The sequence below is a fragment of the Streptomyces sp. NPDC048370 genome (assembly GCF_043200825.1).
In the GTDB taxonomy this organism is placed as follows: domain Bacteria; phylum Actinomycetota; class Actinomycetes; order Streptomycetales; family Streptomycetaceae; genus Streptomyces.
Genome location: NZ_JBICYI010000011.1, coordinates 1 through 50,985 on the forward strand (window position 1 = coordinate 1; position 50,985 = coordinate 50,985).

Sequence of the window (50,985 nt, forward strand, 5' to 3'; positions counted from 1 at the left end):
ACGACAACGCGGCTGGGGGTGCCCCCTGCTCGAAGAGCTTGGGGGAGCGGTGCCAGGGCCCGCGAGCCCGGCATGATCCAAACGAAAGGCCCTAGAGCAGCGGCTTGTAGCTGTTGACGTGCGTCGTCCGGTAGCCGAGCGAGGTGTAGAGCCGGATCGCCGGGGTGTTGCCCGCGAAGACATGCAGTCCGAGCAGGCGATCCCCGCCGCCGAGCGCGACCCGCTCGGCGACCAGCATCAGGGCCCGGCCGTAGCCGCGGCCCCGGTGGCCCTCGGCGACCGCGATGCCGTAGACGTAGCTCCCCTGGACGCCCGGCTCCAGCTCGCGGGCGGCCGTCCAGACGTGACCGACGGTCTCCCCGTCCCGTACCGCCACGTTGATCGCCGTACCCGGCGAGTCCAGGCCGTCGGGCAGCAGCAGCCGGTGGGCGGCATCGGACCTGGTGCGGGCCCGGTCCTCGGGGACGCCCCGCGCGGCCCAGCTCCGCGCGTAGCTCGCCCGGGCGTTCACCTCCCAGGGCCCGAACTCGGCGTCCGTCATCGGGCGGACCTCGATGTCGGACGGCAGCGCGGGCGGCTCGGCCGGGAGTTCCTTGATCATGTTCCTGCCGCGCTCGGTGTAGCCGAGCACCTCCGCCATGCGCAGCGCCGCCTCCGCCGCCACCGGTACGGAGATCTGGACCTCACCGCAGCCCCAGCCGCGCAGCACCTCCTCGGCGGCGAGCGCGGCGACCGTGCCCCGGCCCCGGCGTCGGTCCTTCTCGTCGATACCCAGGGCCGCGATCACCCCGGATCCGGTGCCGGGGGCGGCCGCCAGGCGCACGGAACCGACACGACGGCTGTTCACGCACACGTCGTAGGTGCGTGAACGTCCGCCGTCCGGGGTCTGCTGAAGCGGCACGGTCGGCCGCAGGGTGGTGGTCATCACGGGTGTTCTACCCACGCCACGGCACTACGTCATCCGGTTTTGCTGTCATCCGGTTCCGCGGTCGTCCGGTCTTGCGGTCGACCGCTTCCGCGGTCATGCGGATTCAGGCGAGGCGCGGGTCCCGGTCCGCCGCCGCGCGCTCGTCGAAGATCCGCATCGCCTTGGCCGTCACCGGTCCCGGCGCGGGGAGGGACTCCCGGCCGTCGACCCGGTGCACGGCCTGGACGTCACGGAGGGTCGAGGTCAGGAAGATCTCGTCGGCGCTCTCCAGTACGTCCAGCGGCAGATCGGTCTCCACCGCCCCCGTCCACTCGACCGCGAGGGCGCGGGTGATGCCCGCCAGGCAGCCGGAGGAGACGGGCGGGGTGTGGATCCGGCCGTCGAGCACGACGAAGACGTTGGAGCCCGTGCCCTCGCAGAGCTGCCCGACCGTGTTGGCGAACAGCGCCTCGGAGGCGCCCTGTTCGCGCGCCCTGGCGAGGGCGACGACGTTCTCGGCGTACGAGGTGGTCTTCAGGCCGGTGAGCGCCCCGCGCTCGTTGCGGGTCCAAGGGACCGTGATCACGGCGGTGGAGTCGGGGCGCCGCCCCGTCTCGCCGAGCCCCACGACGAGGCTGGCTCCCTCGTCGCCGCGCTCGGAGCCGAGCGGGGAGAGCCCACCGGTGTACGTGATGCGGAGCCGGCCGAGCTCCATCGGGTTGGCCTCGAGGACCGCGGCGCAGGCACGGCGGACCTCGTCGAGGTCGGGGTCGGGCAGACCCAGGCCGCGTGCGGAGCGGGTGAGCCGCTCCAGGTGGAGGGTGAGGGCGAAGGTCCCGCCGCGCTCGGCCTTGACCGTCTCGAAGACGCCGTCGCCGACGGTCAGCCCGTGGTCCAGGACGGACACCCGGGCTTCCTCAGCGTCGCGCAGTCCGCCGTTGACCCACAGTTTCATCGCGATATGGCCTTTCCGCTCGCCTCGTACGCGCCCGACGCTACCGCCAGGAGCCGGGACGCCTTCAACTCGGTCTCCGCCCACTCACGCTCGGGGTCCGAGCCCCAGGTGATGCCGGCCCCTGTGCCGAAGCGCAGGACGCCCTCGGGGCGGTCGATCCAGAAGGTCCTTATGCCGACGGCCAGCTCGGCGGTACGACGGTCGGCGTCGACCCAGCCGATGCCTCCGCAGTAGGGGCCGCGCGGGGTGGTCTCCAGGGCCTCGATGATCCGCAGCGCGCTCGACTTCGGGGCGCCCGTGACGGATCCGGGCGGGAAGGTCGCGGCGAGCAGCTCCGGCCAGCCCGCCTTCTCGCCGAGCTCGCCGCGCACGGTGGAGACGAGGTGGACCAGGCCCGGGTGGGGCTCGACGGCGCAGAGCTCGGGGACGGTGACCGAGCCGGTCGCGCAGACCCGGCCGAGGTCGTTCCGTACGAGGTCCACGATCATCACGTTCTCGGCGTGGTCCTTCTCCAGCAGGTCCTCGGCGGTGCGACCGGTGCCCTTGATCGGCCCCGACTCGACGGTGCGGCCCGTACGGCGCAGATAGAGCTCGGGGGACGCGGTGGCGATCTCCACCCCGTGCCCGGGCAGCCGAATCGTTCCGGCGTACGGGGCGGGGTTGCCGCGGGCCAGCAGCGCGGTGAGGGCGTCGACGTCGGCGGCGCGGGGGTCGGGCAGCGGCGCGGACATCACACGGCAGAGATTGGCCTGATAGACCTCGCCGCGCGCGATGTGCTCCCGGATGCGACGGACGCCCGCGGTGTACGCGGCGCGGTCGAGCGAGGACGTCCAGTCACCGGCACCGGGACCGCGCCAGGCGCCCGGGACGGGTGCGGGTACGGGGTCACTCCGTACGTCACCGAAGCGGGCGCAGGTCAGACGGCCCTCGAAGTCCGCGGAGACGGCCCAGAAGCCGGCGGAGTCCAGGGCCGCGGGATCGCTGGTGACATCCCGTAGGTCGGTCGCGACGAGGCCGCCGAAGCGGGCCAGGGGAGCAAGGTCGTGCACGGATCGAGTCTAGGGCGGGCTCGGAGGCCGGCGCGGAACACCGACCGGGGGACGGCCGGCTGCCACCTCGGGGACACGGGGAGTGAACGTCACGGGAACCCTCTCCGGCGGCCCGGCTCCGTGTGCGGCTCAGCACGCTGCGGAAACGCGTTTTTGTGCTGGCCCAGGAATCCGCTAGAGTTCAACACGTCGCCGGGACGCGCAAGCGAAACGGAAACGACAAGCGGACGTGGCTCAGTTGGTAGAGCATCACCTTGCCAAGGTGAGGGTCGCGAGTTCGAATCTCGTCGTCCGCTCGATGTGGGGGATCTTCCCGAACCCCTGTTTCACTCCTGGTGGAGTGGCCGAGAGGCGAGGCAACGGCCTGCAAAGCCGTCTACACGGGTTCAAATCCCGTCTCCACCTCCAAGCGCGATTAGCTCAGCGGGAGAGCGCTTCCCTGACACGGAAGAGGTCACTGGTTCAATCCCAGTATCGCGCACGCAGAACAACCGAAGATCCGGTCCGCATGGACCGTCCCGCGCGATTAGCTCAGCGGGAGAGCGCTTCCCTGACACGGAAGAGGTCACTGGTTCAATCCCAGTATCGCGCACGCAGCAACACCCTGGTCCTGTATGGTTTGGGACCGTCCCGCGCGATTAGCTCAGCGGGAGAGCGCTTCCCTGACACGGAAGAGGTCACTGGTTCAATCCCAGTATCGCGCACCATCCGACGGAGCCCCCGGTCGCCTCTCGCGACCGGGGGCTTCTTCGTACCCGCTCCTCGTCAGGAGGAGAAGAGCATCCGGCCGAAGCCGCGCTGGCGGTGGTGACCGCCGTGACCCCCGTGGTGGCCACCGTGGTGCTGCGGGGCGCCCCAGGCGGGCGCGGCGGGGGCGCCCTGCGCCGGGTAGGCCGGCGGGGCGGGCGGGGGCGGGGCCTGCTGCACCCACTGGGACTCGAGCCGGGTCAGGGACTCCAGCTCGCCGTAGTCGAGGAATATCCCGCGGCAGCCGCTGCACTGCTCGATCTGGACGCCGTTGCGGTTGTACGTGTGCATCGCTGCGTGGCACTTGGGACACTGCATGCTCGGCTCAACTCCCTGCCGTTCGAATGGTGCTTTCAGCTTATGGGGACGCGGGCCGGGCCAACTCGGTTCGGAGTGAGCCGATTCGGGCGCAGGTGTCGATCATCACTTCCTCGACCTCGTCCAGGAGGCGGCGCTCGGCGGTGGACTTGGCGAGGGCGAGCGCGGCGGTCTGGACGGTCAGGGCGCGGGCGGGGACGTCGAGTTGGGCCCAGGGGTCGGGGGCGTGCGCGTCGACGGCCGGTCCGCCGGCCTCGCGGTACGCGTCGAGGAAGCGGGACCAGACGTCCGGAGGCAGGATGCCGGCCGCGAACCAGGCGGCGGGGCGGGCCAGGTCCCAGGCGGGGTCGCCGAGGCCGAGGTCGTCCACGTCGATGAGCACCCAGGGGGCGCCGGGCACCCGGGGGTCGCGTACGAGCTGGCCCAGGTGGAAGTCGCCGTGGCAGAGGAGCGGACGGTCCGCCGGCTCCTCGGGGAGGGTGCGCCAGGCACGGAGCACGGTCTCGACGGCGGGACGGGGCGCGCCGGACCGACGCATCCGCTCGACGGCGAGCGCGGCCTTCACGGGGGCGCGCATGGGCGGGACCGGGAGGTGGCCTGGCGCCGGGGTCCGGTGGAGCCGGGCGAGGAGCCGCGCGGCGTCCTCCCAGGGGGCGGCGTCGGGATCGGCGGGGTCCACGGGGGTGCCGTAGGGCCAGACGGTGAGGGGGCGGGGGGTGTGGGGGTCGTCCGGGTCGTGGGGGTGGGGTGGGAGGAGGACCCCGTCCAGGTCGCGGAGTCCGGCGACGGCGATCCGGGTCCGGTGCGCGGGGATGTCGGTGCCGGGGGCGTGGGCCTTGACGACGACGGCGCCGTGCCGGACGACGGTGCCGTCGTCACGATCGGCGAGCACGGTGGTGGCGTCCGGGGCGCACGGGCACGCCGGGTCGGCCAGGTGCGCGGCGCTGCGCGCGAGGGCGCTGAGCTGTTCGAGTTCGGCGGGCTCCACCCGGGGAGCGTACGCGCTGCGGCCGTGGGCTCGGGGGGCCTCTCCCCCACCCCGCCCCTTCCCGAAACCCTGCCGGGGGCTGGTGGGGGTGGGGTTACCGGGGCTTCGCCCCCGGGCACGGCCAGCGGCAGCTTCGCGCCGCCAGGTGGGCGTCGTTGGACGGTGCGGGTGTCGTGTCGAGTGGACCTCGGGCGTGGGGCCCTGCCTGGAAAAGCGCGAGGGCCGGTCAGCTCCCCAGCTGACCGGCCGCACGCTGCCGTCCGCCGCACCCCCGTCCCCACGGGGTTGTTGGCCGGATGTCCCCGACCCGGGCCGCTCTCCCGGGTCCGGGGCGCCGCTCAGCGCCCCAGCATCACGCCCACGGACGACGCCTGTGTGACCACTGCGTCCCAGCCGCCGAAGACGACGACCAGCAGGGTCGCGAGAGGGAGGACCATGGCGGTCGCCACCAGGGGGTGGCGGCGGCCCGAAGGACGGGTGGTGATCCGCGATGCCGGGTACGCCATGGTTCCTCTCCTGTCGTGTTGGCAGCGGCGGGTGTCTGACCTCGGGGGACGAGTGCTGCACCCGCCGCTTGACTTCAACACTAGGGACCCGGCACCGCCCGGACGTCATGCCCGCGTACCGATTACCGGGCCTACGGGAGGATGACGCGTACCCCCATGGCGTACTCCCCAGGGTGGAGAGGCCGGTCCGGGAATGAGGGTCTTCCCGGAGGGGGTTCGGCCTGCCGTGACGTGGGGCGTCCCGAGGACCACGCCCTCGCGCGTGACTTCGCTCACTTTCGCCCCTTCTCGCCGTACCGCCGCCGCCCCCCTGCGGACCAGCCCGTCGGCCACCACTGCGTGCCTCCGCGCCGTGTCCCCCGCGCCCGCGACCCTCTCCACGCGGTCACCCTTCAGGCTCCGAATACCCCTTCTGCGATTGGATGTTGGAGAATCCTGTGCTCCGGACGGGTCGATCCGTCCGTGTTCTGACCAACCCTCAAGTGTCCTCCCCAGCACTGACAATCGATCCCCTGGCGAGGGCGCGGCCTATGAGCACACCGGGGCGTCAATACGTAAGCTGTGCCACGTCGAACGGACGAGGGGACGGACATGGCGATGATGCGGCTCCGGCGCGAGGATCCGCGGATCGTCGGGTCGTTCCGGCTCCACCGCCGGCTCGGGGCCGGCGGGATGGGGGTCGTGTACCTCGGATCCGACCGGCGGGGGCAGCGGGTGGCGCTGAAGGTGATCCGGCCGGATCTGGCCGAGGACCAGGAGTTCCGTTCGCGGTTCGCCCGTGAGGTCTCCGCCGCCCGGCGGATCCGGGGCGGCTGTACGGCCCGGCTCGTCGCCGCCGACCTGGAGGCCGACCGCCCCTGGTTCGCCACCCAGTACGTGCCCGGCCCCTCCCTGCACGACCGGGTCGCCGAAGAGGGTCCGCTGCGCGCCGCCGACGTCGCCTCGATCGGGGCCGCGCTCTCGGAGGGCCTGGTCGCCGTCCACGAGGCGGGCGTCGTGCACCGGGACCTCAAGCCGTCGAACATCCTGCTGTCCCCCAAGGGCCCCCGGATCATCGACTTCGGCATCGCCTGGGCCACCGGCGCGAGCACCCTCACCCACGTGGGCACCGCCGTCGGCTCCCCCGGCTTCCTCGCGCCCGAGCAGGTGCGGGGCGCGGCCGTCACCCCGGCGACGGACGTCTTCTCGCTCGGCGCCACCCTGGCGTACGCGGCGATGGCGGACTCGCCCTTCGGGCACGGCAGTTCCGAGGTCATGCTCTACCGGGTGGTGCACGAGGAGCCGCAGCTGAACGGCGTACCGGACGCCCTTGCCCCCCTCGTACGGGCCTGTCTGGCCAAGGATCCCGAGGACCGTCCCAGCACCCTGCAGCTGTCCATGCGGCTCAAGGAGATCGCCGCACGCGAGGCCCAGGGGCTGCCCGCCGCCCGTCCCCCGGTGCAACGGGAGCGTACGGAGCAGTCGACCGGCAGCCGTCCGACGGAGCGGTACACCGAGCGCACCACCGACTCCCGGCCGCCGTCCCCGTCACGTACCGGCGGCCGGTCCGCGCCGCAGTCCCGACCCAACGGGCGTCCCACGCCCTCCCGGCCCGGCGGTGCGCGCACCACCTCGACCGGGCGGCGGCCCGCCAATCCTCGGCTGCTGCGTCAGCGGCTCTTCGTTTTCGTTGTGGTGACGCTCGTTGTCGCGCTGGGGATTGCCGCCGCGCAGGCCCTTCAGGGGTAGGCGGTAGGCCGTAGGCCGTAACGTCCAGCTGGGCTGGGGGTCAGTCCTGCGGGCGGCCGCTCGCCACCGCGTAGAAGGCCACCGCCGCCGCCGCGCCCACGTTGAGCGAGTCGACCCCGTGCGCCATCGGGATGCGGACCCACTCGTCCGCGGCTCGCAGCGCCTGGGTCGACAGGCCGTCGCCCTCCGCGCCGAGCATCAGCGCCGCCCGCTCCAGCTTGTGCGGGGCCGCCACGTCGATCGGGGAGGCCTTCTCGTCGGGGGTGAGGGCCAGCAGCTTGAAGCCCGCCTCCCGTACCGCCTCCAGGCCACGCGGCCAGGTCTCCAGACGGGCGTACGGGACCGAGAAGACCGCGCCCATGGAGACCTTCACCGACCGGCGGTACAGCGGGTCCGCGCAGTCCGGGGAGAGGATCACCGCGTCCATGCCGAGCGCGGCCGCGCTACGGAAGATGGCGCCGATGTTGGTGTGGTCGTTGACCGACTCCATCACGGCGACCCGACGGGCCTGGCGGAGCAGGTCCTCCGCGCTCGGCAGCGGCTTGCGCTGCATGGAGGCGAGGGCGCCGCGGTGCACGTGGTAGCCGGTGACGCGCTCGGCGAGCTCCGGCTGCACCGCGTACACGGGAGCCGGGACCTCGTCGATGACGTCGCGCATGACATCGACCCACTTGGCGGAGAGCAGCATCGACCGCATCTCGTACCCGGCCTGCCGGGCCCGGCGGATGACCTTCTCGCCCTCGGCGATGAACAGGCCCTCGGCGGGCTCGCGCCTGCGGCGCAGCTCCACGTCGGTCAGGCCGGTGTAGTCGCGCAGGCGCGGGTCGTCGGGGTCGTCGATCGTGATGAGTTCGGCCACGTGGTGATACTGCCTTGTCCGGGGTGCGGTGCCAATGTGTGCGACGCGGGGGGAGGGTGCGGGGGGTGGGGAGGGTGCGGGGGGGCTAGCGCGTCAGCTTGTCGGGGCTCTCCTTGACCACGTCGCCGATCACGATGACGGCCGGCGGGCGGACCTCCTGGGCCACCACCGTCTCCGCCACCGTGGCCAGCGTGGCGTCGACACGGCGCTGCGTGGCCGTGGTGCCCTCCTGGACCAGGGCGAGCGGGGTCTCGGGGGACTTGCCGTGCGCGATCAGCGCCTCGGCGATCTTCCCGATCTTGTCGACGCCCATCAGGATCACCAGCGTGCCGGTGAGCTTGGCGAGCGACGCCCAGTCGACGAGGGAACGCGGGTCGTCGGGCGCCACATGGCCGCTGACGACGGTGAACTCGTGTGCCACTCCGCGGTGCGTGACCGGGATGCCGGCCGCGCCCGGGACGGAGATCGAGCTGGAGATGCCGGGAACGACCGTGCACGCGATGCCCTCCGCCGCCAGCGCCTGGGCCTCCTCCATGCCCCGGCCGAAGACGAACGGGTCGCCGCCCTTGAGCCGTACGACCGACTTGCCGGCCTTGGCGTGCTCGATCAGCGCGTTGTTGATGGCCTCCTGCGCCATGAAGCGGCCGTACGGGATCTTCGCCGCGTCGATCACCTCGACGTGCGGCGGGAGCTCGGCGAGGAGGTCGCGGGGGCCCAGGCGGTCGGCGATGACCACGTCGGCCTCCGCGAGCAGTCGGCGGCCGCGGACCGTGATCAGGTCGGGGTCGCCGGGGCCGCCGCCGACCAGGGCGACGAAGTTGGTGCGGGTGCGGCGCGCGGGGGCGGCGATCGAGCCGTCCCGGAGGCCCTCGACGATCGCGTCGCGCACGGCGGCGGAGCGGCGGGGGTCGTGGCCGGTCAGTACGGCGACGGTGACGCCCTCGCTGCGGCCGGTGGCCGGGGTCCAGGCGGTGGCCGCGTCGGCGTCGTCGGAGCGCACGCACCAGGTCTTCGTACGCTCGGCCTCGGCGGAGGCGGCCGCGTTGGCGACGGGGTCGCTGGTGGCGACGAGTGCGTACCAGGCGTCGGCGATGTCCCCGTCCTCGTAGCGTCGCTTGACCCACGTGATCTCGCCGGTCTCGGCCATCGCTTCGACGGAGGGGGTCGCGGAGGGCGAGATGAGGGTGATCGCCGCGCCGGCCGCGATCAGGGCCGGGAGTCGGCGCTGGGCGACCTGGCCGCCGCCGAGGACGATGACGCGGCGGCCGGAGAGGCGGAGCCCTACGGGGTAGGCGGGGTGCGCTGCGTGCGCGGCGTGCGGCACGGTCTCGGCCATGGGTGTGCGGCTCCTCGGAGGGGCGGGGTTGCTGGCCGCTGCGGCGGTGAAGCGGCTGGTGGGGCGGCTGGTGGGGCCGGTCGCTGGGGCCGGGGGGCCGGTCGCGGGGCCCGGTGCGGTGCGCTGATGTCCACGATATCGGTCACCGGGGGTGGGCGACCTGTGACGCATGTCCCTCGCGCCGTTGTCGGTGCCGTGGGGGCCGCTCCGGGTCCGCGTTCGGGACTGCATGATTTACGGCGCGCAGAGGACCCTGTAGGCGGCGCTCTCGCGCGCCACAAATCACGCTTTACGTCCCGAACACGGACCCTGCGCGACCCCCACTCCCGTGGGAGTGGGGGCGGGGCACGCGGGGGCTGCTGCTTCTACTTCTCCGTCACGCCTGCCGAATCGAAGGTCGCCACCTCGTGCATCGCACGGGCCGCGCTCTGGACCACGGGGAGGGCGAGGAGGGCACCGGTGCCCTCGCCGAGGCGGAGGTCGAGGTCGACCAGGGGGCGCAGGCCCAGCTTGTTGAGGGCCGCGACGTGGCCCGGCTCCGCGCTGCGGTGGCCGGCGATGCAGGCCGCCAGGGACTCGGGCGCGATCGCCCGGGCGACCAGCGCCGCCGCACCCGTGGAGACACCGTCGAGGACGACCGGGACGCGCAGCGAGGCCGCGCCCAGGATCATGCCGACGATGGCCGCGTGCTCAAGGCCGCCGATGGCCGAGAGGACTCCGATGGGGTCCGCCGGGTCCGGCTGGTGGAAGTCCAGGGCGCGGCGGACCACGTCCACCTTCCGCGCGTGCATCTCGTCGTTGATGCCCGTGCCGCGTCCGGTCACCTCGACCGGGTCGACGCCCGTGTAGACGGAGATCAACGCGGCGGACGCGGTGGTGTTCGCGATGCCCATCTCGCCGGTGAGGAGGGCCTTGTTGCCCGCCGCCACGAGGTCGCGGGCCGTCTCGATGCCCACCTCGATCGCCGCCAGGACCTCTTCGCGGGTCATGGCGAGGCCTGTGGTGAAGTCGCCCGTACCGGCTCGGACCTTGCGCGGCAGGAGGCCCGGCGTCGCCGGGAGGTCGGAGGCGACGCCTACGTCGATCACGCAGACCTCGGCGCCCACCTGGTTGGCGAACGCGTTGCAGACCGCTCCCCCGCCGAGGAAGTTCGCGACCATCTGGCCGGTCACCTCCTGGGGCCACGCGGTGACGCCCTGGGCGTGCACGCCGTGGTCACCCGCGAAGATCGCGACGGCGGCCGGTTCGGGGATGGGGGGCGGGCACATCCGGGAGAGGCCGGAGAGCTGCGCGGAGATGATCTCCAGCATGCCCAGGGCCCCGGCCGGCTTGGTCATGCGCTTCTGCCGCTCCCACGCCTCGCCGAGCGCCTTGGCGTCCAGCGGGCGGATGTTGGCGACGGTCTCCTGGAGCAGGTCGTGCGGCTCCTCGCCGGGCAGCGCGCGGCGGCCGTACGTCTCCTCGTGGACGACCCAGGACAGCGGGCGGCGCTTGGACCAGCCCGCCTGCATCAGCTCGGGCTCCTCGGGGAACTCGTCGACGTAACCCACGCACAGGTACGCGACCACTTCGAGGTGCTCGGGCAGGCCGAGGGCGCGCACCATCTCGCGCTCGTCGAAGAAGCTGACCCAGCCGACGCCGAGGCCCTCGGCGCGGGCGGCGAGCCAGAGGTTCTCGACGGCGAGGGCCGAGGAGTACGGGGCCATCTGCGGCTGCGTGTAGCGGCCCAGGGTGTGCCGGCCGCCCCGCGTCGGGTCGGCGGTCACCACGATGTTGACCGGGGTGTCGAGGATGGCCTCGATCTTCAGTTCCTTGAACTGCTTCGCCCGCGCCTTGGGCAGCGACTTGGCGTAGGCCTCGCGTTGGCGCTGGGCGAGTTCGTGCATGGTCCGGCGGGTCTCGGCGGACCGGATGACGACGAAGTCCCAGGGCTGGGAGTGGCCCACGCTGGGGGCCGTGTGGGCCGCCTCCAGGACGCGGAGCAGCACCTCGTGCGGGATCGGGTCGGAGCGGAAGCCGTTGCGGATGTCGCGACGCTCGCGCATGACCCGCAGCACGGCCTCGCGCTCGGCGTCGTCGTAGGCGGGTGCCGGCGCGCCGACCGAATCGGCGGATTCGGCGGATTCAGCGGATTCGACGGATTCGACGGATTCGACGGATTCGACGGATTCGACGGATTCGATGGAGATGACCGAATCTACGGAATCCACCGGATCCACGGAATCCACGGAATCCACGGAATCTACGGCGAGGGGTTCCGCGGTCACGGGTTCCGCGGTGGCGGGTTCCGCGGTCACGGGTGCCTCTGCGGCCGGTTCCTCCGCGATGAGTTCGTCGACCGTGGGTTCCGCCACGGCGAGATCCTCGGCTACGAGGTCCTCGGTGACGGGTTCCGCTTCGACGGACTCTTCCAGGGCCGGAGCCGTCGTCTCCGGCTCCGTGACGGTCGGCTCGGCGACGGGTGCTGCCGGAACGGCGAGTTCCTCGGCCGCGGGCTCCTGGGCCACGGGCTCGGCCGCGGGTTCCTCGGCAACCGGGGCCGGTTCGGCGGCGGGCTCTTCGGCCACGGCGACCGGTTCGGGCGCGACGGGCTCTGCCAGGGGCTCCTCCGTGGGAGGCTCCTCAGCCGGTGTCTCCTCGATCAGCTCGGCCTGCTCCACGGCGGGTTCGACGGCCTCGGGCTCCGGCGACGCCTCGGCGGCGGGCTCCTCGACCGGCGGTACGGGGACGGCGGCGGTCGGGCCGCCGTCGCGCGGCGCCGGTACTACGGCGGGGGCGTCCTCCACGGGAGCAACGGGAGCCGCAGGAACAACGGGCTCCTCGGGCGCCTCGGCGACCGGCTCCTCCGGCACAGGCGTGGGTGCCAGGTGCGGGGTCGTCGGGACCGTGCCCTCGACCGGGACGAACTGGCCGACCGTTTCTGCGGGCACCGGCTGCTGCTGCACGGGCTCCTGGGGCTGCGGGTCCCACGGCACGGCGCCCTGCGGCGGGGCCTCGCCGAGCTGGGGCGCGACCGGCGCGGCCGGCTGCTCCTGCGGGATGTCGAGGTACTCGGGGCCGGTGGTCGGCGGGCCCGCGACCCGGGTCGGCATCGGCGCGGGCGCCGTCGCGGCGACCGGGGTGGCGACGGGCATGGGCGCGGGCGCCGGGGCGGCGGCGGGGCCTCGGTCGGCGAGGGAGCGGACGACTCCGCCGTTGTCGGGGACCGGCGGGCCCAGGTGCAGCGGGCGGCGGGCGGGCGGCGGGGTCGCGGCCGCGGCAGGCGGAGGGACGCGTACGCCCCCGAGGTCGACGGAACCGGAGTCGCGGCCGGCGGCCTCGTGGGCGCCGGTGTCCAGGATCCCGGGCTCGTACCCGTGGTCGGTCACGACCTCGGCCCCGACCGGCACGCCGTGCGCGGGGGTCGAGACGGACGGCAGGGGCACGCCGTGGGCCGGGGTGGCGATGGGCTCGTGGGCGACCGGCGCGGGCGGGGTCATCGGGGTCTGGGCGGCGAGGGCGTCCGCGATCGGTCCGGCCAGCGGGTCCGTGAGCGGGTCGCCGACCGGCGGCCGGCCCGGCATCATCCCGGGGGCCGGGACCGCGACGGGCGGCGCACCGAGGGCGCCCGGCTGGTGCTCGCTCCAGGCGCCCTGGGCGCCCGGCATCAGGAGCAGGTCGTCGTCCTCGGCTGCGTTCTCGGAGGGGTCCAGGAAGGTGTACGCGCCCGGAGCGGGGATGCCCGGCTGCTCGACCATGCCTGCGTTCTCCGGCAGCCCCTCGCCGGGGACCTGGCCGGTGTCCGTCATGCGTACCCCTCGCCCATCGCTTGTGTTCCTTCAGACCTTCGCCCGTCAACAAGAACGAGCGTGCGCGCCGTGCGGCACGAATGACGCGCGGGCACCCCAGCATTGTCGCGGCCATCGGCCGTCGTGACAGGCGGATCCGCCACGGTTTGCTGTGGACTGCGCCACGTCGCGCGTCCCCCCGTTGCCCCGTACCACATCAGGGGCCCTACTGGGCCCCTCTGTCCGGACATTGGCGAACAAAACACCGAAGCGCCGGGTGCGGTACAACGATCGGCCAGCCTACCTGGCCCGATGCGGCGGCATGATCAGGGGGCGCGGTCGATCCGGCGCCCGGAGAGCAGGAAGACGACGGTGCGCTCGCGCTCCGACCAGTCGCCCGGGTCGAGGCCGACGCTCTGCAGCAGGGCGCATTCGACGTCGTAGCCGCCGTCGGCGAGGGCCGCTCCGATGGCCTCGGCCTCGTCGCGGGTGGAGGCGTGGGTGACGATCCGTTCGGGCCTGCGGTCGGTGCAGGCGGTGACGACGGGGACGCCGCCGCCCCCGATCCGTACGACGTCGGGTTCGGGCAGCCGTTCCAGGACGTGCGGGGCGCGGCCGCGTACGGCCTGGAGCTGGACGCCGTGTCGGCGGGCGGCCGCCTCCGTGCGGGCGCAGGCCTGCGGGTCGGCGTCCACGGCGATGACGGCGGCGCCGAAGCGGGCGGCCTCGACGGCGAGGGCTCCGCCGCCGCAGCCGATGTCCCAGACGAGGTCGCCGACGCGGGGGCCGAGGCGGGCGAGCTGGCCGGCGCGCAGGGTGTGGTCCTCGCCGCTGCCGCCCCGTGCGGCGGCCGGCTCGTCCGGGGGCAGGGCCCAGCCGCGTACGGACGGGGTCTCCTGGCCCATGAGCCAGCCGCCGGGCGGGGCTCCGGCGGTGCCGCCGATGACGATGACGACGTTGGGGTCGCGCCAGACGTGGTCGGCGGCCTTGTCGGAGGTGAGGACCGTGACCTGTTCGCGGTCGGTGCCGAGCTCCTCGCAGATGACGAAGGTGCGGTGGACGCCTTCGAGGAGGAGGGCGAGTTCGGCGGGTCCCGCGCCGGGCGAGGTGAGGACGGCGACCTTGGGGTGGGCGCGGCAGACGTTGACGGCGCGGCGCAGGGTGCGCTGGTGGGCGACGACGATCCGGGCGTCGTCCCAGGGCATGCCGGCCCGGGCGAAGGCGGCGGCGACGGAGGAGACGGCGGGGACGACCTCGACCTCCAGGCCGTGCTCGGGGGCGCGCAGGGTGCGCACGACGCCGAAGAAGCCGGGGTCGCCGTCGGCGAGGACGACGGCGGTGCCGCGGTGTCCCGCGATGCGGCGGGCGGCGAGGTCGACGCTGCCGAGGCGGATCCTTTCCGCGGTGGGAGGGACCTCGGGCAGTGCGAGGTGGTGCGCGGCGCCCGCCACGAGCGTGGCGGCGGAGAGCGCGGACCGGGCCGCTGCGGTGAGGGGCGAGCCGTCCCAGCCGATCACCGTGACCCGGTCGGCCATCGTCGTCTGTCTCCTGAGGTCTTGTCGCAGGTCGGGGGCGTGTCGAGGGTACCCGGCATCGGTTGCGGGCTCAGCTCCAGTCGGTGAAGGAGGAGTATCCGGCCTCCGCCATCTGGTCGGCGACGCCTTCGAGGTCCTCGGGGAGCAGGCCCCAGACGATGAAGTCGGTGCGCAGGTCGGCCCAGGTGCCGTCCTCGGTGCGGGTGCGGGCTATGCAGGCACCTCTGAGGACGCCCTCGCTGATGCAGCCGATCTTCTGGGCGACCTGCTGGGAGGCGGTGTTGTCGGCGGCGGTGCGCAGCTCGATGCGTTCGAAGCCCTGGTCGCCGAAGAGCCATTGGGCGGTGGCGAGGGCGGCCTCGGTGGCGTACCCCTCGCCGCGGGCCCAGGGGGCGACGATGTAGGAGATCTCGGTGGAGCGGACGTGCCAGTTGGTGTGGGTGAGCTGGATGACGCCCACCAGGCGCTGGGTGAGGAACTCGGTGACGGCGAGGTCGAGGCCTCGGCCGGCGGTGCGCTCCGTGGGGGCGTGCTCGGTGATCCAGCGGCGGGCGGCGTCCTCGGTGTAGGGCTGGGGGACGGCGGTCCAGGCGGCGACCATCTCGTCGTTCATCATCTCGGCGAGGGCGGGGGCGTCCACCTCTTCGAGCGCGCGCAGCACCAACCGGTCCGTGTTGATGGAGATGTCCGGAAAGGTGGTAGTCATGCGCAGCTCCATGCCGTGGACCGTCCGAATCGACCGTGAACGCACAGCATGCAGCATGCTGCTGTCGGTGTGCATGACCGGGTCCGATGTGGCGTCAGATGACGGGGCGTAGGACGGCGAAGGCCCCGCGCACCGGACCGGGTGCGGGGGCCTTCGGCACAGGAACCGTACGGCGGGCCTTACTTGGCGACGGCGCCGAAGGCCGGGATGACCGAGCCGTTGTAGGTGTCCTCGATGTACTTCTTCACCTCGGGCGAGTTGAGGAGCTTGGCGAGCTTCTGCACGCGGGCGTCCTTCTCGTTGCCCTCCTTGACGGCGAGGAAGTTGGCGTACGGGTTGCCTTCGGACTTCTCCAGGGCGATGGCGTCCTTGGCCGGGGAGAGCTTGGCCTCGATGGCGTAGTTGCCGTTGATGACGGCGGCGTCCACGTCGTTCAGGGCGCGGGGCACGGTGGCGGCCTCCAGCTCCTTGAACTCCAGGCCCTTCTTGTCCGTGATGTCGGAGAGCTTGGCGTTGGTGCCGACGCCGTCCTTGAGCGTGATGAGACCGTTCTCGGCGAGCAGCTGGAGCGCGCGGCCGCCGTTGGTGGTGTCGTTGGGGACGGCGATGGTCTGGCCGGCCTTGATGTCCGAGAGCGCCTTGACCTTCTTGGAGTAGAGGCCGAGGGGCTCCAGGTGGACGTTGACCACCGGGACGACGTGGGTGTTGTTCTTCTTGTTGAAGTCGTCGAGGTACGGCTTGTGCTGGAAGAAGTTGGCGTCGACCTGGCCGGACTCGGTGGCGGTGTTCGGCAGGACGTAGTCCGTGAACTCCTTCACCTCCAGCTTCAGGCCCTCCTTCGCGGCGAGGTTGTCCTTGACGTAGTTGAGGATGTCGGCGTGCGGCGTCGGGGACGCGGCGACGACGAGCGGCTTGTCGGCGGAGCCGGCCGAGTCCTTCGCGGAGGACGGGTCGGAGGCCGTGCCGCAGGCGGTGAGGCCGAGGGCGAGCGCGGCGGTGGCGGCGATACCGGCGGTGAGCTTGATGTTCTTACGCACGAAAAGTGCCTCTTTCTGGTGGTGCGGTGGACGCCTGGACAACAAGTCCGGGCTCTTCTTCGAAGAACGAAGTCTGTGGGGTTACGCGGTACGGCCCCGGCGGGCGAGGAGCCGGACGGCGAGGTCGCCGATGAGCTGGACGACGGTGACGATCGCGATCAGGACGACGACGGTGACCAGCATGAACTGGGTGTCGAAGCGCTGGTATCCGTAGGTGATCGCCTTGGAGCCGAGGCCTTCGCCGCCGACCGCGCCGGCCATCGCGGAGTAGCCGATGAGCACGATGACGGTGGTGGTGGTCCCGGAGACCAGCGAGGGCAGCGCCTGCGGCAGCAGCACCTTGCGGATGATCGTCGGCACCGAGCCGCCCATGGACTGGACGGCCTCGACCAGGCCGTGGTCGACCTCGCGGATCGAGGTCTCGACGAGGCGCGCGAAGAACGGGATGGCGCCGATGGCGAGCGGAACGATCATCGCGGTGGGGCCGATGAAGGTGCCGACGACGAAGGTCGTGAAGGGGATCAGGGCGATCAGCAGGATGATGAACGGCAGCGAGCGGCCGATGTTCACGATCACGCCGACGACCTTGTTGACCACGGTGTTCTTCAGCAGTCCGCCCTTGTCCGTGAGGACGAGGAGGATGCCGAGCGGCAGTCCGCCGAGGACGGTGACGACCGTGGCCCACAGGACCATGTAGAGGGTGTCGACGGTGCCCTGCTCGAGGAGGGGCTGCATCTCCGACCAGGTCACTTGGCACCTTCCTTGACGAGTACGGCGCCGGCGGCGGCGTCCTCTTCGACGACGTCGACCTGGAGTCCCTGCTCGCGCAGGAAGCCGACGGGCACGACGTTCTCCTCGTATCGGCCCGGCAGTTCGATCCGCATCCGGCCGATCTGCTTGCCGCCGACGGTGTCCATGGCGGCGCCGAGGATCGAGATGTCGATGTTGTACGTACGGGAGAGCTGGGAGATCACCGGCTGGGTGGCGGCCTCACCGTGGAAGGTGACGTCGACGACCGTACGGTCGGGACCGGTGGCGGCGCCGCTGACCGGGAACAGCTCGGCGGCCAGCTCGGAGCCAGGGGTGGCGAGCAGTTCGCTCACGGTGCCGGACTCGACGATCCTGCCCCTCTGCATCAGCGCGGCCGAGTCGCAGATCGTCTTGACGACGTCCATCTCGTGCGTGATGAGCAGGACGGTGAGGCCGAGCTGCCGATTGAGGTCGCGCAGCAGCTGGAGGATGGAGCGGGTGGTCTCCGGGTCGAGGGCGCTGGTGGCCTCGTCGGAGAGCAGGACCTTGGGGTTGCCGGCCAGGGCGCGGGCTATGCCGACGCGCTGCTTCTGGCCGCCGGAGAGCTGGCCGGGGTAGGACTTCGCCTTGTCGGCGAGGCCGACGAGGTCGAGGAGTTCCAGGGCGCGGCGGGTGCGCTCGGCGCCGGAGACGCCGAGGATCTCCAGGGGGAGCTCGATGTTGTCCTTGACCGTGCGGGAGGACAGCAGGTTGAAGTGCTGGAAGACCATGCCGATGCTGCTGCGGGCGCGGCGCAGGTCCTTGCCGGCGCGGCGGCCGGTGGAGGCGAGCGCGGTGAGGTCGACGCCGTCCACGGTCACGGTGCCGGAGGTGGGGCGCTCCAGGAGGTTGACGCAGCGGATGAGCGAGGACTTGCCGGCGCCGCTCTGGCCGATCACGCCGAACACCTCGCCCTCGCGGACGTGGAGGTCGACACCGTCCAGAGCGGTGACCTGGCGGCCTCGCGACTCGTAGACCTTGGTCAGGCCCGAAGTGGTGATCACAGGGGTTTCCGTCACTGTCGAGTGCGCGGCGCGGGGTCCGCCGGGCACGGGGCATTCGTCGTTCGGACAGTCAGGCGCAGATCGGCCGCATCGGTGGGTGACCGGAGGCAGCACGTGCGCGGGGCAGGCACGGTCCGTCGCTCGGGGCGTACGGATCGGCTCGGCCGTCGGTGTCTCGCTTCGGGGCGCGAGACGCAGGCGGGGGCCCTCAGAAGGCGCACATTCGACACATACAACGAGCACCGGGCGTCGTGATCGCCTCGGTCGCAAGGGTGCGGCTGCTCGTCGTGGTCATGTCTGCAAGTAAAGCACGCAGGGGTACGACGGCTTCGGGGGTGTCCGAATAGCGGACGCGGTTGAGACAGTATGCGGACACCCCCGGCGGGCGTCAGATGCCGAGGACGATCTCCACTCCCCCGTCCGTGGCCTGCGCGGATACCGCGGAGAGGTCGGTCACGACGAAGTCCGCGTCGAGCTCGGCACGGTCGTGGGTTGTGGCCAAGGCCACGGTCCGCATGCCCGCGGCGCGGCCGGCTGCGAGCCCTGCGGGGGCGTCCTCGAAGACCACGCAGGCGGCCAGGTCGACGCCGAGCTCGGCGGCGGCGAGCAGGAAGGGCTCGGGGTCGGGCTTGCCGCGCGTGATGTCGTCGGCGGCGACGAGGGTGGCGAAGTCGATGCCGGCCTCGCGCAGCCGCGCCTCGCCGAGCGGCCTGGTCGCGGAGGTGACGACGGCCCAGCGGTCGGCCGGGAGGGAGGAGAGCAGTTCCTTGGTGCCGGGCAGCAGCTCGACACCGCCGGGTACGTCCTCGACCTCCAGCTGCTCGATGCGGCGCAGGGCCTCGGGCACCCGGGCGGCGGGCAGCAGGTCGGCGATGATCTCGGCGGCGGGGCGGCCGTGCAGCTCGACGCGGGCGAAGTCCTCGGCCGTGATCCCGTACTCCCCCGCCCACCGGGTCCAGCAGCGGTACACGGACGCCATGGAGGAGACGAGTGTTCCGTCGTTGTCGAACAGGAGGGCTTCCGCGCGTATCTTCATGGCCCCCGACCCTACGGGCCGGGTGGGGGGTGAGCGCATCGGGCCTTTCGGCCCGTAATACCCTCGGGCGCATGCTTGACGCCCTGACGGTCGCGGTCTCGGTGGCCGCGCTCGCCCTCGCCGCCTGGTGCGGCTTCGCCTTCACCCGCGACCAGCCGACCAAGGACTGGCACTTCATCGGCATGGCCGTGGTGACCTTCCTCGCCCTGGTGCAGCTGGTCGTCGGCATCGTGCGGCTCTCGAGCGGCGACAAGGCCGAGGAGGGGACGACGATCTTCGTCGCGTACCTGCTGGGCGCGCTGTGCGCGGTGCCCGCGGCCGGCTTCATGTCGTTGACGGAGCGCAGCCGGTGGGGTTCGGCGACGGTGGCGGCGAGCGGGGTCGTGCTCGCGGTCCTCGAGGTGCGTCTCTTCGACATCTGGACGGTGGGCTGATGACCGCGACGGAGGAGACCGGCGCGGGCACCCGCCTGGTCACGGGCCCCGGCCTGTTGCTGGTCTGGCTGTACGGGGTGATGTCGGTCGGCGCGGTCTCGCGCTCGATCTACCAGATCGCGACCGAGTTCGACCGGGCGCCGCTCGCCTACGCGCTGTCGGCGGTGGCGGCCGTGGTGTACGCCTTCATCACGTACACGCTGGTACGCGGCGGGGAGACGGCCCGCAGGGCGGCGCTGGTGTGCTGCGCCGCCGAGCTGGTGGGCGTGCTGACCGTGGGGACCTGGACGCTGGCCGACCCGTCCGCGTTCCCCGACGCCACGGTCTGGTCGGACTACGGCTACGGCTACATCTTCATCCCGATCCTGCTGCCGGTGACCGGGATCTGGTGGCTGCGGCGGTCGCGGACGACCGCCGCCCAGGCTTCCTAGGCCGCCTTCTCCAGGGTCACGAGCGTCAGTCGAGGCCCGATCTCGCGCGCGGCGACCTGCTCGTACCCCTTGCTGCGGTAGAGGCGGAGGTTGCCCTCGCTGCGGTGGCCCGTGAAGAGCTGGAAGCGCTTGGCGGTGGGCGCCGGGTCGCCGGCGAAGTGGCCCTCTATGGCGTCGAGGAGCCGGCCGCCGAGGCCGTGGCGTTGCATGCGCGGGTGGACGATGAGCTTGGAGATCCGTACGGTTCCGGCCTCGTCGACCCGCCCGCGTACGGAGGCGACGATCTCGTCGCCGAGGCGCGCCACGAGCCCGTGTCCCTCGGCAAGTTCGGCGCGCAGCGCGTCCAGCGTCTGGGTGAGCGGCTCGATGGCGTAGTCGCCGTAGAGCTCGGCCTCGCTCTGGTAACAGAGGTACTGCAGCTTCAGTATGTGCTCCGCGTCCTGCGCGTCAGCCGCTGAGATGGTCACGCTCATGCCCATGTGCGCATGCCTCCCGCTCACCTGGTCCACCGGTCGGTCTCCCGCACCCTTCCCTTCCGGGTCGCCGCGGGAACCTCTGCAGCCAGCATTCTGCGCAGGCATCCCAGGCAACGGGAACGCATGGGCCCCAGACTGCCCTGTGAGATACCCAACTCCCCTGCGATTTCTCGGTAGGTGGGGTCGGCCGGGTCGAGCATCGCAGTGAGCAGACGCGGGCAATGACCGGGGGTGCGACGGACGGCGGCGCGGACGGCGCGGCGGCGTTCGGTCGTCAGGGCGGTGCTCTCGGGGGTGGCGTCGTGCGGCTCGCCGGCCTCCTCGCCCCGGTACGGGCGCTCCCGCAGCGCGGCGCGCCGGGCGCGGCGGGCTTCGGCGCGGACGGCTCGGCGGAGCCAGTCGGCGGGGTGGGTGGGCGCGTCGTCCTTCACGAGGCGCTCCAGGAGCTTCAGCCACACGGCCTGTTCGAGGTCCCCGGCGTCGACGCCGGCAGCCGGGGCCTCGGCCTTCGACTCGGCGGCGAGGAGGGGGGCGAGGGTGCGGAGCAGGTGGGGGTCGGTCATGTCCGGCACGACGGCCCGCCGGCGCGGGCGGTTGCGGTCCCGGGCGTAAACCACCCGGCCGGGCGTTCCGGCCGGGTGGTTTGGGGCTCGGATCCCCGTGGCGCGGGACTCGGACCCCGTGGCACGGAACTCGGATCCCCGTGGCGCGGGGCTCAGCCGCTCGTGGCGTCCGCCGCCGCCAGCAGGGCCGTGTCCGGGTTGTCGGAGAAGATGCCGTCGATGCCCGTGGCCAGGTAGGTCTTCAGGGCGCCGAAGACGTCTCCGTAGGCGTTGGGGTCCGTGCCGCGGCGGAAGTCGGCGGGCAGGAAGCTGTTCTCGTTGCGCTGGGTGTACGGGTGGAGGATCAGGCCCTGCGCGTGCGCGTCGCGCACCAGGGTCGTCGGGCTGCCGAGGCGGCCGTTCGCGTCGCGCGGGACGACCAGGTCCAGGGTGGGGCCGATGCCCTGCGCGTACGAGGCGATCCAGCGCAGGCCCTGCGGGGTGACCAGGTCGGCGACGGTGCGCGGGTCGCCCGCCTGGACGAAGTCCCAGGGGCGGCTGCTCGCGGCGGAGAGCAGCACGACGCGCGGCGAGTTCACCAGCTTCGCCAGGCGCTGGATGCTGCTCGGCTCGAAGGACTGCAGGAAGACCGGGGAGTCGGCGCGGTGCCGGCCGTACCGGCGCAGCAGCTTGGCGAGGGGCTCCTCGAGGCCGAGGCCGAGGGAGCGGAAGTAGGTGGGGTGCTTGGTCTCGACGTGCAGCCAGACCTCGCGGCCCCGGCGGCGGCCCTCGCGCTCGGCCCAGCGGAGGACCTCCTCGAAGGTCGGGATCTGCCAGCGGCCGTCGTAGAGGGTGTTCTCCTGGCGGGTGCCCGGGATGCGCTCCTTGGCGCGGAGGGTCTTGAGCTCGGCGAGCGTGAAGTCCTCGGTGAACCAGCCGGTGTACGAGACGCCGTCGACGGACTTGGTGGTCCTGCGGGAGGCGAACTCGGGGTGGTCGGCGACGTCGGTCGTGCCGGTGATGTCGTTCTCGTGGCGGCAGACCAGGTGGCCGTCCTTGGTGGGGACGAGGTCCTGCTCGATCACGTGGGCGCCGAGGTCGAGGGCGAGCTGGTAGGAGCCGAACGTGTGCTCGGGGCGGTAGCCGCTCGCGCCGCGGTGGGCGATGACGGTGGGGGCGGGGAGCGAGCGGTATCCGCGACCGTGGCCGTGTCCCCCGGCCTGGTTCCCGCCCTGCGCCTCCGCGGCCTGCGCCGTGCCGGCGGCGAGGACGGAGGAGGCGCCGAGGACGGCTGCTCCCGCCACTCCGGTCACCGCCGCGCCCGCCGCTCCGAGGACCGTGCGTCGAGCGGGGCTCGCGTGCTCACCCTGTGTCATGGAGGCTCCTTCAATGTGATGTCCCGCACCTGTCAAACGCCGCTCCGACCCTAGGCATTGACCCCTTCCGTGCGGGAGACCTTGGCCGAACACGGTGGAAACACACGTCAACACTGCGTATCCACTCGGTGAACCCGATGTGCGGACGAGGGTGACCCGCGAGTATCGTCCTCACCTGCACAGCCCCCGTACGACGCCGCCCGCCCCCGACACCGGAGGAACCGTTGTCCCGTCTCGCACTCATCAAGGCAGTGCTCGGACCGCTCCTGCGCCTGATGTTCCGTCCCCGTGTCGACGGTGCGGAGAACATCCCCGGGACGGGTCCGGTGATCCTGGCGGGCAACCACCTCACGTTCATCGACTCGATGATCATGCCGATCTGCATCGACCGCCCGGTCTACTTCATCGGCAAGGACGAGTACGTGACGGGCAAGGGGCTGAAGGGCCGGCTGATGGCCTGGTTCTTCACCAGCGTCGGCATGATCCCGGTGGACCGCGACGGCGGCCGTGGCGGTGTCGCCGCGCTGATGACGGGCCGCCGGGTGCTGGAGGAGGGCCGGATGTTCTCCATCTACCCGGAGGGCACCCGCTCCCCCGACGGCCGACTCTACCGGGGCCGTACCGGTATCGCGCGGCTGACGCTGATGACCGGCGCGCCGGTGGTGCCGTTCGCGATGATCGGCACGGACAAGATCCAGCCGGGTGGGGCGGGGCTGCCCCGGCCCGGCCGGGTGACGGTCCGCTTCGGCGAGCCGATGGAATTCTCCCGGTACGAGGGGATGGACCGCGACCGCTATGTGCTGCGGGCGGTGACGGACTCGGTGATGGCCGAGGTGATGCGGCTCTCGGGCCAGGAGTACGTGGACATGTACGCCACGAAGGCGAAGGCCGCGTAGCCGTCAGGACGTGACAGACGGGTGGGCCCCGCACGGCAGTCTTCGCCGTGCGGGGCCCACCCGTCTGTCGTGACGCTCGCGCGTCAGTGTTCGATGCCGTCCTCCAGCTTCTGGCCCTTCAGGAGGAACCAGGCCGCGGCAGCCGTGGCGAGGAGGACCGCGGCGCCGACGCCCGCCGCCAGGTTCAGGCCGTCGACGAAGGCGTCCTGGGCCGCGGCCACCAGGGCGTTCGCCGAGTCGGGGGCGAGGCCCGCGGAGACCTCGACCGCGCCGCCGAGCGATTCGTGCGCCGCGGCTGCGGCGTCCGCGGGGACGCCCGCCGGGGTCACGAAGCCCTGGTAGACGCCGGTGACGATCGAGCCGAGGAGCGCGATGCCGAGTGCCGCGCCCAGTTCGTACGCGGTCTCGGAGACGGCGGAGGCCGAACCCGCCTGCTCCTTGGGCACGCTGGAGAGGATCACGTCCGCCGTGACGGTGAACGAGAAGCCCGCGCCGAGGCCGACGACGAGGAGGGCCGCGCCGAGCAGCGGGTAGCCGGTCTCCTTGTGGATCACGGTCACCACGGCGAGGGCGAGCCCGATCGCCGCGAGACCGCCGGCCACCACTCCCCGTACGGAGAATCGCCGGGCGTACCGGCCCGCGATCAGACCGGTGACCACCGCGCCGATGGCGGCGGGCAGTTCGGCCAGACCGGCCTCCAGCGGCTCACGGCCCTGGACGAGCTGGAGGAACTGGGAGAGGAAGAAGACCAGCCCGGAGAGGCCGAAGACGGTGAGCAGGTCGGCGAGGACCGCGCCGGAGAAGCCGCGGTGCTTGAAGAGCCGCATGTCGAGCAGTGGTGCGGTCAGCCGGTGCTGACGGCGTACGAAGGCCCACAGGGCGGTGGCGCCGATGAGGACGGCGGCCCCGATCTCCCAGGACAGACCGTGGGAGGCGGCTTCCTTGATGGCGTAGACGACACCGATGACACCGACGAGGGAGAGCCCGACGCTGATCAGGTCCCAGGGGCCGGAGACCGGGTTCTTGGACTCGGGCAGCAGCTTGATGCCGACGAGGACCAGGGCGGCCATGACGGGCAGGTTGATGAGGAAGACCGAGCCCCACCAGAAGTGCTGGAGCAGCGCTCCGCCGACGACCGGGCCGACGGCGGCGCCGGCCGAGGCGGTGGCGCCCCAGATGCCGATGGCGAGGCTGCGCTCCTTGGGGTCGTGGAAGATGTTCCGGATCAGCGCGAGCGTCGAGGGCATCAGGGTGGCACCGGCGACGCCGAGGAGCGCGCGGGCGACGATCATCATCTCGGGGCTGGTGGCGTACGCGTTGAGGACCGAGACGGCGCCGAAGGCGGTCGCGCCGATCAGGAGCAGCTTCTTGCGGCCGATGCGGTCACCGAGGGAGCCCATGGAGACGAGGAGTCCGGCGATGACGAAGGAGTAGATGTCGCCGATCCAGAGCAGCTGGGTGCCGGTCGGCTTCAGGTCCTCGCTGAGGGCGGGGGTCGCCAGTCCGAGGACGGTGGCGTCCACGGCCACCAGCAGCACGGCGAGGACGAGAACGGAAAGGGCGAGCCAGCGGCCGGGGCTCTTCACCTCGGTCCCTGTCGTCGGGTTCAGTTGGCGGGTGCCGCTCATTTCTCCACGCTCCGTCGTGCGCCACCGAGCAGCAGCTCGGTGATCATGAATTGGAAGTCCTTGGCCGCGACCCGGCCGTCCATGACGGCCCAGGCGCAGGAGGAAGCGAGGCCGTACAGGGCCTCGGTGAGCCACGCGGGGCTCAGGTCGATCCGGAAGGTGCCCTCTTCCTGGCCGCGCCTGAAGAGGTCGCTGACGCGGGCGTCGAGCCGGGCCCACCCCTCGTTGACCTGGTCGCCCTCGAAGAGCTGGTTCTCGGTGACGAGGAAGGCCATCAGCTGGGCGTTGGGCTCGAACTCCGCGACGAGCCGTCGGATGGCGTCGTCGGCAGGCCCCTCGCCGAGGTTCGCGGCGTCGAGCGCGGCCTCGAACTCCTCGATGCCCATCGCCTCGAGCGCTCTGACCAGGGCGTCCCGCCCGGCGAAGTGCCGGTGCAGGGTCGCACGGCCGATCCCTGCGGCCCGGGCGACCTCGTCCATGGTGGCGGTCGATTTCCGGGAAAGCAGGGCGGCGGCGGCGCGGAGCACCTGGGCGCGGTCGACTGTCATGAGACAACCATACACCGAATGAGACGCCACTGTCTCATTCGATAAATCCGCGCCTCACCGGATGGCGGGAAGGAATCCTGTGATCATGACGAAGCCCCTGCGGGTCTGGTTGAACCCCGCGCACGGGCCTCAGCTGCTCGCGCTCGCCGAGGCGTACGAGCTGGTGTGGGCGACGACCTGGAAGGGCGAGGCCAACGACTGGATAGGGCCGCACCTCGGGCTGCCCGAGCTGCCGTTCGTCGACTGGCCCCAGATGCACGGAAAGGCCCCCCACGGGACCTTCTGGAAGACGCAGTACATCCTGGAGTACGCGGAGGGGCGGCCGTTCGCCTGGGTGGACGACGACATCACGTCGTACGACCACGCGTACGTGGAGCGGAACCACCTCGCCGCCGCCCTGCTGCTGCACGTCGACGAGCGGTTCGGACTGCTCCGGCCGGACTTCGACGCGCTCGCGGACTGGACGGCGGCGCTGTGACGCTCTGAGGGTTACTTCTTCGCGGTGGCCCAGGCGTGCTGGATCACCAGGTCGGCCTTGACCTCGACCAGCTGGGCGGCGACCGCCGACGGGGCCGTGCCGCCGCGGCCGTCGCGGGAGGCCAGCGCGCCCGGGACGTCGAGGACCGTGCGGACCTCCGGGGTCAGGTGCTCGGAGATCTTGACGAACTGCTCGTCCGTGAGCTCGTCGAGCTCCTTGCCCTCCGCCTCCGCGACCTTCACGCACTCGCCGGCGACCTCGTGCGCCACCCGGAACGGCACGCCCTGCTTGACCAGCCACTCGGCGATGTCCGTCGCGAGCGAGAAGCCGGCCGGGGCCAGCTCCTCCATGCGCTCCCGGTTGACGGTGAGCGTGGCCATCATGCCGGTGAACGCGGGCAGCAGGACCTCCAGCTGGTCACAGGAGTCGAAGACCGGCTCCTTGTCCTCCTGGAGATCGCGGTTGTAGGCGAGCGGCAGGGCCTTCAGCGTGGCCATCAGGCCGCTGAGGTTGCCGATGAGGCGGCCGGACTTGCCCCGGGCCAGCTCCGCGATGTCCGGGTTCTTCTTCTGCGGCATGATCGACGAGCCGGTGGAGAAGGCGTCGTGCAGGGTCACGAAGGAGAACTCCTTCGTGTTCCAGATGATGATCTCCTCCGCGATACGGGAGAGGTTGACCCCGATCATCGCGGTGATGAAGGCGAACTCGGCGACGAAGTCCCGCGAGGCGGTGCCGTCGATGGAGTTCCCCGCCGAGCCCCGCTCGAAGCCCAGGTCCTTGGCGACCGCCTCCGGGTCGAGCCCGAGCGAGGAGCCCGCCAGGGCGCCGGAGCCGTACGGCGAGACCGCGGTACGGGTGTCCCACTGCCGCAGCCGCTCCGCGTCCCGGGAGAGGGACTGGACGTGGGCGAGGACGTGGTGGGCGAAGAGCACCGGCTGGGCGTGCTGGAGGTGCGTCCGGCCCGGCATGGCGACGTCCGCGTGGGCCTCGGCGAGGCCGACGAGCGCGTCCTGGAGGTCGGCGATGAGCCCGCCGATGATCCGGGCGTGGTCGCGCAGGTACATCCGGAAGAGCGTGGCGACCTGGTCGTTGCGGGACCGGCCGGCGCGCAGCTTGCCGCCGAGGTCCGGGCCGAGGCGCTCCAGGAGGCCCCGCTCCAGGGCGGTGTGGACGTCCTCGTCGGCGATCGTGCCGACGAAGGAGCCGTCGGCGACATCGGCTTCGAGCCGGTCGAGGCCGGCCAGCATGCGCGTCAGCTCGTCCTCGGTGAGCAGTCCGGCCTTGTGGAGCACGCGCGCGTGGGCGCGGGAACCGGCGATGTCGTACGGCGCGAGGCGCCAGTCGAAGTGGACCGACGCGGACAGCTTCGCCAGGGCCTCGGCCGGGCCGTCGGCGAAACGGCCGCCCCAGAGCCGGACGTCACCGTTGTTGCTGCTCACAGCTACTGCTCCTCAGGAGGGTGGGTACAAGGCCGCCTCCCCGGTCCCAGCGGTGGGGAGGCGGCTGTGGAACGAGTCGTGGTTACGCGAGGTCACGCCGGGCGGCGATCTTCGCCGAGAGGGCGAAGATGTCGATGAAGCCCTGGGCCTTGGACTGGTCGAAGGTGTCGCCCGAGTCGTAGGTCGCGAGGTTGAAGTCGTAGAGCGACTCCTCGGACCTCCGGCCGGTGACGACGGCGCGGCCGCCGTGCAGGGTCATCCTGACATCGCCGGTGACGTGCTGGTTGGCTTCCTCGATGAAGCCGTCCAGGGCGCGCTTGAGCGGGGAGAACCAGAGGCCGTCGTAGACGAGTTCGCCCCAGCGCTGCTCGACCTGCCGCTTGTAGCGGGCGAGTTCGCGCTCGACGGTGACGTTCTCCAGCTCCTGGTGGGCGGTGATCAGGGCGATCGCGCCGGGAGCCTCGTAGACCTCGCGGGACTTGATGCCGACGAGCCGGTCCTCGACCATGTCGATCCGGCCGATGCCCTGGGCTCCGGCGCGCTCGTTGAGCTGCTGGATCGCCTGGAGGACGGTGACGGGCCTGCCGTCGATCGCGACCGGGACGCCCGCCTCGAAGGAGACGACGACCTCGTCGGGCTCGCGCGGGGTGGCCGGGTTCGCGGTGTACTCGTAGATGTCCTCGATCGGCGCGTTCCAGATGTCCTCGAGGAACCCGGTCTCGACGGCGCGCCCGAAGACGTTCTGGTCGATGGAGTACGGGGACTTCTTGGTGGTCGCGATCGGCAGGTCCGCCTTCTCCGCGAAGGCGATGGCCTTGTCGCGGGTCATGGCGTAGTCACGGACCGGGGCGATGCAGGTCAGTTCGGGGCCGAGGGCCTGGATGCCGGCCTCGAAGCGGACCTGGTCGTTGCCCTTGCCGGTGCAGCCGTGGGCGACGATCCCGGCGCCGTGCTTCTTGGCGGCGGCGACGAGGTGCTTGACGATCGCGGGCCGGGAGAGGGCCGAGACGAGGGGGTAGCGGTCCATGTAGAGGGCGTTGGCCTTGATCGCCGGGAGGCAGTACTCCTCGGCGAACTCGTCCTTCGCGTCCGCGACCTCGGCCTCGACGGCCCCGCAGGCGAGGGCGCGCTTGCGGATGACGTCCAGGTCCTCGCCGCCCTGACCGACATCCACGGCGACCGCGATGACCTCGGCGCCCGTCTCCTCGGCGATCCAGCCGATGGCGACGGAGGTGTCCAGACCACCGGAGTAGGCGAGTACGACACGCTCGGTCACGGGTTCCTCCTTACCTTGCAAGCACTGATGGGTATAACTATGCGGTCCTCCGTATGTTTTGTCAATCGAGTCGAAACTCGCTGGTCGGAGGGGGCGGACGGCTCCGGCGGGAGGCCGGCGCGCAGAATGAGCCGCATGGGAAAGACATATGAACGCATCGAGGGTCGGCTTCGGACCTTCATCGAGGCCCAGCCGATCTTCTTCCACGCCACTGCCCCGCTCGACGCCGACGGCACCGTCAACCTCTCGCCCAAGGGACTGACGGGATCCTTCGCCGTCATCGACGAACTGACCGTCGCCTACCTGGACTTCGCCGGGTCCACCGCCGAGACCGTCGCGCATCTGCGCGAGAACGGGCGCATCACGCTCATGTGGTGCGCGTTCCAGGGGCCGCCGAGCATCGTGCGGGTGCACGGGCGGGGCGAGCCCGTGTTCCGGGACGATCCGCGGTGGGAAGGGCTCATGGCGCACTTCCCCTCGATCGACGTGACGCAGCACGGGCTGCGCGCGATCATCGTCGTCACGGCCGAGGTGATTCGGGACTCCTGCGGGTACGCCGTGCCGTTCATGACGTACGACCAGGACCGCGATCTGCACGGGAGGCGGTTCGCGCGCGAGGACGACGCCTCGCTGAGCGCGTACTTCGAGAAGAAGGACCACATAGGCGTCAGCATGGACGGACTGCCTGGACTGCCGCTGCCCCTGCCGCCGCTCCCCCGGCCGGAGCACTAGGGACAGCCCCTGGGCCGGGCCGGGCGGGTCGCCCCGCCGGCCCCGGCCATGATCCGCCGGGCAGCCCCTAGCGGTCGTTCTGCGCGAGCCGCAGCAGGTGGTCGGCGAGGGCCTGGCCGCCCGCCGGGTCGCGGGAGATCAGCAGCAGCGTGTCGTCGCCGGCGATCGTGCCGAGGATCGCCCGGAGTTCGGCCTGGTCGATGGCCGACGCGAGGAACTGGGCCGCCCCCGGCGGGGTCCGCAGGACCACCAGGTTGGCGGAGGCCTCGGCGGAGATCAGCAGTTCGCCGGAGAGGCGCCGCATGCGCTCCTCCTTGGCGGACTCGCCGAGCGGCGCCTGCGGGGTGCGGAAGCCGCCCTCGCTGGGGACCGCGTAGATCAGCTCGCCGCCCGTGTTGCGGATCTTCACCGCGCCGAGCTCGTCGAGGTCGCGGGAGAGCGTCGCCTGGGTGACGCTCAGCCCGTCGTCCGCGAGGAGCTTGGCGAGTTGGCTCTGCGAGCGCACCGGCTGCCGGTTGAGGATGTCGACGATCCTGCGGTGGCGTGCGGTACGGGTCTGCGGAACGGACGGCCCGCCGTGCTCGGTTTCCTGCGCATCGGTCATCGTCGTCTCATTCTCCGGTTGGTCCTTCCCCGTTCACCGCTCCGTCGAGGACACCGGGCAGCGCTGCCAGGAACACGTCCACCTCCGCGTCGGTGATGATCAGTGCCGGCATGAGCCGTACGACATCGGGGGCGGGCGCGTTCACCAGGAGACCGGCGTCCTGAGCCCCCTGCTGCACCTGGGGCGCGAGGGACTCGGTGAGCACGATACCCAGCAGGAGGCCCGCACCACGGACATGGGAGACCAGCGGGTGGTTCAGACCCTCGATTCCGCTCCGCAGCTTCTCGCCCAGTCGCTTGACCTCGTCGAGCGTTCCGTCCGCCGCGAGCGTGTCGATCACGGCGAGTCCGGCGGCGCAGGCGACCGGGTTCCCGCCGAAGGTCGTGCCGTGGTGGCCGGGCTTGAAGAGCTCGGCCGCCGGGCCGAAGGCGACGGTCGCGCCGAGCGGCAGCCCGCCGCCGAGCCCCTTGGCCAGGGTCACGATGTCCGGCTCCACGCCGTCGTGGCCCTGGTACTCGAACCAGTGGCCGGTCCTGCCGATGCCCGTCTGGACCTCGTCGAGGACCAGGAGGGTGCCGGTGGCCCGGGTGATCTCGCGGGCGGCCCGGAGGTAACCGACGGGCGGCACGACCACGCCGTTCTCGCCCTGGATCGGCTCGATGATCACCAGCGCGGTCTCCTCGGTGACCGCGGCGCGCAGCGCCTCGACGTCTCCGTACGGCACGTGCGTGACGTCACCGGGCAGCGGCAGGAACGGGGTCTGCTTGCCGGGCTGACCGGTGAGGGCGAGCGAGCCCATGGTCCGGCCGTGGAAGCCGCCCTGGGTGGCGACCATGTGGGTACGGCCGGTCAGCCGGCCGATCTTGAAGGCGCCCTCGTTGGCCTCGGCGCCCGAGTTGCAGAAGAAGACCCGCCCGGTCCGGCCGAAGAGCTGGAGCAGCCGCTCGGCGAGCGCCACGGGCGGCTCGGCGACGAAGAGGTTGGAGACATGGCCGAGTGAGGCGATCTGCCGTGACACGGCCTCGACGATCGCCGGGTGGCCGTGGCCGAGCGCGTTGACCGCGATGCCGCCGACGAAGTCGAGGTACTCGGTGCCGTCGGCGTCCCAGACCTTGACGCCCTCACCGCGGACGAGGGACAGCTTCGGCGTGCCGTAGTTGTCCATGAGCGAGCCCTGCCACCGCCGGCCCAGTTCCGCGTTGCTCATTTCCCGTCCCCCGTGGTCTGGTCGGGCACGACCATCGTGCCGATGCCCGAGTCGGTGAAGATCTCCAGCAGGATCGAGTGCTGGACGCGGCCGTCGATCACACGGGCCGTGGTGACCCCGTTCCGTACGGCGTGCAGACAGCCCTCCATCTTGGGGACCATCCCGCTGGAGAGCTCGGGCAGCAGCTTCTCCAGCTGGCTCGCGGTGAGCCGGCTGATGACCTCGTCGCTGTTCGGCCAGTCCTCGTAGAGGCCCTCGACGTCGGTCAGGACCATCAGGGTCTCGGCGCCCAGCGCCGCAGCGAGAGCCGCAGCCGCCGTATCAGCATTGACGTTGTAGACATGTCCGTCGTCCTCGGAGCGGGCGATGGAGGAGATGACCGGGATCCGGCCGTCCTCCAGGAGCGCCTCGATGGCGCCGGTGTCGATGGCGGTGATCTCGCCGACCCGGCCGATGTCGACCTGTTCGCCCTCGATGATCGGCTGGTGCTTGGTGGCGGTGATGGTGTGGGCGTCCTCGCCGGTCATGCCGACGGCGAAGGGGCCGTGCTGGTTGAGCAGGCCGACCAGTTCGCGCTGGACCTGGCCCGCGAGCACCATCCGTACGACGTCCATGGCGTCCTCGGTGGTGACGCGCAGCCCCGCCTTGAACTCGCTGACGATGCCGTGCCGGTCGAGCGCGGCGCTGATCTGCGGGCCGCCGCCGTGCACGACGACCGGCTTGAGGCCGGCGTGGCGCAGGAAGACGACGTCCTGGGCGAAGGCCGCCTTGAGCTCGTCGTCGATCATCGCGTTGCCGCCGAACTTGATGACGACCGTCTTGCCGTGGTGACGGGTCAGCCACGGCAGCGCTTCGATGAGGATCTCGGCCTTCGGGAGCGCGGTGTGCTTGCGGGTCGGGTTCGTGGAGTCGCTCATGACGAGTACGCGCTGTTCTCGTGGACGTAGTCGGCGGTGAGGTCGTTGGCCCAGATGACGGCCGTCTCGGAGCCGGCGGCGAGGTCGGCGGTGATGGTGACCTCGCGGTAGCGCATGTCGACGAGGTCGCGGTCCTCGCCGACCGAGCCGTTCCTGCAGACCCAGACGCCGTTGATGGCGACGTTCAGCTGGTCGGGGTCGAAGGCGGCGCCGGTGGTGCCGATGGCGGAGAGCACCCGGCCCCAGTTGGGGTCCTCGCCGTGGATGGCGCACTTGAGGAGGTTGTTCCGGGCGATGGAGCGGCCCACCTCGACGGCGTCGTCCTCGGTCGCCGCGTTGATCACCTCGATACGGATGTCCTTGCTGGCGCCCTCGGCGTCGCCGATGAGCTGGCGGGCGAGGTCCTGGCAGACGGCCGTCACGGCCTCGGCGAACTCGGCCTGCTCCGGGGTGATGCCGGAGGCGCCGGAGGCGAGGAGGAGGACGGTGTCGTTGGTGGACATGCAGCCGTCGGAGTCGACCCGGTCGAAGGTGACCTTGGTGGACTGCCGCAGCGCGGTGTCGAGGTCCTTGCCGGCGACGTCGGCGTCGGTGGTGAGGACGACGAGCATGGTCGCGAGGCCGGGGGCGAGCATGCCCGCGCCCTTGGCCATGCCGCCGACCGTCCAGCCGTCCTTCGTGACGACGGAGGTCTTGTGGACGGTGTCGGTGGTCTTGATGGCGATGGCGGCCTTTTCGCCGCCGTGCTCGGAGAGCTCGCCCGCGGCCTTCTCGACACCGGCCAGGACCTTGTCCATGGGCAGGAGGAGACCGATGAGGCCGGTGGAGGCGACGGCGACCTCACCGGCGCCGATGTCCTCGCCCTGCGCGGCGAGCACCTCGGCGACCTTCTCGGCGGTCGCGTGGGTGTCCTGGAAGCCCTGCGGGCCCGTACAGGCGTTGGCGCCACCGGAGTTGAGGACGACGGCGGCCAGCTCGCCGTCGGCCAGGACCTGCTGCGACCACAGGACGGGCGCGGCCTTGACGCGGTTGGAGGTGAAGACTCCCGCGGCGGCGCGGCGCGGCCCGGTGTTGACCACGAGGGCCAGGTCCGGGTTGCCGTTCTGCTTGATCCCGGCGGCGATGCCCGCTGCCGTGAATCCCTTCGCTGCGGTGACGCTCATGGAGCGACTCCAATCGTGGAAAGTCCGGTGTCCTCGGGGAGCCCGAGGGCGATGTTCATGCTCTGCACCGCGCCGCCGGCGGTGCCCTTGGTCAGGTTGTCGATGGCGCTGATCGCGATGATCCGGCCCGCCGCGACGTCGTGGGCGACCTGGATCTGAACGGCGTTGGAACCGTATACGGACGCAGTGGCGGGCCACTGCCCCTCGGGGAGCAGATGGACGAAGGGCTCGTCCGCGAAGGCCTTCTCGTACGCGGCGCGCACGGTCTGCGTGGAGACCCCGGGCTTCGCCTTGGCGGAGCAGGTGGCGAGGATGCCCCGGGACATGGGCGCGAGGACCGGTGTGAAGGAGACGCCGACGCGCTCGCCGGCCGCGGCGCTGAGGTTCTGGATCATCTCGGGCGTGTGCCGGTGGCCGCCGCCCACGCCGTACGGAGACATGGAGCCCATGACCTCGCTGCCGAGCAGATGCGGCTTGAGGGCCTTGCCCGCGCCGGAGGTGCCGGTGGCGGCGACGACGACCGCTTCCGGCTCGGCGAGGCCGTTCTCGTACGCGGGGAAGAGCGCGAGGGAGACGGCGGTGGGGTAGCAACCGGGCACCGCGATGCGCTTGGACCCCTCCAGCGCGGCGCGGGCACCCGGCAGTTCCGGAAGGCCGTAGGGCCAGGTGCCGGCGTGCGGGGACCCGTAGAAGGTCTCCCAGTCGGCGGAGTCCTCGAGCCGGAAGTCGGCGCCCATGTCGACGACGAGGACGTCCGGGCCGAGCTGCTCGGCGACGGCGGCGGACTGCCCGTGCGGCAGCGCGAGGAAGACGACGTCGTGGCCGGCCAGCGACTCGGCGGTGGTCGGCGCGAGGACGCGGTCGGCGAGCGGGAGCAGGTGCGGCTGAAGGCCGCCGAGCCGCTGACCGGCGTTGGAGTGGCCGGTCAGGGTGCCGATCTCGACGTGGGGGTGGGCGAGGAGAAGGCGCAGGAGCTCTCCACCCGCGTATCCGCTCGCACCCGCCACTGCTGCTCGTGCCGTCATCAGAACCCTCCTCATGGATGGCATGACTATACGTGCACCCGCAGTTTTATGCAACGCGCTGCATGTCGCTCGCTCCACCCCTCCGTGATCGAGGACTTCAGTTTACGGGCGGGCGGATGGCTTGTGGATCTTTGGCCCCACAATGCTGCGTTGCGTCCACATTGCGCTACGGCGTATATCCGGTGGTGACGAAGAAGGCCCCGTACTTGAAGGAAATGGCCGCCAGTACGGCGAACGTGACAGCCAGCGAGATCGGTCTTGCCTTGGCCAGGAAGGTGGCCGCGGGCAGCAGCAGAGTGAATCCCGGCAACAGAAAGCGGGGCTTGATCTGAATGAAGCCGCTCACGCCCACAGCCATGGCCACCAGGATCAAGCTGAAGACGATTACGGCTGTCGGCGGACGCGAACTCACGAGGATCCAAAGGAGTACGAGGCCTCCGATCACGATGAGCACGGATACCTGCTCCACCGTGCTCACGTTGCCGGCGGCCACCCTGCTGGTGGCCTCGATGACGGACTGGCCGAAGTCGACGCGCGTTTTCCAGTCGCGTTGCACATCGAAGTAGCCCATCGGTCGCCCGGTACACAGTCCGACCCACACGAAATAGCCGAGCAATCCCAGCGGCGCGATGAAGATCGCGGCGAGCGTTCGACGCCCGCGCGGAGATGCGAGCACCGCCGTAATGACGACGGCAGCCACCAGTGCCACGCCCAACGGGCGGGTCAGGCCCGCGGCCACGGCAAGGAGGGACGCCGTGATCAGACGCTGCTTCACCAGGGCATACAGCGACCAGGCGCACAGCGCGGTGAACAGCGCCTCCGGGTAGGCCATGGACTGGATGAATGCCTGCGGCAGCAGACCCCACAGGAGGACGAGCAGTACCCCAACACGGTTGCTGTGCAGGACTGTTCCGAAAGCGTGGATCCCCCATGCCGCGACGAAGGAGGACACGCATGTGACCAGCAGCGCGGTACCGACGATGGTCATCGGCAGCAGTTCGCTGACCGCTCGCACGACCCCCGGATACAACGGAAAGAACGCGAGGTCCTGCCATCTGCCGGCCGGGCCACCGCCGTAGCCGGGAATCAGCTCTGCCTGCCCGTAGCCGTGCTGCGCAATTCCCAGGTACCACTGCGCATCCCATACATGGCCCAGCAGTGTCGCAAGAGACTTGTCACTCTCGGCTGATTGCGTCGCAATCCAGGCGACCCCTACGACCTTGCATACCAGGTAGCCGATGAGTGCCAGTTGGGCGCGTCGATACGACAAGATGACACGCCGAAGCAGAATGCTCCACCGTGACTTCCACAGAACTACCTGTCCAGTTGCCGCACCAGTCTCGACGGTCAATTCGTGCCCAATCATCGGCGCCGCAGTTGATAGCGCGGTCGTGAACCAACAATCGGGAGCCTACTCAGAGCACGTCCGAGAATGCGCGCAATGGAAAATTACTCGCCGAGGATCACAGAGAGTGTTCACCGATCGGCGGACAGTCTGAATCCTCGCTCTCGCCCTCGGAGGAGGCGTCAGCCGGTGCGGGGCTGGTTGAAGCGGAGCATGTTGCCCGCCGGGTCGCGGAAGGCGCAGTCGCGGACGCCGTAGGGCTGGTCGGCCGGCTCCTGGAGGACCTCGCCGCCGGCGGCCCGGATGCGCTCGAAGGTGGCGTCGCAGTCGTCCGTCTGGAAGATCACGCCCCGGAGCATGCCCTTCGCGAGCAGCTCCGCCATCGCCTGGCGGTCCGCGGGAGAGGCGTTGGGGTCGGCGAGCGGCGGTTCCAGGACGATCTCCACGTCGGGCTGCTGGGGCGAGCCGACGGTCACCCAGCGCATGCCCTCGAAGCCGACGTCGTTACGGACCTCCATGCCGAGGACGTCGCGGTAGAAGGCGAGCGCCTTGTCATGGTCGTCGACCGCGATGAAGCACTGTGCGAGCTTGATGGTCATGGCTCCGACGATAGGAGGCGGCGCCGGATTCCGCTTCCGTTTCGCGTCGAGGCCGCCCGGCGTCGGCGCTAGGTGACCGGGGAGCCGTTCCTGATCGGTCGCGTGTGGATCTTCGCGAGACAGGCCGGGATCGGGGCGCCCGCCTCGTGGCAGCGGGCCCGATAGGCGCTGGGGCTCTCTCCGACCAGCTCGGTGAAGCGCGTGCTGAACGAGCCCAGAGACGTACAGCCCACGGCGAAGCAGACCTCCGTGACGCTCAGGTCACCGCGGCGCAGCAGCGCCTTCGCCCGCTCGACGCGCCGGGTCATCAGATAGCTGTACGGCGTCTCCCCGAAGGCGGCGCGGAAGCTGCGGGAGAAGTGCCCGGCCGACATGAGGGCGATGCGCGCCAGCGCAGGGACGTCCAGCGGCTGCGCGTAGTCGCGGTCCATCGCGTCGCGTGCGCGGCGCAGGCGCACCAGGTCTTCGAGCGTCACATCAACCAGCATCGCAGACCGGTACGACAGCCGGGGGAAGCTGAGGGGGACGCGTCTGGGGCGGGGCCGCACGCGCGGGACCGGGGGGGCCGGGCCGCACGCGCGGGACCGGGGGGGCCGGGCCGCACGCGCGGGACGGGGGGGCCGGGCCGCGCGTCTGCCGCCCGGAGCGTTCTGTCATTCTTACGCCGTGCCGCAGCCCGAGTCCGTCGTGCCCGACGCCCCCGCGCCCGTACGCGACCCGCTCCTCACGCAGGAGTGGCTCGACCTCACCTTCGTCCACTGGGCCGTCGACCCGGACGTCGTGGCCCCGCTGCTGCCGAGAGGGACCGTGCCGGACACCCACGACGGGCTCACGTACGTGGGGCTCGTGGCCTTCCGGATGCACAAGGTCGGGTGGCTGCGGCTGCCGGGGATCCCGTACTTCGGCTCCTTCCCCGAGACCAACGTGCGCCTGTACTCGGTCGACTCCCACGGGCGGCGCGGTGTCGTCTTCCGGTCGATGGACGCGTCACGGCTTGTCCCGGTGGTGATGGGGCGAGTCGGCTTCCAGCTGCCGTACCTGTGGTCCCGGATGAGCGTCCGTACCGAGGGCGAAACGGTCGACTACGCCAGCTCCCGCCGCTGGCCGGGCCCGCGCGGGGCGTACAGCCGCCTCACCGTGGAGCGGGGCGAGCGCGTCGAGGAACCCACCGAGCTCGAGCACTTCCTCACCGCCCGGTGGGGGCTGCACAACGCCTTCTTCGGTGCGGCGGCGTTTCTGCCCAACGACCATCCGCGCTGGCCGCTGTACCGCGCGGAGCTGCTCGCGTGCGAGGAGAACCTGCTCGCCTCGGCCGGGCTCCCGACGCCCCGCGAGGCCCCGGTCAGCGTCCTGTACTCGCCGGGGGTCCCGGTCCGCCTCGGCCGGCCGTCCCGCTCCGCCCCGACCGTTCCCCACCCCCGCCGGCCGCCGCTCTAGCGGCTGTCACATCGGCCCCGACGGACGCGTCATCGCTTCGAAGGCCGATGTAGAGGAGTAGTGAGGGCCCATGAACGGCGACACGTTTCTGGCCGGGCAGTTCGACCTGCACCACGAGCGGCTGCGGGGCGTCGCCCGGCGGATGCTGGGCTCTCGGCACGAGGCCGAGGAGGCGCTGAGCACGGCGAGGGAGGCGGCCGGGCTCACCGGGATCGACTCCTGGCTGACGACGGTGGTCGCACGGGCCTGCGTGGAGCGGCTGCGGGCCCGGGCGGGCGCGCAGCCCGAGCCGATGGCGAAGGTGACGCAGGTGACGCCGGAGGGGGCGGCGCTCGCGGACGGAACCGGTCTGGCGCTCTTCGTGGTCCTGGACTCCCTCAGCCCGGACGAGCGGCTCGCCCTAGTCCTGCACGACCTTTTCGCCCTTCCGCTGCCCGAGGTCGCCCGCCTCACCGGCCGTACGGCGGCGGAGGCGGCGTGCCTCGCCGAACGCGCCCGGCGGCGCGTCCGGGGCGGCGCTGCGGAAAGTCACGTGCGCCCGGGCCGGGACCCCCGTTAGCCTGGGGCGTATGTCTACGCCCCGAATCTCCTAGCTCGAGGACCCACTCCCACGCCACCCGTGTGTCCTTCTGCTTCTTCGGAGCGTTACCTCATGATCACCGTTCGTGGTGCCGACCTGCGCGTCGGCGCCCGGCTCCTGCTGTCCGACCTCTCCTTCCACGTCGCCCCGGGCGACCGGATCGGCCTCGTCGGCCGCAACGGAGCCGGGAAGACCACCCTGCTCGACACCCTGGCCGGGCTGCGCCCGCCGGCCGCCGGGGCCCTCACCCGTACCGGCGAGATCGGTCATCTCGCGCAGGACTCCCGCGCCGCCGACCCCACCGTGACCGTCACCGACCGGATCCTCTCCGCGCGCGGACTCGACCGGGCCGTACGCGAGCTCCACTCGGCCGCCGCCGCGCTCGGCGAGGCCCCCGACGAGCGGCGCATGACCGCGTACGCCCGTGCGGAGGCGGAGTTCGAGGCCCGGGGCGGGTACGCCGCCGAGGCCGAGGCCGCCCGCGTCGCGGCCGGCCTCGGGCTGCCCGCCGACGTCATGGACCGGGCCGTCGGCACGCTCTCGGGCGGCCAGAAGCGCCGGGTCGAGCTGGCCAGGATCCTGTTCGCCGGGCACGGCCGCGAGGGCACCCTGCTGCTCGACGAGCCCACCAACCACCTCGACGCCGACTCGATCGGCTGGCTGCGCGGCTTCCTCTCCGCCCACCAGGGCGGTCTCGTCCTGATCAGCCACGACGTGGCGCTCCTGGCCGACACGGTCAACCGGGTCTTCCACCTCGACCCGGCGCGCGCCACGATCGACGTGCACAACACCGGCTGGGCGCGGTACCTCGCCCAGCGGGACGCCGACGAGCGCCGCCGGACCCGCGAGCGTTCCAACGCCGAACGCAAGGCTGCCTCGCTGCACGCCCAGGCGGACAGGATGAAGGCCCGGTCGGCGACGGCGACGACGGCCCGGAGCATGGCGCGCCGCGCCGACCGGCTGCTCGACGGGCTCGACCCCGTACGGCAGGCCGAGCGCGTGGCGCGGATCCGGCTGCCCGAGCCCGCGCCGTGCGGCCGGACGCCGCTGGGCGCGTTGTCGCTGACCAAGTCCTACGGGGGTGGGCGCCCGGTCCTCGACGGCGTCGACCTCGCCGTGGACCGGGGCACCCGCCTGGTCGTGCTCGGCCTCAACGGCGCGGGCAAGACGACCCTGTTGCGGCTGCTCGCGGGCGTGGAGGTGCCCGACTCGGGGCGGGTGGTGCGCGGGCACGGTCTGCGGATCGGGTACTTCGCCCAGGAGCACGAGACGCTCGACCTCGGGCACACGGTCCGCGCGAACCTGTCCGCCGCGGCGCCCCATTTCCGGGGCGACGACGCCGACAAGCCGGCCGGGGTGCTGTCGGGCGGCGAGAAGACGCGCCTCGCGCTGGCAGGACTGGTCCACTCGGGCGCCAATGTCCTGCTCCTGGACGAGCCCACGAACAACCTGGACCCCGCCTCGCGCGACGAGGTCCTGGCGGCCGTCGGCACGTACCCGGGCGCGATCGTGATGGTCACGCACGACGAGGGCGCGATCGACGCGCTGCGGCCCGACCGGGTGCTGCTGCTCCCGGACGGCGACGAGGACCTCTGGAGCGAGGAGTACCGGGACCTCGTCGCCCTGGCCTGATCCAGACGAAAGGCCCTAGGGCCGCTCGTCCCGGCGGGCCCGTCCGCCCGACCGCTTGACCGCCCGCAGGACCACGAACTTCGGGTCGCTCGCGACCAGTTCGCAGGAGCCGAAGATCCGGCGCAGGGTGACGTGGTAGCCGAGGTGCCGGTTGCCCACCACCCACAGTTCGCCGCCCGGCCGCAGGACGCGCCGCGCGTCGGTGAACATCCGGCGGGCGGTGCGGTCGGTGGTGGCCTGGTGGCTGTGGAAGGGCGGGTTGTTCAGGACGAGGTCCACCGACTCCGGGGCGAGCTCGGCCGTCCCGTCGCCGACCAGGAACTCGGCGGTGCGGGCGGGCCCGACGTGGGTACGGAAGTTCTCCTCGGCCGAGGCGACGGCCGGGTACGACTCGTCGGCGAAGACCACGTCGGCCTCGGGCTCGGCGAGGGCGACGGCAAGGCCGACGACTCCGTTGCCGCAGCCCAGGTCCACGACCCGGGCGCGACCGAGGCCGGTCGGCAGGTGTTTCAGGAAGAAGCGGGTGCCGATGTCGAGGCGGTCGGCGCAGAAGACGCCGGCCTGGTTGACGACGGTCCTCCCGGCGACGGTCCCGGCGTCGGCGGGGAGGTCGTAGCGGTACGGCCAGGGGTTCGCGGACCGCTCACGCGCGGGGTCCGGGGTGCAGAAGATGAGCCGGGCCTTCTTGGCGGCGAGCGAGGTGCGCGTGGGGCCGAGGATCGACTCGAAGAGCTGGAGCGTGGAGGTGTGGATGTCCTTGACCATGCCCGTACCGACGACCACGGTGCCCTCGTGCAGGGCGGGCGCCAGCCGGTGCAGCTGGTCCTCCAGGAGCCCGAGGCTCTTGGGGACGCGGACGAGCAGCACGTCGATGCGCTCGGGCGGCGCGTCCTGGGTGGTGAGGAGCCGTACCGCGTCCGGGGCGAAGCCGGAGCGGGCCAGGTTCTCGGCGGTCGCCCGGCGGCCGAGGTAGGAGTCGGTGATCTGCGCGAGCGCACCGGGCCGGCGGGCCGCGAGCGCCGTGGCGAGGGCGCCCCAGCGGTCGCCGACGACGGCGACCGAGCCGGACAGATCGGTGTCCGTCTCGGCCAGGTGGCGCAGCAGGTACTCGTCGGAGGCGTCCCAGGCACGGAGCTGGTCGCGGGGGTCCTCGGGGAAGCGGGTGAGCGGGAACTCGCCCCATGACGTGGTCAAACGGTTCATCGTGCCCTCAGGCTAGCCGGTCGCCGCGCCTCGCCCGGCCGACCGTCGCCCGGAACCGCTGCCAGAACGAAAGGCCCTAGCCGACGGCCGCCTGGAGGTGGAGGTGCCAGAGGCCGGGGCGGCCGGTGAGGGTGACCGTGGACAGCGGGCGGACGTCCACGCTCCAGAACGTGGCGGGCGGCGCCTTCAGCGCGTACACGAGCGCGGCTCGTACGACGGAGGGTTCGGCGACGGCGACGATGGCCCCGTCGTCGGCGGGGCGGGTGTCGAGCCAGCCCCCTATCCGCGAGATGAAGGCGAGGAGGGTCTCGCCGCCGTGCGGGGCGATGCGCGGGTCGCTGAGCCAGGCGTCGACGGCGGCGGGTTCGAGCGCCGCGACCTCCGCGAGGGTAAGGCCGCGCCAGCGGCCCATGTCGCAGTCGCGCAGGGCGGGCTGGGCGAGCGGGGCGTAGCCGAGCGCGGTGCCGGTGGCCCTGCTGCGGGGCGTCGGGGAGCAGTAGCGCAGCTCGGCCGCGCCGAGCGGGACCAGTGACTGCGCGGCGAGCTGCACCTCGTACCAGCCGGCCTCGTCGAGCGGCCGGTCGTCGTCGAAGCGCTCGGCGAGCAGGGAGGAGCTGCGCGCCGCTGCGACGAGCGTGACCCGTAGACCCATGGCCGCGATCGTGAGGCCGGACGCCTGGCAGGTCAAGAGGGCATATGCGCGGGCTCCGGTCACAGCCGTGGGCCGGTCGCGGGTCCGCGCTGTCCGGCAGCTCTGCAGTTGTCCCGGTTCCGCCGGGGCCCGAATCCGACCTTCCCGCACAGATCGCGCGCTTCGTCCGTGGCCGGAACGATGCGGCGCGAACCGCACCGCTCCAGGTGGGCTCAGCCGGTCAGCTCGTCGACGGCCGTCCGCAGCCGGCGCACGCCCTCGGTGATCTCGGCGCGCCCGGCCAGGCCCGCGAAGCTGAGCCGGATGTACCCCGCGGGCGGTTCGGCGCTGAAGTACGGGCGTCCCGGGGCGACGGCGACCCCGGCCCGCAGGGCGCCCGCGAGGAGCGCTGCCTCGGGCAGGGAGTCGGGGAGCCGGAGCCAGAGCTGGTAGCCGCCGGAGGGGATGTGGGGCAGGGCCAGCTCGGGGAGGCGCTGGGCGAGGGCGCCGGCCATGGCGGTGCGGCGCTCCTTCAACTCCTGGGAGACGGCGCGCAGATGGCGGCTCCAGGCGGGCGAGCCGACGAGTTCCAGGGCGGTCTCCTGGAGGGGGCGCGAGACGAAGAAGCTGTCGACGACCTGGATGGCGCGGAGCCGTTCCAGGACGGGGCCGCGCGCGGCGAGGGCTCCGACGCGCAGGCTGGGCGAGGTCGGCTTGGTCAGGGACAGGACGTGGACGACGACGCCGTCGGGGTCGTCGGCGGCCAGCGGCGCGGGGAGCGGTCCGGCGTCCTCGTGGACGAGCAGGCGCGCGAAGTCGTCCTCGACGACGAAGGCCCCCGCGGCCCGGGCGATCCGGACCACGGCGCGCCGCCGCTCGGCGTCGAGCACGGCGCCGGTCGGGTTCTGGAAGAGCGGCTGGCAGACGAAGACCCGGGCGCCGGTGGCCTTGAAGGCCGCTTCGAGCAGCTCGGGGCGGACTCCGTCGGCGTCCACCGGTACGGGTACGGGGCGCAGGCCGGCCGCACGGGCGACGGCGAGCATGCCCGGGTAGGTGGGCGACTCGACGAGCACGGGGGCGCCGGGCGGGGCGAGGGCCCGCAGGGCGGTGGCGATCGCGGGCTGGCCGCCGGCGGTGACGAGGACGTCGGCGGCGGTGACGGTGCCGCCGATCTCGCGGGCGAACCACTCGCGGAGCTCGGGCAGACCGTCGGTGGGCGGCCGGCCCCAGGCGCCGGGGCGGCGGCCCGCGCGGGCGAGGGCGCCCGCCATGGCCCGCTCCGGCTGGAGCGAGGGGTGCAGATAGCCGCCGTTGAACTCGATGACGCCCGGCGGCGGCGCCGACAGGGTCACCAGGACACCGGAGGCGTCGACGCTGCGCGGGACCAGTTCCGTCGCGGTGTCGGCGCTCAGCGCGACCTCCTGCCAGGAGGTGTCGCCCGCCACGGCCGTCCGCTCGCGCGGCTCCGCGCGGTACGCCCCGGCTCCCGGCCGGGTGACGACGAGGCCCTCGGCGGCGAGCTGGGCGAGGGCGCGGGTGACGGTCACCGGGGAGACGCGGTACCGCTCGACGAGGGCGCGGCTCGACGGCAGCTTCCCGCCGGGTGAGTAGCGGTTCAGCTCGCCCCTCAGAGATGTGGCCAGTTCAGCGACACTGCTACGCTCATGCATGACAGCACAGGATAGCGCTACTCCCACCACCACGATAGCGGTCGGCACCGCCGGGACGGTCTCTCCGGCGCTCGACGCGGCGCTCGACTCGACGGTCGAATCGGCGGCCGAATCGGCGGCCGACCCCGCGGTCCACCCGGCGCTCCACCCTGCGGCCGACCCTGCGGTCCCCACGGGAATCACCCGGGGCGTCTCCCCGCAGACACGCGGCACGCTCCTCGCCGGCCTGGGCGTCTTCTCGTTCTCGCTCACCTTCCCCTCCACCGCCTGGGGCCTGGAGAGCTTCGGCCCCTGGTCCCTCGTCGCCGTGCGCTCCACGCTCGCCGCGCTCATCGCGGGAGCCTTCCTGCTCGCGATGAGGGTTCCGCTGCCCGAGCGCCGCCACTGGGCGGGCCTCGCCGTCGTCGCCTGCGGAGTCGTGGTGGGCTTCCCGCTCCTGACGACGCTCGCCCTGCAGACCTCGACCACCTCGCACGCCGCCGTGGTCGTGGGCCTGCTGCCGCTCACCACGGCGGCCTTCGCCGCGATCCGCACCGGCCGCCGCCCGTCCCGTACGTTCTGGATCGCGGCCGTAGCCGGCGCGGTGGTCGTCCTCGCGTTCACGCTCCAGCAGAGCGGCGGCGCCCTGTCCACGGGCGACCTGTACCTCTTCGGCGCGCTCCTGGTCTGCGCCGCCGGCTACACCGAGGGCGGGCGGCTGGCCCAGCTCATGCCGGGCTGGCAGGTCACCGGCTGGGCCCTGATGCTCTGCCTGCCGCTGATGCTCGTCGGCTCGGCCGTCGCCCTCTCCTTCGAGCCCGTCCACCTGACCACTCACGGCGTCGTCGGCCTGATCTGGGTCGCGGCGGGCTCCACCTTCTTCGGCCTGTACGTCTGGTACCGGGGCATGGCGGCCATCGGCATCCCCAAGGCCAGCCAGCTCCAGCTCGCCCAGCCGCTGCTGACCCTGGTCTGGTCGGTCACGCTGCTCGGCGAGACGCTCTCGCCCGCCGCGCCGGTGGCGGCAGCCGCCGTGCTCGCCTGCATCGCGGTGACACAGCGCGCGCGGAGCTGACCCGGCGCGCGGAGCTGAGGGGCGCGGCTCGGGACTGGGCGCGCGCCCGGGGGTGATGCGGGTCACAATGGCGGACATAGGCTCGGATCGAGGACAAGCACGGCCGCGAGGAGGCCACACCGATGGAAGCGCGCGTGGGCGACAAACTGCTGGTGCACGGCCGGACCGTCGGTCAGCACGACCGTACGGCCGAGGTCCTTCAGGTGCTCGGCGAGAACGGCAACCCCCCGTACCGCGTCAAGTTCGACGACGACGGCCACGAGGCCCTGATGGCTCCGGGCCCCGACACCGTCGTACGCCACCACGAGAAGTCGTGAGGAGAGCCGCCCGGTCAGGCACGGACAGGGTGCCTAGCCGGGCGGAGGCACGTAGGTCGGGTAGTGGTCGGCCACGACGGTGGTCATCGCCCCGATCGGGTCCTTCCTGACCTCCGTCGCCGCGAAGAAGCAGTGCCCGCCGACCTCCGGATACCGGGCGGCGAGGCTCAGGTGACGGGAGAGTTCCTTGCGGTCCTGCCAGGCGGCGGGCTGGGCGGGGTCGCCCGCCTTGTAGAGCGACTCACCGACGAAGAGCCCGACGCCGGTGCCCCGTGCCACCGCCGCCCACCAGGGCAGGAGCCTGGCGTAGTCGGCGGCCTCGAAGCCGATGTGCCAGTAGAGCTGCGGGATCACGTAGTCGATCCAGCGCTCCCTGACCCACTTCCGGGTGTCCGCGTACAGGTCGTCGTAGCTCTGCACGCCCGTCCGCGTGTCCGAGCCCCCGGGGTCGGTCGTCGCGTGGCGCCAGACGCCGAAGGGGCTGATGCCGAAGGCGACCCCGGGTTTGATCTCCTTGATGCGGGCGGCCATCTCGGAGACGAGCAGGTCGGTGTTGTTCCGCCGCCAGGCCGCCTTGTCCCGGAAGCCGCCGCCGTACCGCGCGTAGGCCTGGTCGTCGGCGAAGGTCTGCCCGGCCACCGGGTACGGGTAGAAGTAGTCGTCCCAGTGGACGGCGTCGATGTCATAGCGGCGGACGGCGTCGAGCATCGCGTCCTGGACGAACCGGCGCACCTCGGGAAGGCCGGGGTTGTAGTGCAGCTTCCCGCCGTACGGAACGATCCACTCCGGGTGACGCCTGGCCGGATGGTCCGCCGAGAGCCGTTTCGGGTCCGTGTGGTTCGCCACACGGTACGGGTTGAACCAGGCGTGCAGCTCCAGACCCCGCGCATGGGCCTCCGCGACGGCCGTGCCCAGCGGGTCCCAACCGGGATCGCGGCCCTGAACCCCGGTCAGGCACTCCGCCCACGGCTCGTGCGGCGAGGGCCACAGGGCGTCGGCGGTCGGCCGCACCTGGAGGACGACGGCGTTCAGCCGGCGGGCGACGGCCCGGTCGAGGTGGGCGAGGAGTTCTGACCGCTGCGCCTGGGCGCTGAGCCCGGCGAGGGAGGGCCAGTCGCGGTTGTAGACCGTCGCGATCCACATGCCCCGGAACTCGCGCGCGGGCGCCTTCTTCGGTTCCGCCCGCGCACCGCCGTTGTCGGTGCCGGTCTCCGCTTCCGCACCCGCCCCCCTGCCCGCTCCCGTACCCACTTCCCTCGCCACTCCCCCTCCCGATCCCGCTCCCGATCCCGCTCTCGCGCTCGCGCTCGCGCCCGTCGTGCCGAGCATCGCGAGGGCCGTGCCCGCCACGAACCCCCTTCTCCCGATCAGACCCATTTGTCGTCCCTTTGTGTCGGATACGTCACACCCACAGTCAGAGCATGCCCGCCCCGGCCGATCGATCATCGGTTAATGAGCGGTAACGTCGTGGGGTCGAGGCGTACGCACCGGAATCAGACGGGGCCCGCCGCCAGAGAAGAGCGAAAGGCACGAGGTGACGGACTCCATGGCCGACATTGAGCGCGTCGGAGTGGTGGGCTGCGGCCAGATGGGCGCGGGCATCGCGGAGGTGTGTGCCCGCAGCGGTCTTGAGGTGATGGTCGCCGAGACCACCGGCGAGGCGCTGGAGATCGGCCGTACGCGGCTCTACAACTCGCTCGCGAAGGCCGCCGAACGCGGCAAGATCAGCGAGGAGGAGCGCGACGCCACGCTCGCGCGGCTCAGCTTCACCACCGACCTGGGCGAGTTCGCCGACCGCGACCTCGTCATCGAGGCCGTGGTGGAGAACGAGCAGGTCAAGACCGAGATCTTCAAGGTCCTCGACCAGGTGATGACCCGGCCCGACGCGATCCTGGCCTCCAACACCTCGTCCATCCCGCTGGTCAAGCTGGCGGTGGCCACCTCCCGCCCTGACCAGGTCATCGGCATCCACTTCTTCAACCCGGCCCCGGTCCAGAAGCTGGTGGAGCTGATCCCGGCGCTCACCACCTCCGAGGGCACGATCAGCCGCGCCCAGGTCTTCGCCGAGAAGGTGCTCGGCAAGCACGCGATCCGCGCCCAGGACCGCTCCGGCTTCGTGGTCAACGCGCTGCTGGTGCCCTACCTGCTCTCCGCGATCCGGATGTTCGAGTCGGGCATCGCCAGCCGCGAGGACATCGACAACGGCATGGAGTTCGGCTGCGCCCACCCGATGGGTCCGCTGAAGCTCGCGGACCTGATCGGCCTGGACACGATCGCCTCCATCGCCGACTCGATGTACACCGAGTACAAGGAGCCGCTGTACGCCGCTCCCCCGCTGCTCCAGCGCATGGTGGACGCGGGCCGGCTCGGCCGCAAGACGGGCTCGGGCTTCTACCCGTACGCCTGAGCCGCCCGACGTCCGAACGGCCCGTACACCGCACAGGTACGGGCCGTTCGGCGTTCCCGAGCCGCTCCGACCACGAGCGCGTCAGCCGAGGCGCAGGTGGTGGAGCATCAGCAGCCCGGCGGCCATGTTGGCGGCCGGGATCTCACCCCGGGAGATCATGTCCGGGATCAGCTTGAGCGGTATCCACTCGCGCCGCGAGGACTCGAAGTCGTCCTCGGGCGGGCCGATGTACGTGGCTTCCTCCGCCCAGTAGAGATGGTGCCGGGCGTCGGTGAGGCCGTTCGACGGCTCGACGGTGAGGAGATGGCGCAGGGGCCCCGGGCGCCAGCCGGTCTCCTCCTCCATCTCGCGGGCGGCGGCCGCTTCGAGGTCCTCGCCGTCCTCGACGACACCGGCGGCCAGCTCCCAGCCCCAGCTGTCGGTGATGAAGCGATGCCGCCAGAGCATGAGGACTTCGTTGGCCTCGTTGACGGCGGTCGCGACGGCGACCGGGCGGAGCCGGATCAGATAGTGGTCGAGGTGGCGGCCGTCCGGGAGCTCGACGTCCGCGAGGTTCACCCGGAACCAGCGGTTCTCATAGACAGGTTGTTCGCTCAGTTTCGTCCACTGCACGTTTCTGCCACCTTCCGATTGGTCGGTGGCAATATGGCAGCAGCCCCAGGCTCACAGGGGAACGCGTAGTGCCCCGTCGATGAGTTCGGCCGCCTGCCGCGCGTCACCGCAGTCGCTCGCGAGCAGATGCTCCCGCACCAGTCGCAGCCGGTCGCGCAGCCGCTGGGACTCCATCCCCCGCGCCCGCTCGGTCATCTCCACCGCCGTCCGCGCGGCCGCGTCGGCCTCGCCCTGCCGCAGCTCGATCTGGCAGAGCATGGCCAGCCGGTGCACCCGGCCCCTGTCGTGCGCCGGCGTCTCGACGGCCGCCCGCGCGTGCTCCCGGGCCGCCGGAAGATCACCCAGGCTGAGCAAGGCCTCGGCGACCTGCACGTTGACGAGACCCGGCTGGACGTAACCCGTCTCGGCCGGTTCGTAACCGGGTCTGATCCGCTCCGCCTCCGCTTCCGCGCGCCGGATGCAGGCCAACGCGGCGGCCCCGTCGTCGAGATGGGCGTACGCCTTCGCCTGCATCGCCGAGAGGTCGGCGGCGAGCGCCGGGGTGATCCGCCCTCCCGCCGACCGCAGCGCCGCCTCGGCGAACGCCACCGCCTGCCGGTACTCCCCCATGAACAGCGACTGATTGACGAGCAGCGCGACCACGTACGCGCCGAGGCCCCGGTCCCCGCTCGCCTTCGCGAGCCGCAGCGCCTGGTGGAAGTAGCGCTGCGCGAGACCGAGGGCGTCGGAGTCGTACGCGCAGATGCCGGCCACGGCCACCAGACCGCCGGTGGCACGGTGCAGCTGCCGGCCCAGGCTGTCGCCGTACGCACCCCGCAGCAGCGGCGCCGTCTCGGAGTTGAGGAAGCCGACGATCCGCTGCCTGGTCGCCACTCCGCCGGTCTTCCGGTACATCTGCTCGTAGTGCGCCCGGGCGGCGCCGAGCATGGCGATGTCGGCCGTCGAGACCCGGGTCCGGCCGTCGCGGGAGACGTCGGAGTCCTCCGGCGGGTTCTCCCACTCCCAGACCGGCATCACGGCCGGGGTGCCGGTGACCGCCTGCACGCCGAGTATGTGCGGCCGCTGCTGCTCGTCGGAGCGCCACAGGGCGGTGGCCCGCTCGACGAACGCGGAGAGCGGCGAGCCGTGGGCGACGGCGCCACCGGTCACGCCCAGACCGATGTCGTCCAGGGTGACCGCCCGGTGCAGCCTCGCCGCGAGGACCTCGCAGATCAGGTCGGGCACCTGGCCGCGCGGTCGCTGGCCCTTCAGCCAGCGGGCCACGGCGGTGTGTTCGTAGCGCAGGGCCAGGCCTCGGGAGCGGCCCGCCCGGTTCACATGGGCGGCCAGGCCGGCGTGCGAGACGCCCGCCTCGTCCAGAAGGGCGTCGAGCAGGGTGTTGGGGTGCATGGGCCCCTCCGATGACTCGGTGCGCACAGCGTAGTGGTGGGCGGTTTCGCACGGGGTGTGAATGAAGTGCCCGTTCTTCCGGTCCGTGCACTCTGCCGCCGTCCCCTCGGGGCCGGTTGACTGAGCGCCTCGCCGCAAGGCGACCCGGGCCGCCGGGCTCCCCCCTCGTACAGTGCGGCGGCCCGCCCCGCGCCGCCCGCCCGCCGACCTGCCCGACACTCCCAGGCGGTCCGGGCGGCGCCGGCCTCAGGCCCTGTCCGCTCAACAGTGAGGGGAGGGTTCAGGTCGGGTACGGCGCAGCCCGGGTTCGGCGGGCTGCGCCGGAACCCGCATCCGGTCGTTGCGGACGACCAACAGGGCCACGTCGTCCGCGAGTCGACCACCGGTGTGCCGCAGCAGGGCGCCGTGCACGCGGCGAACCAGCGCCGCCGGCGAGAGGGGCACGTCACGGGCGGCCTCGGTGAGGACCGCTTCGAGGCCGAAGAACCGACCCGCCCTGTCCCGGGCCTCCTCCGCGCCGTCGGTGTGCAGGAAGAGCGCCTCGCCCGGCAGGAGCCGGGTGCAGTGGTACGGGGTGAGGTCGGCCGGCAGCGGGAACGTGCCGAGCGGCGGAAGCGGGTCGCCTGCGGGGAGGGCCTCGACCCGGCGGCCGATCCGGTACGGGCCGGGGTGCCCGCAGTTGAGCGCGTACACCTCCCCGTCCTTGCTGATCTCCAGGAGCAGGACGGTCACGAACTCCTCGGCCGCCGGATGTTCCGGTTCCCGTCCGGAGCAGGACGCCGGGTGCTCCTCCCGCGCCCGCTCCCGCAGATGCCGGGCGAGCGCCCGGTCGAGGCGTCGCAGCACCCCGCCGAGTTCGGGCTCGTCGTGGGCGGCCTCGCGGAAACTGCCGAGGACGGCGACCACCGCGCCGAGTGCGGCGAGACCGTGGCCCCGGACGTCTCCGATGACGACCCGCACGCCGTAGGGCGTGGCCACCGCCTCGTAGAGATCACCGCCGACGGCGGCGCCCCGGGAGGCGGAGAGCTGTCCTGCCGCGACGGCGAGGCCGTCGAGCCGGGGCGGGGGTGGGCGCAGCAGGACCCGTTGGGTGGCGTCGGCGATGGCCCGCATCCGCTCCAGCTCGCGCGAGAGGCCCCGGCGGAGACCGAGGATCAGCCCCGTGCCGACGCTGAAGAAGACCACGCTGGTCGCGATCCGCATGGCGAGCCCCGGTTGCTGGGCCAGCGGACAGCCGAGTTTCCAGGTCACGGCAACGGCACCCCAGAGGGTGGGAAGGGCGAGAGGTCCCAGCCTGCGCAGCCGGGAGCCATCGGAGAGCAACGTCCTGGTACGGATCATGCACGGCCCTTCCTGAGGCCCTGCAGCGCCCGAAGGCCCTGCGGCACACAGGCCCGCCCCTGTGGCCGCGTCGATTCTCCCGATCGCACCGGGCACGGGGGAACGGCCCCTGGGCATCTCACCCGAAGGAGTGAGCGCCACCGGCGCGCCGCCCCGCGCCACACCTCCGCCACCCGCACACGCGCGGCGGCCTCGCACGGGGACTCGACGGACGGGCCCCGCGCGGGGTCCCGGAACGCCGGAGGGGGGGGGGGGGGGGGGGGGGGGGGGGGGGGGGGCGGGGGGCGGGGCCCCCGCGCCCCCCCCCCGGGCCCGGCGGCCGCCGGCCC

Annotated in this window: 49 protein-coding genes and 5 tRNA genes; 17 read left to right on the forward strand and 37 right to left on the reverse strand. The window is 72.1% G+C overall.

Going from position 1 to position 50,985, the window contains the following annotated elements; translation table 11 throughout:
* Positions 1-91: 91 nt before the first annotated feature.
* The 3 genes from ACGFYP_RS22930 to ACGFYP_RS22940 all read right to left on the reverse strand — a co-directional run bounded on the left by ACGFYP_RS22930 (position 92) and on the right by ACGFYP_RS22940 (position 2,911).
* A complete protein-coding gene (locus ACGFYP_RS22930) occupies positions 92-925 on the reverse strand; it encodes a GNAT family N-acetyltransferase (protein ID WP_393496537.1) in 834 nt (277 codons plus the stop codon).
* A 106-nt stretch (positions 926-1,031) separates the two neighbouring features.
* Positions 1,032-1,862 carry an aminotransferase class IV gene (locus ACGFYP_RS22935; RefSeq protein WP_393496540.1) on the reverse strand — a complete coding sequence of 277 codons (831 nt, stop codon included), beginning with the start codon at positions 1,860-1,862 and terminating at the stop codon, positions 1,032-1,034.
* Positions 1,859-2,911 (reverse strand): chorismate-binding protein, encoded by a 1,053-nt coding sequence (locus ACGFYP_RS22940; RefSeq protein WP_393496543.1) that lies wholly within the window; start codon positions 2,909-2,911, stop codon positions 1,859-1,861. The genes ACGFYP_RS22935 and ACGFYP_RS22940 overlap by 4 nt, the downstream gene beginning before the upstream one ends.
* Positions 2,912-3,134: 223 nt before the next feature.
* Between ACGFYP_RS22940 and ACGFYP_RS22945 the strand changes: the two genes are divergently transcribed.
* The 5 genes from ACGFYP_RS22945 (at position 3,135) to ACGFYP_RS22965 (ending at position 3,618) form a co-directional block, all read left to right on the forward strand.
* Positions 3,135-3,207, forward strand: a tRNA-Gly gene (locus tag ACGFYP_RS22945).
* Between the two features lie 38 nt (positions 3,208-3,245).
* Positions 3,246-3,319 (forward strand) — tRNA-Cys (locus ACGFYP_RS22950).
* A 1-nt stretch (position 3,320) separates the two neighbouring features.
* Positions 3,321-3,392, forward strand: a tRNA-Val gene (locus ACGFYP_RS22955).
* 39 nt (positions 3,393-3,431) lie between these two features.
* A tRNA-Val gene (locus ACGFYP_RS22960) sits at positions 3,432-3,503 on the forward strand.
* A gap of 40 nt (positions 3,504-3,543) precedes the next feature.
* Positions 3,544-3,618: transfer RNA gene (locus ACGFYP_RS22965), tRNA-Val, on the forward strand.
* Between the two features lie 58 nt (positions 3,619-3,676).
* Here the strand turns inward: ACGFYP_RS22965 and ACGFYP_RS22970 are convergent.
* From ACGFYP_RS22970 to ACGFYP_RS22980, 3 genes are all read right to left on the reverse strand, one after another.
* The gene (locus ACGFYP_RS22970) at positions 3,677-3,976 is read right to left on the reverse strand and encodes a zf-TFIIB domain-containing protein (protein WP_393496546.1); all 300 of its coding nucleotides are present in this window, start codon (positions 3,974-3,976) and stop codon (positions 3,677-3,679) included.
* 40 nt (positions 3,977-4,016) lie between these two features.
* On the reverse strand, positions 4,017-4,964 hold the full coding sequence (locus ACGFYP_RS22975) for a phosphotransferase family protein (protein ID WP_393496549.1): 948 nt from the start codon (positions 4,962-4,964) through the stop codon (positions 4,017-4,019).
* A gap of 338 nt (positions 4,965-5,302) precedes the next feature.
* The gene (locus ACGFYP_RS22980) at positions 5,303-5,470 is read right to left on the reverse strand and encodes a hypothetical protein (protein ID WP_361966593.1); all 168 of its coding nucleotides are present in this window, start codon (positions 5,468-5,470) and stop codon (positions 5,303-5,305) included.
* A gap of 591 nt (positions 5,471-6,061) precedes the next feature.
* On the opposite strand from ACGFYP_RS22980, the gene ACGFYP_RS22985 reads away from it, so the two are divergent.
* Entirely contained in the window at positions 6,062-7,198 is a 1,137-nt protein-coding gene (locus ACGFYP_RS22985; RefSeq protein WP_393496554.1) for a serine/threonine-protein kinase, read from the forward strand.
* A 40-nt stretch (positions 7,199-7,238) separates the two neighbouring features.
* Here ACGFYP_RS22985 and ACGFYP_RS22990 read toward each other — a convergent pair whose 3' ends face one another.
* The 9 genes from ACGFYP_RS22990 to ACGFYP_RS23030 form a co-directional block, all read right to left on the reverse strand.
* Positions 7,239-8,057, reverse strand: a complete 819-nt coding sequence (locus tag ACGFYP_RS22990; RefSeq protein WP_361966589.1) for an RNA methyltransferase — start codon at positions 8,055-8,057, stop codon at positions 7,239-7,241.
* An 85-nt stretch (positions 8,058-8,142) separates the two neighbouring features.
* Positions 8,143-9,393 carry a uroporphyrinogen-III C-methyltransferase gene (gene cobA, locus ACGFYP_RS22995; RefSeq protein ID WP_393496558.1) on the reverse strand — a complete coding sequence of 417 codons (1,251 nt, stop codon included), beginning with the start codon at positions 9,391-9,393 and terminating at the stop codon, positions 8,143-8,145.
* A gap of 365 nt (positions 9,394-9,758) precedes the next feature.
* The gene (gene cobT, locus ACGFYP_RS23000; protein ID WP_393496561.1) at positions 9,759-13,181 is read right to left on the reverse strand and encodes a nicotinate-nucleotide--dimethylbenzimidazole phosphoribosyltransferase; all 3,423 of its coding nucleotides are present in this window, start codon (positions 13,179-13,181) and stop codon (positions 9,759-9,761) included.
* A 305-nt stretch (positions 13,182-13,486) separates the two neighbouring features.
* A complete protein-coding gene (gene cbiE, locus ACGFYP_RS23005; protein ID WP_393496564.1) occupies positions 13,487-14,695 on the reverse strand; it encodes a precorrin-6y C5,15-methyltransferase (decarboxylating) subunit CbiE in 1,209 nt (402 codons plus the stop codon).
* Between the two features lie 70 nt (positions 14,696-14,765).
* A complete protein-coding gene (locus ACGFYP_RS23010) occupies positions 14,766-15,401 on the reverse strand; it encodes a GNAT family N-acetyltransferase (RefSeq protein ID WP_393496567.1) in 636 nt (211 codons plus the stop codon).
* 179 nt (positions 15,402-15,580) lie between these two features.
* A complete protein-coding gene (locus ACGFYP_RS23015; RefSeq protein ID WP_393496571.1) occupies positions 15,581-16,438 on the reverse strand; it encodes a MetQ/NlpA family ABC transporter substrate-binding protein in 858 nt (285 codons plus the stop codon).
* A gap of 81 nt (positions 16,439-16,519) precedes the next feature.
* The gene (locus ACGFYP_RS23020; RefSeq protein ID WP_393496574.1) at positions 16,520-17,188 is read right to left on the reverse strand and encodes a methionine ABC transporter permease; all 669 of its coding nucleotides are present in this window, start codon (positions 17,186-17,188) and stop codon (positions 16,520-16,522) included.
* Positions 17,185-18,279, reverse strand: a complete 1,095-nt coding sequence (locus ACGFYP_RS23025; protein ID WP_361966575.1) for an ATP-binding cassette domain-containing protein — start codon at positions 18,277-18,279, stop codon at positions 17,185-17,187. Before ACGFYP_RS23025 ends, ACGFYP_RS23020 begins: the two co-directional genes overlap by 4 nt.
* A gap of 340 nt (positions 18,280-18,619) precedes the next feature.
* Positions 18,620-19,267, reverse strand: a complete 648-nt coding sequence (locus ACGFYP_RS23030) for an HAD-IA family hydrolase (protein WP_393496578.1) — start codon at positions 19,265-19,267, stop codon at positions 18,620-18,622.
* Positions 19,268-19,338: 71 nt separating this feature from the next.
* Between ACGFYP_RS23030 and ACGFYP_RS23035 the strand changes: the two genes are divergently transcribed.
* Together ACGFYP_RS23035 and ACGFYP_RS23040 are read left to right on the forward strand one after the other, a co-directional pair.
* Positions 19,339-19,701, forward strand: a complete 363-nt coding sequence (locus ACGFYP_RS23035) for a hypothetical protein (protein WP_384516131.1) — start codon at positions 19,339-19,341, stop codon at positions 19,699-19,701.
* Positions 19,701-20,132 carry a hypothetical protein gene (locus ACGFYP_RS23040; RefSeq protein ID WP_393496582.1) on the forward strand — a complete coding sequence of 144 codons (432 nt, stop codon included), beginning with the start codon at positions 19,701-19,703 and terminating at the stop codon, positions 20,130-20,132. The genes ACGFYP_RS23035 and ACGFYP_RS23040 overlap by 1 nt, the downstream gene beginning before the upstream one ends.
* Here the strand turns inward: ACGFYP_RS23040 and ACGFYP_RS23045 are convergent.
* The 3 genes from ACGFYP_RS23045 to ACGFYP_RS23055 all read right to left on the reverse strand — a co-directional run bounded on the left by ACGFYP_RS23045 (position 20,129) and on the right by ACGFYP_RS23055 (position 22,526).
* Positions 20,129-20,611, reverse strand: a complete 483-nt coding sequence (locus ACGFYP_RS23045) for a GNAT family N-acetyltransferase (protein WP_393496586.1) — start codon at positions 20,609-20,611, stop codon at positions 20,129-20,131. The two genes, ACGFYP_RS23040 and ACGFYP_RS23045, sit on opposite strands and share 4 nt — an antisense overlap.
* 17 nt (positions 20,612-20,628) lie before the next feature.
* Positions 20,629-21,171: a sigma-70 family RNA polymerase sigma factor gene (locus tag ACGFYP_RS23050; RefSeq protein WP_361966563.1), complete on the reverse strand. Its 543-nt coding sequence runs from the start codon at positions 21,169-21,171 to the stop codon at positions 20,629-20,631.
* A gap of 152 nt (positions 21,172-21,323) precedes the next feature.
* Complete coding sequence (locus ACGFYP_RS23055) at positions 21,324-22,526, reverse strand: glycerophosphodiester phosphodiesterase (RefSeq protein WP_393496590.1); 1,203 nt, start codon at positions 22,524-22,526, stop codon at positions 21,324-21,326.
* Between the two features lie 224 nt (positions 22,527-22,750).
* Between ACGFYP_RS23055 and ACGFYP_RS23060 the strand changes: the two genes are divergently transcribed.
* Entirely contained in the window at positions 22,751-23,422 is a 672-nt protein-coding gene (locus ACGFYP_RS23060; protein WP_361966559.1) for a lysophospholipid acyltransferase family protein, read from the forward strand.
* Positions 23,423-23,505: 83 nt separating this feature from the next.
* On the opposite strand, the gene ACGFYP_RS23065 is transcribed toward ACGFYP_RS23060, so the two are convergent.
* Complete coding sequence (locus tag ACGFYP_RS23065) at positions 23,506-25,050, reverse strand: MFS transporter (protein ID WP_393496593.1); 1,545 nt, start codon at positions 25,048-25,050, stop codon at positions 23,506-23,508.
* Positions 25,047-25,598 carry a helix-turn-helix domain-containing protein gene (locus ACGFYP_RS23070; protein WP_361963491.1) on the reverse strand — a complete coding sequence of 184 codons (552 nt, stop codon included), beginning with the start codon at positions 25,596-25,598 and terminating at the stop codon, positions 25,047-25,049. The genes ACGFYP_RS23065 and ACGFYP_RS23070 overlap by 4 nt, the downstream gene beginning before the upstream one ends.
* Before the next feature lie 85 nt (positions 25,599-25,683).
* Here ACGFYP_RS23070 and ACGFYP_RS23075 point away from each other — a divergent pair, with 85 nt between their 5' ends.
* On the forward strand, positions 25,684-26,076 hold the full coding sequence (locus ACGFYP_RS23075) for a hypothetical protein (RefSeq protein ID WP_393496597.1): 393 nt from the start codon (positions 25,684-25,686) through the stop codon (positions 26,074-26,076).
* A gap of 11 nt (positions 26,077-26,087) precedes the next feature.
* On the opposite strand, the gene argH is transcribed toward ACGFYP_RS23075, so the two are convergent.
* Positions 26,088-27,515, reverse strand: a complete 1,428-nt coding sequence (argH, locus tag ACGFYP_RS23080) for an argininosuccinate lyase (RefSeq protein ID WP_393496600.1) — start codon at positions 27,513-27,515, stop codon at positions 26,088-26,090.
* A gap of 82 nt (positions 27,516-27,597) precedes the next feature.
* Positions 27,598-28,791: an argininosuccinate synthase gene (locus tag ACGFYP_RS23085; protein WP_393496603.1), complete on the reverse strand. Its 1,194-nt coding sequence runs from the start codon at positions 28,789-28,791 to the stop codon at positions 27,598-27,600.
* Between the two features lie 135 nt (positions 28,792-28,926).
* Between ACGFYP_RS23085 and ACGFYP_RS23090 the strand changes: the two genes are divergently transcribed.
* The gene (locus ACGFYP_RS23090; RefSeq protein WP_361963495.1) at positions 28,927-29,523 is read left to right on the forward strand and encodes a pyridoxamine 5'-phosphate oxidase family protein; all 597 of its coding nucleotides are present in this window, start codon (positions 28,927-28,929) and stop codon (positions 29,521-29,523) included.
* Between the two features lie 67 nt (positions 29,524-29,590).
* On the opposite strand, the gene ACGFYP_RS23095 is transcribed toward ACGFYP_RS23090, so the two are convergent.
* The 8 genes from ACGFYP_RS23095 to ACGFYP_RS23130 form a co-directional block, all read right to left on the reverse strand.
* Positions 29,591-30,127 carry an arginine repressor gene (locus ACGFYP_RS23095; RefSeq protein ID WP_361963496.1) on the reverse strand — a complete coding sequence of 179 codons (537 nt, stop codon included), beginning with the start codon at positions 30,125-30,127 and terminating at the stop codon, positions 29,591-29,593.
* A gap of 7 nt (positions 30,128-30,134) precedes the next feature.
* Complete coding sequence (locus ACGFYP_RS23100; protein WP_393496608.1) at positions 30,135-31,334, reverse strand: acetylornithine transaminase; 1,200 nt, start codon at positions 31,332-31,334, stop codon at positions 30,135-30,137.
* Positions 31,331-32,251, reverse strand: a complete 921-nt coding sequence (gene argB / locus ACGFYP_RS23105; protein WP_361963500.1) for an acetylglutamate kinase — start codon at positions 32,249-32,251, stop codon at positions 31,331-31,333. Before argB ends, ACGFYP_RS23100 begins: the two co-directional genes overlap by 4 nt.
* On the reverse strand, positions 32,248-33,414 hold the full coding sequence (gene argJ / locus ACGFYP_RS23110; protein ID WP_393496613.1) for a bifunctional glutamate N-acetyltransferase/amino-acid acetyltransferase ArgJ: 1,167 nt from the start codon (positions 33,412-33,414) through the stop codon (positions 32,248-32,250). Before argJ ends, argB begins: the two co-directional genes overlap by 4 nt.
* Positions 33,411-34,439, reverse strand: coding sequence for an N-acetyl-gamma-glutamyl-phosphate reductase (gene argC, locus ACGFYP_RS23115; RefSeq protein ID WP_393496616.1), 1,029 nt, complete (start codon positions 34,437-34,439; stop codon positions 33,411-33,413). Before argC ends, argJ begins: the two co-directional genes overlap by 4 nt.
* 166 nt (positions 34,440-34,605) lie before the next feature.
* Positions 34,606-35,709 (reverse strand): hypothetical protein, encoded by a 1,104-nt coding sequence (locus ACGFYP_RS23120; RefSeq protein WP_393496619.1) that lies wholly within the window; start codon positions 35,707-35,709, stop codon positions 34,606-34,608.
* A 257-nt stretch (positions 35,710-35,966) separates the two neighbouring features.
* Complete coding sequence (locus ACGFYP_RS23125; RefSeq protein WP_393496622.1) at positions 35,967-36,383, reverse strand: VOC family protein; 417 nt, start codon at positions 36,381-36,383, stop codon at positions 35,967-35,969.
* Positions 36,384-36,451: 68 nt separating this feature from the next.
* The gene (locus tag ACGFYP_RS23130; protein ID WP_393496626.1) at positions 36,452-36,859 is read right to left on the reverse strand and encodes a helix-turn-helix domain-containing protein; all 408 of its coding nucleotides are present in this window, start codon (positions 36,857-36,859) and stop codon (positions 36,452-36,454) included.
* A 190-nt stretch (positions 36,860-37,049) separates the two neighbouring features.
* On the opposite strand from ACGFYP_RS23130, the gene ACGFYP_RS23135 reads away from it, so the two are divergent.
* The 3 genes from ACGFYP_RS23135 (at position 37,050) to ACGFYP_RS23145 (ending at position 40,032) form a co-directional block, all read left to right on the forward strand.
* On the forward strand, positions 37,050-37,820 hold the full coding sequence (locus tag ACGFYP_RS23135; protein ID WP_393496629.1) for a YqjF family protein: 771 nt from the start codon (positions 37,050-37,052) through the stop codon (positions 37,818-37,820).
* Positions 37,821-37,890: 70 nt separating this feature from the next.
* Entirely contained in the window at positions 37,891-38,379 is a 489-nt protein-coding gene (locus ACGFYP_RS23140) for a sigma factor-like helix-turn-helix DNA-binding protein (protein WP_393496632.1), read from the forward strand.
* 93 nt (positions 38,380-38,472) lie between these two features.
* Entirely contained in the window at positions 38,473-40,032 is a 1,560-nt protein-coding gene (locus ACGFYP_RS23145; protein WP_393496636.1) for an ABC-F family ATP-binding cassette domain-containing protein, read from the forward strand.
* 15 nt (positions 40,033-40,047) lie between these two features.
* Here ACGFYP_RS23145 and ACGFYP_RS23150 read toward each other — a convergent pair whose 3' ends face one another.
* From ACGFYP_RS23150 to ACGFYP_RS23160, 3 genes are all read right to left on the reverse strand, one after another.
* The gene (locus ACGFYP_RS23150; RefSeq protein WP_393496640.1) at positions 40,048-41,235 is read right to left on the reverse strand and encodes a methyltransferase; all 1,188 of its coding nucleotides are present in this window, start codon (positions 41,233-41,235) and stop codon (positions 40,048-40,050) included.
* Positions 41,236-41,311: 76 nt separating this feature from the next.
* Entirely contained in the window at positions 41,312-41,887 is a 576-nt protein-coding gene (locus tag ACGFYP_RS23155) for a histidine phosphatase family protein (protein WP_393496643.1), read from the reverse strand.
* A gap of 212 nt (positions 41,888-42,099) precedes the next feature.
* Positions 42,100-43,536 (reverse strand): PLP-dependent aminotransferase family protein, encoded by a 1,437-nt coding sequence (locus ACGFYP_RS23160; RefSeq protein WP_393496646.1) that lies wholly within the window; start codon positions 43,534-43,536, stop codon positions 42,100-42,102.
* Here ACGFYP_RS23160 and ACGFYP_RS23165 point away from each other — a divergent pair.
* Both ACGFYP_RS23165 and ACGFYP_RS23170 read left to right on the forward strand, forming a co-directional pair.
* On the forward strand, positions 43,535-44,590 hold the full coding sequence (locus ACGFYP_RS23165; protein WP_393496650.1) for a DMT family transporter: 1,056 nt from the start codon (positions 43,535-43,537) through the stop codon (positions 44,588-44,590). The genes ACGFYP_RS23160 and ACGFYP_RS23165 overlap by 2 nt on opposite strands.
* Positions 44,591-44,712: 122 nt before the next feature.
* Complete coding sequence (locus ACGFYP_RS23170) at positions 44,713-44,907, forward strand: DUF1918 domain-containing protein (protein ID WP_361963526.1); 195 nt, start codon at positions 44,713-44,715, stop codon at positions 44,905-44,907.
* Between the two features lie 33 nt (positions 44,908-44,940).
* Here the strand turns inward: ACGFYP_RS23170 and ACGFYP_RS23175 are convergent, their stop codons facing one another.
* Positions 44,941-46,284: a glycoside hydrolase family 10 protein gene (locus ACGFYP_RS23175; protein WP_393496654.1), complete on the reverse strand. Its 1,344-nt coding sequence runs from the start codon at positions 46,282-46,284 to the stop codon at positions 44,941-44,943.
* A 169-nt stretch (positions 46,285-46,453) separates the two neighbouring features.
* On the opposite strand from ACGFYP_RS23175, the gene ACGFYP_RS23180 reads away from it, so the two are divergent.
* Complete coding sequence (locus ACGFYP_RS23180; RefSeq protein WP_393496657.1) at positions 46,454-47,314, forward strand: 3-hydroxybutyryl-CoA dehydrogenase; 861 nt, start codon at positions 46,454-46,456, stop codon at positions 47,312-47,314.
* 81 nt (positions 47,315-47,395) lie between these two features.
* Here the strand turns inward: ACGFYP_RS23180 and ACGFYP_RS23185 are convergent, their stop codons facing one another.
* The 3 genes from ACGFYP_RS23185 to ACGFYP_RS23195 all read right to left on the reverse strand — a co-directional run bounded on the left by ACGFYP_RS23185 (position 47,396) and on the right by ACGFYP_RS23195 (position 50,656).
* On the reverse strand, positions 47,396-47,926 hold the full coding sequence (locus tag ACGFYP_RS23185) for an NUDIX hydrolase (RefSeq protein ID WP_393496660.1): 531 nt from the start codon (positions 47,924-47,926) through the stop codon (positions 47,396-47,398).
* A 51-nt stretch (positions 47,927-47,977) separates the two neighbouring features.
* A complete protein-coding gene (locus tag ACGFYP_RS23190; RefSeq protein WP_361963532.1) occupies positions 47,978-49,315 on the reverse strand; it encodes a transcriptional regulator in 1,338 nt (445 codons plus the stop codon).
* Between the two features lie 261 nt (positions 49,316-49,576).
* Positions 49,577-50,656 carry a PP2C family protein-serine/threonine phosphatase gene (locus tag ACGFYP_RS23195; RefSeq protein ID WP_393496664.1) on the reverse strand — a complete coding sequence of 360 codons (1,080 nt, stop codon included), beginning with the start codon at positions 50,654-50,656 and terminating at the stop codon, positions 49,577-49,579.
* Positions 50,657-50,985 lie beyond the last annotated feature (329 nt).

Bases quoted from the DNA above. Each gene is read 5' to 3' on its own strand.
- ACGFYP_RS23095 (WP_361963496.1), bottom strand. From the start codon at position 30,127: ATGACCGATGCGCAGGAAACCGAGCACGGCGGGCCGTCCGTTCCGCAG.
- ACGFYP_RS22980 (WP_361966593.1), bottom strand. From the start codon at position 5,470: ATGGCGTACCCGGCATCGCGGATCACCACCCGTCCTTCGGGCCGCCGC.
- ACGFYP_RS23010 (WP_393496567.1), bottom strand. From the start codon at position 15,401: ATGACTACCACCTTTCCGGACATCTCCATCAACACGGACCGGTTGGTG.
- argC (WP_393496616.1), bottom strand. From the start codon at position 34,439: ATGACGGCACGAGCAGCAGTGGCGGGTGCGAGCGGATACGCGGGTGGA.
- ACGFYP_RS22935 (WP_393496540.1), bottom strand. From the start codon at position 1,862: ATGAAACTGTGGGTCAACGGCGGACTGCGCGACGCTGAGGAAGCCCGG.
- ACGFYP_RS23170 (WP_361963526.1), top strand. From the start codon at position 44,713: ATGGAAGCGCGCGTGGGCGACAAACTGCTGGTGCACGGCCGGACCGTC.
- ACGFYP_RS23125 (WP_393496622.1), bottom strand. From the start codon at position 36,383: ATGACCATCAAGCTCGCACAGTGCTTCATCGCGGTCGACGACCATGAC.
- ACGFYP_RS23150 (WP_393496640.1), bottom strand. From the start codon at position 41,235: ATGAACCGTTTGACCACGTCATGGGGCGAGTTCCCGCTCACCCGCTTC.
- ACGFYP_RS23045 (WP_393496586.1), bottom strand. From the start codon at position 20,611: ATGGGCATGAGCGTGACCATCTCAGCGGCTGACGCGCAGGACGCGGAG.
- ACGFYP_RS23075 (WP_393496597.1), top strand. From the start codon at position 25,684: ATGACGAAGCCCCTGCGGGTCTGGTTGAACCCCGCGCACGGGCCTCAG.
- ACGFYP_RS23100 (WP_393496608.1), bottom strand. From the start codon at position 31,334: ATGAGCAACGCGGAACTGGGCCGGCGGTGGCAGGGCTCGCTCATGGAC.
- ACGFYP_RS23040 (WP_393496582.1), top strand. From the start codon at position 19,701: ATGACCGCGACGGAGGAGACCGGCGCGGGCACCCGCCTGGTCACGGGC.
- ACGFYP_RS23065 (WP_393496593.1), bottom strand. From the start codon at position 25,050: ATGAGCGGCACCCGCCAACTGAACCCGACGACAGGGACCGAGGTGAAG.
- ACGFYP_RS23180 (WP_393496657.1), top strand. From the start codon at position 46,454: ATGGCCGACATTGAGCGCGTCGGAGTGGTGGGCTGCGGCCAGATGGGC.
- ACGFYP_RS23050 (WP_361966563.1), bottom strand. From the start codon at position 21,171: ATGACCGACCCCCACCTGCTCCGCACCCTCGCCCCCCTCCTCGCCGCC.
- ACGFYP_RS22930 (WP_393496537.1), bottom strand. From the start codon at position 925: ATGACCACCACCCTGCGGCCGACCGTGCCGCTTCAGCAGACCCCGGAC.
- cobA (WP_393496558.1), bottom strand. From the start codon at position 9,393: ATGGCCGAGACCGTGCCGCACGCCGCGCACGCAGCGCACCCCGCCTAC.
- cbiE (WP_393496564.1), bottom strand. From the start codon at position 14,695: ATGGCCGACCGGGTCACGGTGATCGGCTGGGACGGCTCGCCCCTCACC.
- ACGFYP_RS23035 (WP_384516131.1), top strand. From the start codon at position 19,339: ATGCTTGACGCCCTGACGGTCGCGGTCTCGGTGGCCGCGCTCGCCCTC.
- ACGFYP_RS23165 (WP_393496650.1), top strand. From the start codon at position 43,535: ATGACAGCACAGGATAGCGCTACTCCCACCACCACGATAGCGGTCGGC.
- ACGFYP_RS23070 (WP_361963491.1), bottom strand. From the start codon at position 25,598: ATGACAGTCGACCGCGCCCAGGTGCTCCGCGCCGCCGCCGCCCTGCTT.
- ACGFYP_RS23190 (WP_361963532.1), bottom strand. From the start codon at position 49,315: ATGCACCCCAACACCCTGCTCGACGCCCTTCTGGACGAGGCGGGCGTC.
- ACGFYP_RS23145 (WP_393496636.1), top strand. From the start codon at position 38,473: ATGATCACCGTTCGTGGTGCCGACCTGCGCGTCGGCGCCCGGCTCCTG.
- ACGFYP_RS23055 (WP_393496590.1), bottom strand. From the start codon at position 22,526: ATGACACAGGGTGAGCACGCGAGCCCCGCTCGACGCACGGTCCTCGGA.
- ACGFYP_RS23175 (WP_393496654.1), bottom strand. From the start codon at position 46,284: ATGGGTCTGATCGGGAGAAGGGGGTTCGTGGCGGGCACGGCCCTCGCG.
- ACGFYP_RS22985 (WP_393496554.1), top strand. From the start codon at position 6,062: ATGGCGATGATGCGGCTCCGGCGCGAGGATCCGCGGATCGTCGGGTCG.
- argB (WP_361963500.1), bottom strand. From the start codon at position 32,251: ATGAGCGACTCCACGAACCCGACCCGCAAGCACACCGCGCTCCCGAAG.
- ACGFYP_RS23090 (WP_361963495.1), top strand. From the start codon at position 28,927: ATGGGAAAGACATATGAACGCATCGAGGGTCGGCTTCGGACCTTCATC.
- ACGFYP_RS23140 (WP_393496632.1), top strand. From the start codon at position 37,891: ATGAACGGCGACACGTTTCTGGCCGGGCAGTTCGACCTGCACCACGAG.
- ACGFYP_RS23195 (WP_393496664.1), bottom strand. From the start codon at position 50,656: ATGATCCGTACCAGGACGTTGCTCTCCGATGGCTCCCGGCTGCGCAGG.
- ACGFYP_RS22970 (WP_393496546.1), bottom strand. From the start codon at position 3,976: ATGCAGTGTCCCAAGTGCCACGCAGCGATGCACACGTACAACCGCAAC.
- ACGFYP_RS23030 (WP_393496578.1), bottom strand. From the start codon at position 19,267: ATGAAGATACGCGCGGAAGCCCTCCTGTTCGACAACGACGGAACACTC.
- ACGFYP_RS23160 (WP_393496646.1), bottom strand. From the start codon at position 43,536: ATGCATGAGCGTAGCAGTGTCGCTGAACTGGCCACATCTCTGAGGGGC.
- cobT (WP_393496561.1), bottom strand. From the start codon at position 13,181: ATGACGGACACCGGCCAGGTCCCCGGCGAGGGGCTGCCGGAGAACGCA.
- ACGFYP_RS23155 (WP_393496643.1), bottom strand. From the start codon at position 41,887: ATGGGTCTACGGGTCACGCTCGTCGCAGCGGCGCGCAGCTCCTCCCTG.
- argJ (WP_393496613.1), bottom strand. From the start codon at position 33,414: ATGAGCGTCACCGCAGCGAAGGGATTCACGGCAGCGGGCATCGCCGCC.